The organism is Chryseobacterium endophyticum (genome assembly GCF_056333165.1).
Genome location: NZ_JBWGXE010000005.1, coordinates 185,658 through 243,328, shown reverse-complemented (window position 1 = coordinate 243,328; position 57,671 = coordinate 185,658). Strand labels below are relative to the sequence as shown.

General features: G+C 39.9%; 51 protein-coding genes and 6 tRNA genes (1 of these 57 only partly in view). 13 read left to right on the top strand and 44 right to left on the bottom strand.

What is annotated here, in order from left to right; all coding sequences use genetic code 11:
• The 6 genes from AC0N32_RS13455 to recG all read left to right on the top strand — a co-directional run.
• A protein-coding gene (locus AC0N32_RS13455) for a peptide MFS transporter (protein ID WP_476394367.1) crosses the window boundary here: on the top strand, positions 1–797 show its 3' portion. 859 nt of this gene lie to the left of the window's left edge; the window shows 797 of its 1,656 coding nt (coding positions 860–1,656); its start codon lies beyond the left edge, outside the window; the stop codon is at positions 795–797.
• Positions 798–928: 131 nt separating this feature from the next.
• Entirely contained in the window at positions 929–2,434 is a 1,506-nt protein-coding gene (locus AC0N32_RS13450; protein WP_294234217.1) for a peptide MFS transporter, read from the top strand.
• Between the two features lie 62 nt (positions 2,435–2,496).
• Complete coding sequence (locus tag AC0N32_RS13445; RefSeq protein WP_476394366.1) at positions 2,497–3,492, top strand: PDDEXK nuclease domain-containing protein; 996 nt, start codon at positions 2,497–2,499, stop codon at positions 3,490–3,492.
• Between the two features lie 22 nt (positions 3,493–3,514).
• Entirely contained in the window at positions 3,515–5,026 is a 1,512-nt protein-coding gene (locus tag AC0N32_RS13440) for a peptide MFS transporter (protein WP_476394365.1), read from the top strand.
• Positions 5,027–5,064: 38 nt separating this feature from the next.
• Positions 5,065–5,598, top strand: a complete 534-nt coding sequence (locus tag AC0N32_RS13435) for a thioredoxin family protein (protein WP_476394364.1) — start codon at positions 5,065–5,067, stop codon at positions 5,596–5,598.
• 73 nt (positions 5,599–5,671) lie between these two features.
• Positions 5,672–7,756: an ATP-dependent DNA helicase RecG gene (gene recG / locus AC0N32_RS13430; RefSeq protein WP_476394363.1), complete on the top strand. Its 2,085-nt coding sequence runs from the start codon at positions 5,672–5,674 to the stop codon at positions 7,754–7,756.
• A gap of 497 nt (positions 7,757–8,253) precedes the next feature.
• Here recG and AC0N32_RS13425 read toward each other — a convergent pair whose 3' ends face one another.
• The 4 genes from AC0N32_RS13425 to dapA form a co-directional block, all read right to left on the bottom strand.
• Positions 8,254–8,697, bottom strand: a complete 444-nt coding sequence (locus AC0N32_RS13425; protein WP_476394362.1) for a response regulator — start codon at positions 8,695–8,697, stop codon at positions 8,254–8,256.
• A complete protein-coding gene (locus AC0N32_RS13420; RefSeq protein ID WP_476394361.1) occupies positions 8,694–9,272 on the bottom strand; it encodes a helix-turn-helix domain-containing protein in 579 nt (192 codons plus the stop codon). The genes AC0N32_RS13425 and AC0N32_RS13420 overlap by 4 nt, the downstream gene beginning before the upstream one ends.
• Before the next feature lie 292 nt (positions 9,273–9,564).
• Positions 9,565–10,071 carry a GNAT family N-acetyltransferase gene (locus AC0N32_RS13415; protein WP_476394360.1) on the bottom strand — a complete coding sequence of 169 codons (507 nt, stop codon included), beginning with the start codon at positions 10,069–10,071 and terminating at the stop codon, positions 9,565–9,567.
• Between the two features lie 138 nt (positions 10,072–10,209).
• On the bottom strand, positions 10,210–11,082 hold the full coding sequence (dapA, locus tag AC0N32_RS13410; RefSeq protein ID WP_476394359.1) for a 4-hydroxy-tetrahydrodipicolinate synthase: 873 nt from the start codon (positions 11,080–11,082) through the stop codon (positions 10,210–10,212).
• A 175-nt stretch (positions 11,083–11,257) separates the two neighbouring features.
• Here dapA and AC0N32_RS13405 point away from each other — a divergent pair, with 175 nt between their 5' ends.
• The 4 genes from AC0N32_RS13405 to recO are packed head-to-tail and all read left to right on the top strand — an operon-like array spanning position 11,258 to position 15,949.
• Positions 11,258–12,025, top strand: a complete 768-nt coding sequence (locus AC0N32_RS13405) for a 5'-nucleotidase C-terminal domain-containing protein (protein ID WP_476394358.1) — start codon at positions 11,258–11,260, stop codon at positions 12,023–12,025.
• Positions 12,025–12,975 carry a bifunctional metallophosphatase/5'-nucleotidase gene (locus tag AC0N32_RS13400; RefSeq protein WP_476394357.1) on the top strand — a complete coding sequence of 317 codons (951 nt, stop codon included), beginning with the start codon at positions 12,025–12,027 and terminating at the stop codon, positions 12,973–12,975. The genes AC0N32_RS13405 and AC0N32_RS13400 overlap by 1 nt, the downstream gene beginning before the upstream one ends.
• A gap of 2 nt (positions 12,976–12,977) precedes the next feature.
• Positions 12,978–15,263, top strand: coding sequence for a type IX secretion system anionic LPS delivery protein PorZ (gene porZ, locus AC0N32_RS13395; RefSeq protein WP_476394356.1), 2,286 nt, complete (start codon positions 12,978–12,980; stop codon positions 15,261–15,263).
• The gene (gene recO, locus AC0N32_RS13390) at positions 15,263–15,949 is read left to right on the top strand and encodes a DNA repair protein RecO (RefSeq protein WP_476394355.1); all 687 of its coding nucleotides are present in this window, start codon (positions 15,263–15,265) and stop codon (positions 15,947–15,949) included. The genes porZ and recO overlap by 1 nt, the downstream gene beginning before the upstream one ends.
• Positions 15,950–15,995: 46 nt before the next feature.
• Here recO and AC0N32_RS13385 read toward each other — a convergent pair whose 3' ends face one another.
• The 7 genes from AC0N32_RS13385 to AC0N32_RS13355 form a co-directional block, all read right to left on the bottom strand.
• A complete protein-coding gene (locus AC0N32_RS13385; protein WP_476394354.1) occupies positions 15,996–18,653 on the bottom strand; it encodes an MGH1-like glycoside hydrolase domain-containing protein in 2,658 nt (885 codons plus the stop codon).
• A 308-nt stretch (positions 18,654–18,961) separates the two neighbouring features.
• A complete protein-coding gene (locus AC0N32_RS13380; RefSeq protein ID WP_476394353.1) occupies positions 18,962–19,771 on the bottom strand; it encodes a glucose 1-dehydrogenase in 810 nt (269 codons plus the stop codon).
• 649 nt (positions 19,772–20,420) lie between these two features.
• Entirely contained in the window at positions 20,421–20,897 is a 477-nt protein-coding gene (locus AC0N32_RS13375; protein WP_476394352.1) for a GNAT family N-acetyltransferase, read from the bottom strand.
• A 3-nt stretch (positions 20,898–20,900) separates the two neighbouring features.
• Entirely contained in the window at positions 20,901–21,515 is a 615-nt protein-coding gene (locus tag AC0N32_RS13370) for a DUF1684 domain-containing protein (RefSeq protein WP_476394351.1), read from the bottom strand.
• Between the two features lie 357 nt (positions 21,516–21,872).
• The gene (locus AC0N32_RS13365; protein ID WP_476394350.1) at positions 21,873–22,277 is read right to left on the bottom strand and encodes a hypothetical protein; all 405 of its coding nucleotides are present in this window, start codon (positions 22,275–22,277) and stop codon (positions 21,873–21,875) included.
• A 73-nt stretch (positions 22,278–22,350) separates the two neighbouring features.
• A complete protein-coding gene (gene mqo, locus AC0N32_RS13360) occupies positions 22,351–23,856 on the bottom strand; it encodes a malate dehydrogenase (quinone) (RefSeq protein ID WP_476394349.1) in 1,506 nt (501 codons plus the stop codon).
• Between the two features lie 198 nt (positions 23,857–24,054).
• Positions 24,055–25,092 carry an NAD(P)H-dependent glycerol-3-phosphate dehydrogenase gene (locus AC0N32_RS13355; protein ID WP_476394348.1) on the bottom strand — a complete coding sequence of 346 codons (1,038 nt, stop codon included), beginning with the start codon at positions 25,090–25,092 and terminating at the stop codon, positions 24,055–24,057.
• 226 nt (positions 25,093–25,318) lie between these two features.
• On the opposite strand from AC0N32_RS13355, the gene AC0N32_RS13350 reads away from it, so the two are divergent.
• Positions 25,319–26,317 carry a M23 family metallopeptidase gene (locus AC0N32_RS13350; protein WP_476394347.1) on the top strand — a complete coding sequence of 333 codons (999 nt, stop codon included), beginning with the start codon at positions 25,319–25,321 and terminating at the stop codon, positions 26,315–26,317.
• Between the two features lie 73 nt (positions 26,318–26,390).
• On the opposite strand, the gene AC0N32_RS13345 is transcribed toward AC0N32_RS13350, so the two are convergent.
• The 6 genes from AC0N32_RS13345 to AC0N32_RS13320 all read right to left on the bottom strand — a co-directional run bounded on the left by AC0N32_RS13345 (position 26,391) and on the right by AC0N32_RS13320 (position 31,238).
• Positions 26,391–27,041, bottom strand: coding sequence for an NAD(P)-dependent oxidoreductase (locus tag AC0N32_RS13345; protein ID WP_476394346.1), 651 nt, complete (start codon positions 27,039–27,041; stop codon positions 26,391–26,393).
• A gap of 62 nt (positions 27,042–27,103) precedes the next feature.
• Positions 27,104–27,514 carry an Rrf2 family transcriptional regulator gene (locus tag AC0N32_RS13340; protein WP_476394345.1) on the bottom strand — a complete coding sequence of 137 codons (411 nt, stop codon included), beginning with the start codon at positions 27,512–27,514 and terminating at the stop codon, positions 27,104–27,106.
• A gap of 60 nt (positions 27,515–27,574) precedes the next feature.
• Positions 27,575–29,041 (bottom strand): serine hydrolase, encoded by a 1,467-nt coding sequence (locus tag AC0N32_RS13335; RefSeq protein WP_476394344.1) that lies wholly within the window; start codon positions 29,039–29,041, stop codon positions 27,575–27,577.
• 86 nt (positions 29,042–29,127) lie between these two features.
• Positions 29,128–29,703: a helix-turn-helix domain-containing protein gene (locus AC0N32_RS13330; RefSeq protein ID WP_476394343.1), complete on the bottom strand. Its 576-nt coding sequence runs from the start codon at positions 29,701–29,703 to the stop codon at positions 29,128–29,130.
• A gap of 37 nt (positions 29,704–29,740) precedes the next feature.
• Complete coding sequence (locus tag AC0N32_RS13325) at positions 29,741–30,691, bottom strand: hypothetical protein (RefSeq protein WP_476394342.1); 951 nt, start codon at positions 30,689–30,691, stop codon at positions 29,741–29,743.
• Positions 30,692–30,803: 112 nt separating this feature from the next.
• On the bottom strand, positions 30,804–31,238 hold the full coding sequence (locus AC0N32_RS13320) for an FKBP-type peptidyl-prolyl cis-trans isomerase (RefSeq protein WP_476394341.1): 435 nt from the start codon (positions 31,236–31,238) through the stop codon (positions 30,804–30,806).
• 187 nt (positions 31,239–31,425) lie between these two features.
• Between AC0N32_RS13320 and AC0N32_RS13315 the strand changes: the two genes are divergently transcribed.
• Positions 31,426–32,427, top strand: coding sequence for a catalase family protein (locus AC0N32_RS13315; protein ID WP_476394340.1), 1,002 nt, complete (start codon positions 31,426–31,428; stop codon positions 32,425–32,427).
• 813 nt (positions 32,428–33,240) lie between these two features.
• Here AC0N32_RS13315 and AC0N32_RS13310 read toward each other — a convergent pair.
• From AC0N32_RS13310 to AC0N32_RS13275, 8 genes are all read right to left on the bottom strand, one after another.
• A complete protein-coding gene (locus tag AC0N32_RS13310) occupies positions 33,241–34,284 on the bottom strand; it encodes a TerC/Alx family metal homeostasis membrane protein (RefSeq protein ID WP_476394339.1) in 1,044 nt (347 codons plus the stop codon).
• 159 nt (positions 34,285–34,443) lie between these two features.
• Positions 34,444–35,055, bottom strand: coding sequence for a TerD family protein (locus tag AC0N32_RS13305; RefSeq protein WP_476394338.1), 612 nt, complete (start codon positions 35,053–35,055; stop codon positions 34,444–34,446).
• 37 nt (positions 35,056–35,092) lie between these two features.
• Complete coding sequence (locus AC0N32_RS13300; RefSeq protein ID WP_476394337.1) at positions 35,093–36,016, bottom strand: hypothetical protein; 924 nt, start codon at positions 36,014–36,016, stop codon at positions 35,093–35,095.
• Between the two features lie 39 nt (positions 36,017–36,055).
• Entirely contained in the window at positions 36,056–37,228 is a 1,173-nt protein-coding gene (locus tag AC0N32_RS13295) for a toxic anion resistance protein (protein WP_476394336.1), read from the bottom strand.
• Positions 37,229–37,234: 6 nt separating this feature from the next.
• Positions 37,235–37,789, bottom strand: coding sequence for a TerD family protein (locus AC0N32_RS13290; protein ID WP_476394335.1), 555 nt, complete (start codon positions 37,787–37,789; stop codon positions 37,235–37,237).
• Positions 37,779–38,603 carry a phosphoribosyltransferase family protein gene (locus tag AC0N32_RS13285; RefSeq protein WP_476394334.1) on the bottom strand — a complete coding sequence of 275 codons (825 nt, stop codon included), beginning with the start codon at positions 38,601–38,603 and terminating at the stop codon, positions 37,779–37,781. Before AC0N32_RS13285 ends, AC0N32_RS13290 begins: the two co-directional genes overlap by 11 nt.
• 2 nt (positions 38,604–38,605) lie before the next feature.
• A complete protein-coding gene (locus AC0N32_RS13280) occupies positions 38,606–39,277 on the bottom strand; it encodes an HAD family hydrolase (protein WP_476394333.1) in 672 nt (223 codons plus the stop codon).
• Positions 39,278–39,590: 313 nt separating this feature from the next.
• Positions 39,591–41,129 carry a SulP family inorganic anion transporter gene (locus tag AC0N32_RS13275; RefSeq protein ID WP_476394481.1) on the bottom strand — a complete coding sequence of 513 codons (1,539 nt, stop codon included), beginning with the start codon at positions 41,127–41,129 and terminating at the stop codon, positions 39,591–39,593.
• Positions 41,130–41,311: 182 nt separating this feature from the next.
• Between AC0N32_RS13275 and AC0N32_RS13270 the strand changes: the two genes are divergently transcribed.
• Positions 41,312–41,761, top strand: coding sequence for a VOC family protein (locus AC0N32_RS13270; RefSeq protein WP_476394332.1), 450 nt, complete (start codon positions 41,312–41,314; stop codon positions 41,759–41,761).
• 62 nt (positions 41,762–41,823) lie between these two features.
• Here the strand turns inward: AC0N32_RS13270 and AC0N32_RS13265 are convergent, their stop codons facing one another.
• The 19 genes from AC0N32_RS13265 to deoD form a co-directional block, all read right to left on the bottom strand.
• Positions 41,824–42,921 carry a slipin family protein gene (locus tag AC0N32_RS13265; RefSeq protein ID WP_476394331.1) on the bottom strand — a complete coding sequence of 366 codons (1,098 nt, stop codon included), beginning with the start codon at positions 42,919–42,921 and terminating at the stop codon, positions 41,824–41,826.
• 138 nt (positions 42,922–43,059) lie between these two features.
• Complete coding sequence (locus tag AC0N32_RS13260; RefSeq protein ID WP_476394330.1) at positions 43,060–43,242, bottom strand: hypothetical protein; 183 nt, start codon at positions 43,240–43,242, stop codon at positions 43,060–43,062.
• Between the two features lie 619 nt (positions 43,243–43,861).
• Positions 43,862–44,413: a 3'-5' exonuclease gene (locus tag AC0N32_RS13255; RefSeq protein WP_476394329.1), complete on the bottom strand. Its 552-nt coding sequence runs from the start codon at positions 44,411–44,413 to the stop codon at positions 43,862–43,864.
• A gap of 86 nt (positions 44,414–44,499) precedes the next feature.
• Positions 44,500–45,063: a metallophosphoesterase gene (locus AC0N32_RS13250; RefSeq protein ID WP_476394328.1), complete on the bottom strand. Its 564-nt coding sequence runs from the start codon at positions 45,061–45,063 to the stop codon at positions 44,500–44,502.
• A 7-nt stretch (positions 45,064–45,070) separates the two neighbouring features.
• Entirely contained in the window at positions 45,071–45,445 is a 375-nt protein-coding gene (locus tag AC0N32_RS13245) for a cyclic-phosphate processing receiver domain-containing protein (RefSeq protein ID WP_476394327.1), read from the bottom strand.
• Positions 45,446–45,529: 84 nt separating this feature from the next.
• The gene (locus AC0N32_RS13240; RefSeq protein WP_476394326.1) at positions 45,530–46,015 is read right to left on the bottom strand and encodes a ribonuclease H-like YkuK family protein; all 486 of its coding nucleotides are present in this window, start codon (positions 46,013–46,015) and stop codon (positions 45,530–45,532) included.
• Positions 46,016–46,146: 131 nt separating this feature from the next.
• A tRNA-Gln gene (locus tag AC0N32_RS13235) sits at positions 46,147–46,218 on the bottom strand.
• Between the two features lie 129 nt (positions 46,219–46,347).
• A tRNA-Cys gene (locus tag AC0N32_RS13230) sits at positions 46,348–46,429 on the bottom strand.
• A 351-nt stretch (positions 46,430–46,780) separates the two neighbouring features.
• Positions 46,781–46,854: transfer RNA gene (locus AC0N32_RS13225), tRNA-Met, on the bottom strand.
• Between the two features lie 74 nt (positions 46,855–46,928).
• Positions 46,929–46,999, bottom strand: a tRNA-Asp gene (locus AC0N32_RS13220).
• A 78-nt stretch (positions 47,000–47,077) separates the two neighbouring features.
• Positions 47,078–47,151: transfer RNA gene (locus tag AC0N32_RS13215), tRNA-Lys, on the bottom strand.
• A gap of 93 nt (positions 47,152–47,244) precedes the next feature.
• Positions 47,245–47,317: transfer RNA gene (locus AC0N32_RS13210), tRNA-His, on the bottom strand.
• An 833-nt stretch (positions 47,318–48,150) separates the two neighbouring features.
• Positions 48,151–49,173, bottom strand: coding sequence for a tetratricopeptide repeat protein (locus AC0N32_RS13205; protein WP_476394325.1), 1,023 nt, complete (start codon positions 49,171–49,173; stop codon positions 48,151–48,153).
• Positions 49,170–50,846 (bottom strand): APC family permease, encoded by a 1,677-nt coding sequence (locus tag AC0N32_RS13200; RefSeq protein ID WP_476394324.1) that lies wholly within the window; start codon positions 50,844–50,846, stop codon positions 49,170–49,172. The genes AC0N32_RS13205 and AC0N32_RS13200 overlap by 4 nt, the downstream gene beginning before the upstream one ends.
• Positions 50,830–53,226: a hypothetical protein gene (locus AC0N32_RS13195; protein WP_476394323.1), complete on the bottom strand. Its 2,397-nt coding sequence runs from the start codon at positions 53,224–53,226 to the stop codon at positions 50,830–50,832. Before AC0N32_RS13195 ends, AC0N32_RS13200 begins: the two co-directional genes overlap by 17 nt.
• On the bottom strand, positions 53,217–53,960 hold the full coding sequence (locus AC0N32_RS13190) for a hypothetical protein (protein WP_476394322.1): 744 nt from the start codon (positions 53,958–53,960) through the stop codon (positions 53,217–53,219). Before AC0N32_RS13190 ends, AC0N32_RS13195 begins: the two co-directional genes overlap by 10 nt.
• The gene (locus AC0N32_RS13185; protein ID WP_476394321.1) at positions 53,933–55,066 is read right to left on the bottom strand and encodes an AAA family ATPase; all 1,134 of its coding nucleotides are present in this window, start codon (positions 55,064–55,066) and stop codon (positions 53,933–53,935) included. The genes AC0N32_RS13190 and AC0N32_RS13185 overlap by 28 nt, the downstream gene beginning before the upstream one ends.
• Before the next feature lie 169 nt (positions 55,067–55,235).
• Positions 55,236–55,874 (bottom strand): hypothetical protein, encoded by a 639-nt coding sequence (locus AC0N32_RS13180; RefSeq protein WP_476394320.1) that lies wholly within the window; start codon positions 55,872–55,874, stop codon positions 55,236–55,238.
• 817 nt (positions 55,875–56,691) lie between these two features.
• Positions 56,692–57,402: a purine-nucleoside phosphorylase gene (gene deoD, locus AC0N32_RS13175; RefSeq protein ID WP_476394319.1), complete on the bottom strand. Its 711-nt coding sequence runs from the start codon at positions 57,400–57,402 to the stop codon at positions 56,692–56,694.
• Positions 57,403–57,671 lie beyond the last annotated feature (269 nt).

Below are 57,671 nucleotides of genomic sequence, written 5' to 3'. Positions count from 1 at the left end.
GGGCGGTGTTTAAGCAGAACGGAACGGCTTTAACGAGATGGGCAAATTATTACACCGACCGCAGTGTTCCCGCTTCTATGGAAAAACCGTTGGAAAGCATTTATATGGTGGACGGGAAAAGCTATGAAGACAAAGAAGTTCCGGTGTACGACGATCAGTTCCAGTCGCAGAAAGATAAAGAGGGAAAAACCATTAAAGTTCAGGGCAAGGATGTTTATTTCAAAAATATATCACCCGAACAGCGTGCAGAGCTGGAAAGCAATCCCGCTAAAAAAGTTTACCTGTACAACACGGAATTGTTTCAGTCGATCAATCCGTTTTGGGTAATCGCCTTAACACCGGTGATTGTCGGTTTCTGGGCACTGCTGAGGAGAAGAGGAAAAGAACCTCTGACACCGACAAAAATTGTCCTCGGACTTTTTATCTCCGCATTGTCCTGTCTGGTCATGGTATTAGCCGTCTGGGCGGGCAACAATGGTTTTGTAAAGGTTTCGCCCTGGTTGCTTGTGGCAAGCTATGGAGTGATTACCGTCGGAGAACTGTGCTTATCCCCGATGGGACTTTCTTTTGTTTCAAAGCTTTCTCCGGTAAGATTTACCGCCCTGATGATGGGTGGATTTTTCCTGGCCAATTCCGTTGGAAACAAACTTTCCGGAATTCTGGCAAGCACCTGGTACAATTACGACAATAAAATGAACTATTTCCTGGTGAATTTCGCTCTATTGATCTTTGCTACTCTTCTGGGACTTTCCATGCTGAAAAGACTGAATCGAATTATGAAAGAAAAAGGGCATTAATAGCAATTCTATACAACAAATCAAGCTGCAGAAACCCTCTGCAGCTTTTTTATTGAATTATAAAATTAAAACCTTGCCGAAAACACAAAAAAAACTATATTTGTCAGTCTTAACAAAAATTAACAATAGAAATGGATACAGTTCAGCAAAAAGGACATCCTAAAGGACTCTACCTTCTGTTTATGACAGAAATGTGGGAACGTTTTTCTTACTATGGAATGCGTGCTATTTTTGTACTTTACATGACAAAAGTACTCCTTATGGATGATGCCAATGCATCGGAAATTTACGGAAGTTATACAGGATTGGTTTATCTGACTCCTCTTTTGGGCGGATACCTTGCCGACCGCTTCCTTGGCAACAGAAGAAGTATAGAGATTGGGGGATTATTAATGGCAATTGGGCAGTTTATTTTATTCTTCAGTGCTTCAGCAACCGGTGCCAGTGCTGTAACGTTAATGTGGATGGGGCTTACCATGCTTATTATTGGAAATGGTTTCTTTAAACCGAATATTTCTACAATGGTAGGACAATTATATCCTCAGGGAGATCGTAGAGTGGATTCTGCTTTTACGATTTTTTACATGGGAATTAACCTTGGTGCTTTTATGTCTCCTCTTATCTGCGGAACATTGGCTGAAAAGGTAGATTTTAAATGGGGTTTTCTTGCAGCAGGTATAGGAATGCTTATCGGTTTGGTTACATTTATTACACAGAAAAATAAAGTGTTGGTAGATGCAGAAAATCAACCGATCGGGATGCCGAAGAATAAATTTGGCATTGCTCAGGTAGCCATGGTCTTAGGATCAATCGGGCTGATATTCTTCCTTATGAACTTCAAAACTATGTTCAACAGCGACCTTGATGTGATAGGATATCTGATCTATGGTGCGATGATCGTAATGCCTCTTATCGTATTAACTGATAAAAGCCTTACCAAGGATGAAAAGGATCGTATTATCGTTATATTTATCCTCGCTTTCTTTGTAATTTTCTTCTGGGGTGCTTTTGAACAGGCTGGTGCTTCCTTAACAATCTTTGCCGACAGACAGACAGACCGTAATTTATTCGGATGGGAAATGCCTGCGAGTTATTTCCAATCAGTAAATGCTTTGGCAATCTTACTTTTAGCCCCTTTATTTTCTTCATTCTGGTTAAGATTGGGAAATCGCGGAAAAGAACCTTCTTCTCCTAAGAAAATGGGATATGGTTTGGCTTTGATTTCAGTTGGATACGCTGTTATTGCTTATGCCGTTTATGGTTTAGGACTGATGGATAAGGTTTCTATGTTTTGGCTGATCGGATTATACGTAATCCATACTATGGGAGAGCTTTGTCTTTCTCCAATTGGTTTGTCAATGGTTTCAAAATTATCACCAGTACGTTTTTCATCTTTACTTATGGGAACATGGTTCCTTGCCAATGCGGCAGCCAATAAATTTGCAGGAACTTTATCTGCATTGATTCCTGGTGGCGGAGAAAATGGCGCTGCTGCAAAAACGACTTCATTTTTAGGATTTGAAATCTCAAATTTATTTGATTTCTTTATTGTTTTCGTTATCATGTGCGGTGTAGCTGCGGTGATTCTTTTTGCAATGAGCAGATGGCTTGAAAAGAAGATGCACGGAATTAAATAATAAAATAATATACAATGTATCGGGTAAACCTCTGCCAAGTCAGAGGTTTTTTTTATTTTCGTATGATGGAAATTTCTGAGGATTCTTTATTTCAGTCGGTAAAAGAACTTATCATACAGTCGCGCGAAAAGATGTTCCGTGTGGCCAATTCTACCCTGCTGCTTACCTATTGGCAGATCGGAAAACTGATTGTAGAGGATGAGCAGAAAGGAAAAGAACGTGCGGAATACGGAAAATATACCCTGAAAAATCTTTCTAAAAGGTTAACGCTGGAATTTGGAAAAGGGTTTGATGAAAGTAATTTAAGAAACATGAGATCTTTCTATCAGGCATTTCCAATATGTGACGCATTGCGTCACGAATTGAGCTGGACCCATTACAGACTGTTAATAAGGTTTGACAATGAGGATAAAATCAACTACTACATCAGCGAATCCATTCAAAATAACTGGAACTCAAGGGACCTAAAACGTCAGATCAACGCTCTGGCTTATGAACGGGTGCTGGAACATACGAAAAACACAACAGAAACGATTCATAACGTACTTAAAGACCCCTATATTTTTGAATTCCTCGGATTAAAGCCGGATGAAAAGATTTCTGAAAAAGATCTTGAAACTGCCATTATAGATCACATCCAGAAATTTTTACTGGAATTCGGGAAAGGTTTTGCTTTCGTAGCCAGGCAGCAGCATATTGCCACCGATACTTCCGATTTCTATATTGATCTTGTATTTTACAATTATATTTTAAAATGCTTCGTTATCATCGACCTGAAAACCGGTGAGCTTTCCCATCAGGATATCGGGCAGATCGATATGTATGTACGAATGTACGACGATCTTAAGCGCGGTGAAGGCGATAATCCTACAATAGGAATTTTATTATGTTCTGAAAAGGACGAAACCATTGTTAAATACTCCGTCCTCAATGACAAAAACAACCTTTTTGCCAGCAAATACCTTCTCTATCTTCCAAAAGAAGAAGAATTAAAACAGCTCATCGACCAAGACCGCATCCGTTTTGAACTGAATCAGGATGACCAACCCAACCTTTAATTAAAAATTCCATCATACAACTATGAATTTAACTTTAGACGAAATACAGAATTTTAAAGGAAAATACCCGAGACAGATCTGGAGCCTTTTCTTTTCTGAAATGTGGGAACGTTTCTGTTTCTACGGAATGAGGGGAATGCTCGTTTTCTTTATGATCTCACAACTTAATTTCCACGAAAAGGAAGCTAATCTGCAATACGGCGCTACCCAGGCTTTTGTGTATGCTTTTACTTTTATCGGAGGTCTATTTGCCGATAAAATTTTAGGCTTCAGGAAATCCCTGTTCTGGGGTGGACTTCTGATGATCGTCGGAAGCTTGATCCTGGCAGCAGATCCCCATCAATTTTTCTTTTTAGGTATTGCATTTACCGTTGTAGGGACCGGGTTTTTCAAACCTAATATTTCATCAATGGTAGGGCAGCTTTATAAACCCAATGACTCTAGAGCCGATGCGGGTTTTTCACTCTTTTATGCGGGAATTAATTTGGGAGCCCTTCTCGGAGGATATCTGTGTATCACAATTGGGAAAGGTGAAATTTTAGATCATCTGATTCCTAAAGCTTTAAGATGGAATGTTGCTTTTGGCCTTGCTGCTATTGTAATGGTTATAAGTTTAATCAATTTTGTTTTTACCCAAAGAAGCCTAGGAACGATCGGACTTCAGCCTGGACATCCTGAAAACGAAGTAAAATCTGAACCTATGCCGAAATGGAAAGAATATGGCGTTTATGTTTTATCCCTGATCTTTGTGCCGATTATCATGGTCATGGTAGCCAAAACGGAATACACTGATTATTTCATGTGGACCGTTGGGCCTTTGACGCTTATCTATTTATTTTATGAAATGACCAAAGTGACGCCTTCAGAACGTAAAAAGCTTTGGGCAGCATTGGTTTTCATCCTGTTCTCGATTCTGTTCTGGGGAATTTATGAGCAGAGCGGAGGTTCGTTAAGCATTTTTGCCGCTAAAAATTTAAATAAAGATTTACTGGGATTAGATCCAAACGGGGTCAACAATTCCGGAGGAGCATTTTTCATTATTTTCCTTGCACCATTGATCGGACTCTTGTGGATCTGGCTGAGTAAAAGAAAAATCGAACCGAATACCATTATTAAATTCGGACTAGGATTTATCTTTTTAGGATTAGGATATTACATCTTGTTCGCCACAAGATTTTTTGCAAATCTTCAGGGAATTACTTCGCTGAACTTCTTTACAATCGCATTGCTTGTAATTACTTTGGGAGAACTGTGTCTTTCTCCTATTGGATTATCGATCATGACAAAACTTTCTACCAAAAACCTTCAGGGAATGATGATGGGCATGTGGTTTCTGGCTTCTGCCTATGGGCAGTACGTAGCGGGAATTATTGGCGCAGGACTTGCCACAGCAAAAGAAGGTTCTACCAATTATGATGCTCTGATCACTTATACCGATGGATACAAACAATTGGGATTATATGCCGTAATTGCCGGAGTTGTTTTAATTATCATTTCTCCTCTTGTAAAAAAATTGATGCAGGACGTGAAATAGAACACTTAATTGCTTACTTTTACTTAAAATACCAAATCATGAAAAAGGTAATAAGCATACTCTGCCTGTTTTTGATGACGTTCAGCTTTGCCCAGGTAAAGTGGATGACGATGGAAGAGGCCCTTAAGGCACAGAAGGAAAATCCAAAAAAAATACTGATCGATTTTTATGCGGACTGGTGCGGCCCGTGCAAGATCATGGATAAAAAAACCTACGGGCATCAGGTGATTGCCGATATTTTAAATGAAAACTATTATCCCGTAAAATTCAATGCGGAAGAAAAGAAAACCATTGAGATCTTCGGCAGGAAATTTTCCAATGACAATAAGGAACATAGAAAAGGACGGAATTCCCTGCATGAATTTACCCAGTATATGAATGTAGGTGCTGTTCCGAGCACGGTATTCCTGGATGAAAAAGGAAATCCGATAACGATTCTGCAGGGTGAGCTTTCAGCCAAAGAACTGGAACCTTATCTTGAGTTTATCTGCAAAGACCTTTTCAAAAAAATTCGTTCCCGGGAGCAGTGGGAAGATTACCAGAAAAAATTCAAATCGAAAATAAAAGATTAAACCCTACAAAGACTTTCAGATCCGAAAGTCTTTTTTAATTTCTAATTTTTCCCGAAATTCGTGGTTCTTTAAAATGACGTTAGAAACTTCCATAGAATACGTAAAAGGGATCGGTCCCGAAAAAGCCAAACTTATCAAAAATGTATTGGGAATTTCTACGGTGGAAGATCTCCTGAACTTCTTTCCCATCCGTTACCTGGATAAAAGCAAAGTGCACAAAATTGCCGAGTTAAGCGATCTGACGACCGATGTGCAGCTGAAAGGCAGAATTACCAATGTCCAGGAAATACAGACCGGAAAAACGAAAAGGCTTTCGGCCAAATTCAATGATGATACAGGTTCGATGGATCTGGTCTGGTTTCAGTATTCGAAATGGCTGAAAGAGCAGCTTCCGATAAACAAGGAAATCTTTATTTTCGGGAAGATCAATGTCTTCAACCATCAGTTTTCCATGCCGCATCCGGAGATTGAAGTGGAGGAGAAAAAAGATACTGAAAAAAGACTGAGACCCATTTATCCAAGCTCGGAAAAATTAACCAAACGAGGACTGAATCAAAGGTTCTTTCAGATTGTTATAAAAAATATATGCCGGGAAATTCCGAATCTGATCTATGAGAATTTTCCGGATTACCTCATGAAGGCATTCAAGTTTTTATCGAGACAGCATACGTATCTTAATATCCATTTCCCGAAGGACATGGAGCATTTTGAGAAAGCCAATTACCGTTTGAAATTTGAAGAATCTTTCTTTTTCCAGCTGGGATTCGGCTTGAAGAAGCTTCATCATAAAACGCACACCGCAGGAAATCCGTTCCCGGTGATCGGGGATTATTTTAATGATTTTTATGGACATCATCTTCCATTTGAACTCACTGGTGCCCAGAAAAGGGTACTGAAGGAAATCCGTATGGACATGAAACGCCCGATCCAGATGAACCGATTGCTGCAGGGAGACGTAGGATCCGGAAAAACCATGGTTGCCCTTCTTACGATGCTGATCGCCAAAGATAACGGTTTCCAGAGCTGCATTATGGCGCCGACGGAAATTCTGGCCCAGCAACATTACAACGGCATCAAGGAGCTTTTGGAAAATACGGAAGTCAGCATCAGACTGCTCACGGGTTCTACCAAAAAGTCGGAACGCAACAGGATCCATGAAGAGCTGGAAAACGGGGAACTTTCGATTTTGGTGGGAACCCACGCCATTCTGGAGGATAAAGTCAAATTTAAAAATTTAGGACTTGCGATCATTGACGAGCAGCACCGCTTCGGCGTTGCACAACGGGCAAAATTGTGGGCTAAGAATAAAATTCCGCCCCATATCCTGGTGATGACCGCCACCCCTATTCCACGCACGCTGGCCATGAGCTTTTATTCCGATCTCGATGTTTCTGTCATTGACGAGCTGCCCATCGGCAGAAAGCCGATCATTACTGCGCACCGAAGAGAGAAAGACCGGGCGTATGTATACAATTTCTGCCGTGAGGAGATTCAGAAGGGCCGCCAGATTTACTTTGTGTATCCTCTGATTGAGGAATCCGAAACCCTTGACTACAGGAACCTGATGGAAGGAATGGAAAATATCATGGATAATTTTTCTAATTATAATGTAACAATGCTCCACGGGAAAATGAAACCCGATGAAAAAGATGCTGCGATGAATTATTTCGCTTCCGGCAACGCCCAGATCATGGTGGCAACTACGGTAATCGAAGTCGGGGTAAATGTTCCGAATGCTTCGGTGATGGTGATTGAAAGCTCGGAAAGGTTCGGTCTTTCACAGCTTCACCAGCTGCGTGGACGCGTGGGCCGTGGCGCGGAGCAAAGCTACTGCATCCTGATGACTTCCGATAAATTGTCTAAAGACAGCAGGACCCGTATCAAGACTATGGTGGAAAGCACCGACGGCTTTAAAATTTCCGAAGTCGATATGCAGCTCCGGGGTCCGGGAGATATTCTCGGTACTCAGCAAAGTGGTGTGGTAGATTTCAAGAAACTGGATCTGGTCAACGATTCGGCAATTATCAGGGCGACGAAGAATACCGTAGAAAAAATCCTGGAGGCCGATCCTCTGCTCGCAAGACCGGATAATCAAATCATTAAGAATTATTATCTGAGAAACTATAAAGGGAAAAACAAATGGAGTAAAATTTCATAAAAAAACCGCGAAAAGAACTAAATCTTTACGCGGCTCCCCTTATAAAACTGTTATTTGAAGAAATTACTTTAATTCAGCAATATTTTGTGATGTGGTGTGATGAGATATATTATAAAATGAAATGGTGTCTGCTAAAAAAGTAAAAACAAAATGAATTATGTTTCCAATTGCTTATTTATAAAAACTAACTTGGCTGCTAAAGAACAAAAGGAAATTCATTCTTCGGCTTTCGAGTTTTCATGATTGTACCGTTTTGTTTAAAGATCTTCTGCGCTTATCATTGGAAATTTATATAATTCATTTTGTTTAACTAACATTGTGATTTATATAATTTAGTTTATTTTTGAATCTACTGCTAATCAATTAGTTTTATTAAAATCAAAACCAATTAATACATAAGTAAGATTTTTTCTCCAATTATTTTCACCTCTTTGTGAAGCTTGGTTTACAAATATAGAACTTTAATTCTAATTGCAAAATAATTAGCCTCTTTTTTTTCACACTTTCATGATAAAATTATTTTTATTGAGTCCTGCTGTGTGATATTGCCAGGTTACGGAAATAATATCCGTTACACTTTTTTTCATATCTTTATAATTATCAGGCTTTTTCATTAAGACATTGGTTCCAGCCACGAAAATTTCCTCTTCTTCGGCCGCTGACAGATTTTCAGAATATATTATTGTGGTCAGGTGATCAAATTTGGGATTGGATTTAATTTCTGATAAACAATCCAGGCATGTTTTTCCCGGAATCCGGTAATCCATAAATAAAACTTCTTCAACCATAATATTCTGCCGGAGATAATCCATCAATTGGTTACTGGTAGTAAAGGTTTTAATTTTACTCGGAATTTTGAAGTCCTGTAATATTCTTTCTAAAAGAATGAGATTCCCTTCATCGGCATCTGCTAATATGACATTCAGATATTCCTTGGTCATATTGCCCGGGAATATTGATGATCGTACTGACGTGCTTTTCTTCTTAAGGCTATAATCTTCTGGAATTGCGAAGGCGTAATGCCGGTCATGTTCTTAAACTGGGCACTCAGGTGGGCAACGCTGGAGTAATTCAGCTTCCGGGCTATTTCCGTAAGATTCTGCCGGCTGTTGATAATGAGTTCTTTTGCATACTCAATTTTCTGAATAATAATAAAATTCTCTATCGAAGTATTCGCCACTTCCGAAAAAAGACTGGAAAGATAGCCATAACTGTGATTGAGTTTTTCAGCAATATAGATGGAGGCCTTCACCGGAATGGTCTCATCAGAACTTATGATTTCAGAGATAGCGTCTTTTATTTTCTGAACGAGTGCCGTTTTCTGATTTTCGATAATCTCGATTCCGTAATCCTCCAGATTTTCCCTGAAAGCTTTGCACTGTTCCTGCGTAAGAGATTCACAGAGCTCTACTTCGCCGAAATTGAGGAGTCTGTATTTAACTCCCTGGTCTTTTAGTTTTTCTTCCAATACCTTTCTGCAAAGTGTATTGAAATCAAATTTTACATACATTTTCATCCTTATTATATGTATTTAATGTTTAGGGTAAATATAATATTTTTATATCAATTATAAGTGATATACCAAAAATTTTATATTTCTTACATACATATAAAAAAATCCCTGCATTAATAATACAGGAATTTAAACACTAAGGATGAAAAAAATATACTGATAAAAAGCTGAAATCAGCTTAAAACCAAGCATATGAATATTTTTTATATAACATAATTCGGATCTGGTACAAAGATGAAAAAAATAAATACATCACGTTTTATAGAATTATAATTAAATCTTATAAAATACGATGTTATTTCTTGGAGGTATAATATTCCATTTCATAATCATCCATGACAAAACCCTTTCCGATATCGACTACGACTTCCTTATAAATCATAAAACCCTGAGATTCATAAAAGTTTCTTGCACCATTCTGTTTGTTTACATTTAAAATAATTCTGCTGTCAGAACTTTCAGAAACTTTTTTCTTTAAAAAATCCAATGCTTTTTTACCGGTGCCTTTTCCTTTGCTTTCGGGAACAAGATAAATCCGGTGAAGTTTTGTAGTCTCTTGTCCGTAACCGTTTTCATACCCCAGAAATCCTTCAAATGAATGATCTGTTTCATTAAAAATCAAATAATAATGATAATCCGGATTTTGTAAATGATCTTTTATTTCTTTCTCGGAATACATTGTTGTCAGCATATATTCTATTTGTTCGGCTGAGAGTATTTCGGCATAAGCACTTTCCCACGACCTTCTAGCCAGATCCCGGATCAATGGGATATCATTTTCGGTTGCTTTTATAAATTCCATTTTCTTATTTACATTCTGATTAAAAAGGGTGAAAAGACTTTGCCTTTTCACCCGTATCTGTTGATTTACTGTCAATTTAATAATGATCTGCTATCAAGTACAAAATTGCTCTCATCAAGACATGATCGACAATTTACTTTATATATTTGCCATCTCCGCTTTTATTTTTGCATAAAGCCCTTCTGATGCAGGAACTAATGGAAGCCTCAGATAGTTTTTAATGATGCCTTTCTCCGTTAAAATTACTTTAATCCCGCAGGGATTTCCTTCTGCAAAGATCAGTCTTGTGATGTCAACGAGTTTATTGTGAATGTCATAGGCTTCTTTTACCTTTCCGTCAAATGCAAGCTGTACCATCGTCGAAAATTCTTTCGGATAAGCCTGAGCAATAACAGAAATCACTCCGTTTCCTCCTGCTAAAGTCACCGGAAGGGTAAATTCATCATCTCCTGAAACAAGATTAAATCCTTCAGGTTTTTTTCTCAAAATATCAAAATACTGCAGAATGTTCGGTGCAGCCTCTTTAATTAAAAACAAATTCGGAAATTCTTTTGCCAGACGCAAAGTGGTTTCAGCTTCAATATTCTGTCCTGTTCTTGACGGAACGTTATAGATAATAATATTTTTACCTGTAGAAGCCAAAGCTTTGTAATGCTGATAAAGCCCTTCCTGATTCGGTTTATTGTAATATGGAGAAACGGAAAGCACGGCTTCAAATGCAGAAAGATCTGTTGTCTCAATTTGTTTTTTAACTTCGAGCGTATTGTTCCCTCCGATTCCCAAAACCAATGGAAGACGTTTATCATTCACCTTAATGATATGCTCCACCACCTGTTTCTTCTCTTCTGCAGAAAGCGTTGCCGCCTCAGCAGTAGTTCCCAAAACAACTAAATAATTGGTTCCGTTTTCGATGTTGTATTCTACTAATTTTGTCAAACTTTCGAAATCTACCGATAAATCTTCACTAAAGGGTGTTACCAACGCAACACCAACTCCTTTTAAAATGCTCATCTGTTAGAAATTATTTTTTTCAAATTTAACAATTTACCCCAAGAATTTATTATAAATAATAATGTTTTATTATACATATAATTATATTTGCATTTACTAAAAGATATGATGTAGCGATCTGGTCCAATGTTTTTTTAAAGGATACATCGTTTACACAAAAAATAATCTGTTGAATATGAAAAATAAATTCTTGTTATTAGGAATTGCCCTGGCTGCACTTTCGGCTTGTAAGACGGCTTCCCCGGCCTCTTCCATGCAGATTTCGGAAGTGAAGACCCAGAAAAATATTTCTATTAATAATGAGCTAAAGAATGATGAGGCCTTTGTAAAAATTATTGAACCCTATAAGCAAAAACTGGATAAGGAAATGAATCAGAAGATTTCTTACACCAGCGTTGATCTTACCAAGCAGGGAGATAACAGCAATCTGGGGAATCTTTTGGCAGATTATACGTTCGATGGTGCTGATGTATGGGCAAAAGCCAATCTTAAAAAGGATGTGGATGCCGCTTTAATCAACATCGGAGGAATCCGTACTACCATAGGGAAAGGAGATATTATGCTGAAAAGCGTATTTGAGGTGATGCCTTTCGAAAATGAAGTCATCATTGTAAAAATGAAAGGCGCAGACCTGAAAGGACTTTTTGACTATTATGCAAAAATGCAGGTCAATAACCCTGTTTCCCACTTATATATCGAAACCGATCACGGGGAGCTTACCAAAGCGTTGATCAACGGAAAGACCGTGAACCCTGATCAGGAATATTATATTGCCACTTCAGATTATCTGGCTATGGGCGGAGACAACATGAAGTTTTTTTTAAAAGGAGAAATGATCCACACAGGAATTAAACTGAGGGATCTTTTTATAGATTATTTTAAGAAATCTCCCGAAGTACATCCCGGTACGGATATTCGTTTAAATTTTATCGGTAAAAAGTAATGGATAGAAAAAGTTTTTTAAAAGCAATAGGCGGCGGAACTCTGGCAATGGCTTTAGCTCCCCAAATGATGATGGCGGAAGAATTGAAAATTCTTGATCTGAAATCCGCAAACAAACTCACGATTCTTCATACCAATGATCAGCACAGCAGAATAGAACCTTTCGATGCAAGCTACACCAGAAATCCCAATCAGGGAGGCTTTGCCAGAAGAGCAAGCCTGATTCAGCAGATCAGAAACCAGGAAAGCAATGTTTTGCTTCTGGATTCAGGAGATATTTTCCAGGGAACGCCTTATTTTAATTTTTTCGGAGGCGAACTGGAATTCAAATTAATGTCCATGATGAAGTACGACGCTTCCACCATGGGAAATCATGATTTTGATAACGGCCTGGACGGATTCTTAAAGGTATTACCCAATGCACAGTTTCCTTTTATCTGTTCAAACTATGATTTTAAAAATACCGTTCTCGACGGAAAAACACAATCCTACAAAATCTTTGATAAAAACGGAATCAAAGTAGGAATTTTTGGTGTAGGAATTCGCCTGGACGGACTGGTCGGAAAAAAACAATACGGAGAAACGGTGTATACGGATCCGGTAGATGTTGCACAGCATTACTCTAATTTTCTTAAAAATGAACAGAAATGCGATCTTGTGATCTGTCTTTCCCATATAGGGTATGAATATGATGAAGAACCGGATAAACTAAACGATAAAATCTTAGCGGCTAAAACAGAAAACATAGATATTATTCTGGGCGGCCACACGCATACTTTTCTGCCGGAACCGCAGATCTTCACCAACAGACAGGGAAAAAATGTCCTTGTAAACCAGGTGGGATGGGCCGGTCTTCTTTTAGGCAGAATAGATTTTTTCTTCGATTCAAATAAAAACGTAAAACATATCGCTTGGAACAACCAGGTGATCGACAGCAGTATAATAGCATAAGTATGAAAAAACTCTCTCTAATTTCTCTTGGTATTTTAGCATCCCTTCAAACGGCAAATGCACAGACTATTTCTTCAAAAAAATGGGCCGACCTTTTTTCCTATAATAACGTCAGCGCCATGAAAGAAGACAACGGGAAAATAGTTGCAGCTGCAGAAAACGGGATTTTTTATTACACCATTTCATCAGGTGAAATTAGCAAGCTGTCTAAAGCAAACGGCTTGCATGAGGTTAAAATTTCAGCTTTCGACTATAATCCACAGAATAAAATTGCACTAATAGGATATCAGAACGGCTCACTGGATGTAGTTACTCCGGACGGTATTACTTATGTGGTGGATATTCCTATTGCAACAGGATATAATGGCAGTAAAAAGATCAATCATATTTCTATAACAGGAGATCTCGCTGTCATCTCAGTGGGATACGGCGTTTCTATTTTTGATTTAAAGAAAAAAGAGTTTAAAGATTCGGCATTTTTTTTAACAGCCGGAGTCTATGAAGCGAGTAATGAAGCAACAATTTTCGGGAACAAAGTTTATTCGGTAACCAATACCGGATTGAAAAGCCACGAAATGAACACTACATTTCCCGTTTTCTCGACCTGGAATACGGAAATGGCAGGATCTTTCAGACATATTGATTCGGAAGGCGTATTGAGTTTTTCATCTGCGACGACCGCTTATCTTTATAATGGCAGTGCTTCAGTTCCTCTTCCACAAACTTTCAGCAATGTACATGATGTTGTGGTAAACACTAATAATATTGTTGTTACCGACACGAACAGAGTATACACATTTAATACAAACGGTAACTACAACAATACCGTAAGTTTCGGTGAGGAGTGCAATACGGCAACCACCGTCGGAGGCAGTGTGTATGGCGGAACCGTATTATCCGGAATAAAAAATGAAAGCAATAATTCCTTCAGACCGGATGGACCTTACTTTAATTATGCTTATAAAATGAGCCTGTATGGTGACAATCAAATCCTGGTTTCTACAGGAGGAAGAGAAGGAAGGTTTAATACAGGCGTTGTTAATCCTAAAAATCCCGGCTTCTATTATTTTAATGGCATGGAATGGATCTATCCTTCTTACTTCGTAGGAAATCCGACGAGGTTTAATATTCTTGATGCTGTTTCAGATCCTGCCAGCCCGGATGATATTTTCTTTACCAATTACACCACAGTGTCTGGTCGTGGGGTTTACAAAATGAAGTATAATGCGGCAAATAAGGATTTTACATTTACCAAAAATTATAATTTGGGTACCGACAATACCCTTGCAAGACGTGCTGTGGGTCTGGTTTTTGATGACGTCAACAATCTTTTTGTAAGCATTGCCTTTTCGGCAGATGGTCCGGAAGTCGGACAGTTTACCGCGATTGGGGCTTACGACAGGGCAACCGACAATTTTCTTATTAAAAATACGCCCTCAAGCTTAGGGGCCGCACAGAAACCTCTGTTTTATGAAGGTTTACTATGGATCCCAACACCAAGAACAAGTTCTTTCATTGCGTATGATGCAAAAAAGACTGTAAATACTTCCGATGATACCACTTATATTTTAACCCAATCCAATGGATTTCCGACAAGCTCAGCAGGAACAATCTCTGTAGCCATTGATAAATCAGGAGATGCTTGGATCGGGGCAGATACAGGGTTGAGGGTACTCCCTAATGCCGTTTCAGCCATTAAAACACCTGCGAGTGCAACGGTAGAGCCTATCGTTATCGAGCAGAACGGTCTTGGAGAAGAGCTTTTCAGAGATTCCCAGATCCTGCAGATTGAAGTAGATGCCGGCGACCACAAGTGGGTTTCCGTAGACGGTGGCGGCGTGTATTACCTATCTGCAGACGGCCAGCAGACCGTTAAACATTTTACTAAAGAAAACTCACCTCTTCCTACCAACAGTGTTACCGATATCAAAGTAGACCAGAAAACAGGGAAAGTATATTTTGCCACCTATGACGGTATTGTTACTTATCAGGGAGATGTGGCAGATGTAGGCTCAGGCTTCGGGAACGTACTGGTCTATCCGAATCCTGTGGTTTATTCTAATTTCAAAGGCAAAGTAACCATTAAAGGGCTGGCAGAAGTTACAAATATCAGAATTGCAGATGCCGCCGGAAATGTAGTGCATTCTGCAGTGGCAAGAGGAGGATATTACGAATGGGATCTCAATAATCAGAAAGGTACGAGAGTCGCTTCCGGGGTTTATTTTGTCCTGATGACGAATGAAGACGGCTCGGATAAAGCAACCGCCAAGATCGCGGTAGTTAATTAATGAATTCACAGAACGGATTTTTATTATCCTATATCAAATACGGTGAAAATGATGCGGTTCTGCATTGTTTTACAGAGGAAGAAGGCTTTCAGTCTTATTTTTTAAAAGGGCTTTATACCCGGAAGAATAAGAAAAAAGCTTTACTTCTGCCTTTAAGTAAACTGAATTTTTCCCTGCTTCCCGTAAGAGGAAACGGTATCCAGACCGTCTCCAGATTTGAAATGATAAAAAGCAATGACATCTACAGCGATATCCGTTGCAATGCCGTTGTGTTTTTTATTTCAGATTTTTTAAATCAAAACTTAAAGCACGAAAATAAGAATCATCATATTTTCTTCTGCCTGGAAGAATTTATTGACGAACTGGAAAACCGGAATTATCAGTCGCACCTTGTTTTTCTGATGAAGGTTTTAAAAATCCAGGGGGTTGCGCCTTTATTGGATACCGGTACATTTCTGGATCCCGAAAGAGGTACTTTTTCAACGGAAATGGTACACCAGATTTTTACGGAAGACATTTCCTCGATCTGGAAAGGGATCTTATCTTCAGAAAACCCCTATCAGATCAAAATACCTTCATCATTCCGGAAAGATTTCCTGGACAGTCTCCTGGTGTATTATCACTATCATATTACGGATTTCAGAATTCCTGCTTCCCTTGAAATTATCCAGCAGATATTCGAATAGTTTATAGGGGTTAAATCCTACATCCGTTTAATCCAATTTTCCGATCTTATGATTTTGTTTCTCCGGGCATTTCTGTTTCAGATTCGGCTATTTCTTTTTTAGAAAACCTCGGCATCAGGATTTTGGCGATCAGGCCTGTCCATCCCGTCTGATGGGATGCTCCTACTCCACGGCCGCTGTCCCCGTGAAAATATTCATAGAATAAAATATAATCCTTAAAATCCGGATCGCTCTGGAATCTCGGGTACTGACCGTTGAAAGGGCGGTTTCCATTCTCATCCTTTAAAAAGATCTTTGCCAGTCTTTTGCTTAAGGCATCGGCGATCTGATCCAGATTTGAATAATTTCCGCTTCCGGTAGGATATTCCACCAGAAAGTCGGGACTGTAGTAAAAGAAAAAACGCTGCAGGCTTTCAATGATTAAAAAATTAATCGGAAACCATATCGGGCCGCGCCAGTTGCTGTTTCCCCCAAAAAGACGGCTGTCACTTTCGGCAGGCGTATATTTTACCGTGTAATTTTTATTGTTTAAATTAATACTGAACGGATTTTTTTCATACTCTTTGGAAAGCGCACGCACTCCGAATTCACTTAAAAATTCATCAGGATTCAGCATTCTGTGAAGCAGTCTTTTCAGACGGTGTCCTCTTAAAAGGGACAGCAGATGTTTGGAGTCTTCCCCCTTTACCTCCCAATGGGATACGAGAGCGGCAAGGTGAGGTTTATTCTCTAAAACCCATTGCATTCTTTTCTTAAAATTGGGCAGGTTTTCAATCATTTCATCATCGATCACCTCAACGGCAAACATGGGAATAAGGCCCACGATGGTCCGCATTCTTAAATACATGTGATCGTCGTCTCCCAAAGAAAGGGCATCGTAAAAGAACTCATCCTGCTCGTCCCAGAGACTGAAGCATTCCTCGCCCATATTATCGAGTGAGTTGGCAATCGCAAGGAAATGTTCGAAGAACTTCATGGCCATTTCTTCGTAAATAGGATTGTATAAAGCCAGCTCCAGTGCTATCCGCATCATGTTGAGGGCAAACATGGCCATCCAGCTCGTCCCGTCCGACTGTTCGAGACGCTCACCATCCGGCAGTTCGGTATTACGGTCGAATACCCCGATATTGTCGAGCCCCAGGAATCCTCCTTCAAAGATATTATTGCCGTCGTGGTCTTTTTTGTTGACCCACCAGGTAAAATTCATGAGCAGCTTTTGAAATGCGCTTTCCAGGAACTCGATATCCGGTTTGTCTTTCAGGTATTCATCAATTTTAAATACTCTGAAAACTGCCCATGCATGCACCGGAGGATTTACATCATTAAAATTCCATTCATAGGCCGGCAGCTGTCCGTTGGGGTGCATGTACCATTCAAAAAGAAAAAGTTTCAGCTGATGTTTGGCAAAATCAGGATCTATAAGCGAGAAACTGATGGTGTGGAAGGCCAGGTCCCATGTGGCATACCATGGATATTCCCACTTATCGGGCATAGAGATGATGTGCTCATTATTAAGGTGCTTCCACTGGAAGTTCCTGATCTTCTCACGCGATTTGGGTGGCGGAGTTTCGGAAGGATCGCCTTTCAGCCATTTTTCGACGTTGTAATGATAAAACATTTTGCTCCAGAGCATTCCGGCAAACGCCTGGCGCTGTATCATTTTTTCATCATCCGTACTGATGCCCTTCTGAATTTCCTCGTAAAATACATCGGCTTCTTTTTGTCTTTCAACGAATATTGCATCAACATTCTCAAAAGGTTCTGCCAGGTCTTTATCCGAAAGTCTGAATTCAAAAGTTTTTGTTTCTTTGGGTTGGAAAACCTCTTCTATTAAAAATGCGGCTTTGGTTCCGACATGATTCGGATTTACCGCGCGGGAGTTTCCATTGACAATAAAATCGTTGATGCCATCTTTGCTGTAGCGCGTTTCGCTGGCACACTGATAGAGCTTTTCATTGTTGGTTTCATTTTCACAGAAGAGGACTTTCTGAGCATGTCTGGCGTAAAAATTCTTAATCTCAATATCTTTATGAAGGATGGCAATGGATTCTGCGTCTTCCGAATTCATTTGGGGAGTATAGGAGTCGTATCCCCAACGCCAGGTATTCCTGAACCATACGGTCGGAATAATCACCAGCGGCGCTTCATTTTCAGATTTATTAACGACGGTGAGCCTCACTGCAATATCATTTGCCTCCGCTTTGGCATATTCAATGAAGATATCGAAGTATTCGTTTTTATCAAAAATTCCGGTATCGATCAGTTCGTATTCAGGTTCTTCTTTCGTTCTTAATGCATTGGTTTGGATGAGGTCTTCATACGGAAACGCATTCTGAGGATATTTGTAGAGCATCTTCATGTAAGAATGCGTCGGCGTAGAATCCAGGTAATAATAGTATTCCTTCACATCTTCGCCATGATTTCCCTGTCCGTTGGTAAGGCCGAAAAAACGTTCTTTCACCATCTTATCTTTTTTGTTCCAGAATCCGACAGAGAACACCAGCTTCTGCAGGTCGTCGCAGATTCCGCAGATGCCTTCTTCTCCCCAACGGTAGGTCTTGGATTCTGCGCCGTCATGCGTGGTATAGTTCCAGGCATCACCATCGGCACTGTAATCTTCACGCACAAGACCCCACTCACGGTTGCTGACGTAAGGTCCCCATTTTTTCCAGGCGATGTCGGAGAGTCGTTCTTTTTCTTTCATGTTATACTTGGGGATAAGGTTGAGGTTAGGTTGATGGTTGATGATTGATGATTGATGATTGATGATTGATGATTGATGATTGATGACTGATGACTGATGGTTTAAGGTTTAAAATTAACGATTTATCTTTTACATTCTTTATCTCATTAAATGTTGACCATTAAATCCTATGACTAAGATAATTGATAATCGATAATTTATAAATTATAATTGACAATTGACCTTTCACAATTGACCATTGACCATTGACCATTGACAATTGACCATTCACAAATTGACCATTCACAATTGACCATTGACCATTCCCATCATCCTCCTGAAGCAAAACTTTCAAAGGTCGTCATCCCGCCATCTACAAATATGCTGGCTCCTGAGATGTAGTCGGAAAAATCACTGGCGAGAAATACGGCAAGGTTTCCGATGTCTTCCGGTTTTCCGATCCTGTTGTACGGAATGAGGGTCATGAGGGAACTGAGGGCTTGTGGGGTATTCCAGGCATCTTTATTGATCGGGGTTTTAATGGCTCCCGGACAAATGGAATTCACCCGGATCTTGTCGGGTCCGTATTCCTGGGCAAGGGTCTGCATCAGCATCCGGATCGCCCCTTTGCTTGCCGCATAATTGGCATGTCCGGCCCACGGGATGACTTCATGCACCGAACTGATATGGATGATCTTACCACAGGCCACCGAGCGGCTCGTATCGATTCCCCGGCGAAGAAATTCTTTAATGGCTTCCCGCGCACAGAGAAACTGCCCCGTGAGATTGATGTCGATCACGGTAGTCCACTGTTCCAGTGTCATTTCCGTAAATTTGGCATCTTTCTGTACACCGGCATTATTCACCAGAATATCAACGGTTCCAAACTGCGAGATGGTGTCCTTAAACATGCTGACCACCTGATCTTCCTTCGAAACATCACATTGGTAAGTGATGCCTTTTCCACCCGCATCGGTAATTTCCTTTAAAACGGCTTTTGCTTCATCAGTGGAATGTTCGGATGAATGATTAACGACCACGATAGCACCGGCAGCGGCCAGTGATTTTGCAATTCCGGAACCTATTCCGCTTGAGGCCCCGGTCACAATGGCCACCTGATTGGTAAGAGAAATTTCCATGTCTTATTATTTAATGTTTATCCAAATGCAGGTGAAAGGATCACGCCAAACCTGGAAATTTTCACTTAAAAAATTCTTAAAGTTGTATTGGAGGTTGGTTGATGGGATGGTTGATGGTGTTGGTTGATAGTTGATGGATGATGGCGAATGGCGAATGGCAAACGGCGATTGGCTTTTAGCTTTGTGAATGATGAAAGGTGTTTTTTTATGATTAAATATTTTTGGCTAAAGCCGGGTTATTGTAGGTCATGGCGTAAATGGGCTGAAGCCCATTTCTATTGATACCGTGCTCATTTTACATCGAACTTACGTTGTTTTACGTGGATAATGGTCTACTTCACTAGGATAAAACCTTACTTCACTAGGATAATAGCGTTTTTGCATGGATAAAGGCTTACTTAATCAGGATAAAGGTCTACTTCACTAGGATAATGGCGATTTCACATGAATAAAAGCTTACTTCACCAGGATAAAAACCTTACTTCACCTGAATAATGGCGATTTTGCATGAATAAAAGCTTACTTCACCAGGATAAAACCTTACTTCACTGGGATAATGGCGATTTTGCACGGATAAAAGCTTACTTCACCCGGATAAAAGCTTACTTCACCAGGATAATGGCGATTTCGCATGAATAAATCTTCTGTCTTACAACTTTTTGGACATCAGGTATTGCGGTCCGCTTCTGCCGATCCGCTGCTTTCCTTCATATTGATAGCCGACCTTGAGGTACAACTGATAGGCGGAAATATTATTCTGGTTCACGGCAAGAACGATCTCATCACAAGTTCCGAAATGTTTCCTTATGAAATGGTCGACTTCCAGCATGGCAGATTTTCCTATTCCCTTACCCTGCATTTCGGGATTTACGGAAAGAGAGCGGAGCAGTACGGCATTATGGTTGTCCGTTAAATCCATCTTATCTTCCCCAAAATCGAGAACAAAAAATCCGGCAGGCTTTCTATCCCGGTCTAATACGGTGACAGGGAATTCAAGACCTGTGTTTCTTTCACTGATTCTTTTCAGGGCATTGACAGCAGGTGACGTATATTGCAGCTGCACCTCATCCAAAGCATAATCGACACTGGAAAAGTCTTCTTCTTTATAAAATTCTAAATAGACCATAGGCTAGTGATGATAAATATCTTCATACATGACTCCGGCGCGGATCTCGACCGGCAGCCTGTTTTCTTCGGGAACCACCGGGCAGTTGTAATCGTAGGCATTATAGGCGCAATAAGGCTGATAAGATTTGTTGAAATCCAGAATGATAGTGTTGCCTTTTGGAATCTTTAAATCCATATATTTTCCGCCGCCATAGGTTTCTTTTTCATTGGTCGCATCACGGAACGGCAGGAACAGGTAGTCTCTGTATTTTTTTTGTTTGATTAAATCTAAACTCTGATAAAGCGTCAATGTATAAGACTGCCCATCCAGTTCAAAAGTTGCCTTGCCATATTCCCTGTAAGATTTTGTTTTTCCTGAAGAGGTCGGAAGATCAAAAGGCTGCGTATTTTCACTTTTGGTGAACTTTGCCGTGACTCTGTATTTTAAATCAATCGGAAAGAAAGGATGCTCCCGGAAATTTTTGAAATTGTCTCCCCGCAAAGGTGTTTCTTTGGGGTTAAGATATTCGGCATTCAGCTCCTTCTGGAATTTTTTTATTTCAGATTCTTCTCCGGAAGTCTTCTGTGAAAAAACAAATACCGGCAAAAGTAAGAGTATGAATAAATAGTTTTTCATTATAAATATTGTTTTACCATTAAAAAATTATCTGCAAGAAAAAGATCATAAAGTAATAAATCTCACCTTTCTTTGAACACAAAGTTCGCAAAGTTTTTTATCTGCTGACTGCTTCAGGTTCACGAAGCCGTTACACTTATAAGAGCACGCAGAGATCTAATGCATTATCGTCAGCTGATGTTATAGGATATTCTTTACCTCAACCTTTTTTGAACACAAAGTCCGCAAGGTTTTTTTATCTGCTGGCTGCTTCAAGTTTCACGAAGCCGTTACACTTATATGAGCACGCAGAGATCTAGTACATTATCGGCAGCTGAAGTCATAAGGATCTTTTAACCTCAACTTTAACCTTACTCTCTATATATAAGATTCCGAAATCTTCACCCGGTAAATATCAGAGGAATTCCTTTTGATGGATTCTACGAAAAAGCCGCCTTCTTCGGGAATCACTTCTTTCAGGTCAAAGCTTTTGCAGTCTCTCGGAAGTCCTGAAAAAACGAGGGTAAACCAGAAATCCCGCATGAAAGGCACCGGCGTCCAGTTGGGATAGATGGTAATATTTTCCGCGTGAATCAGCCTGCTTTTGTGATCCGACTGATTATCGAAAAGGTACGTGGAATGCCATATCCTGATGAGGTTTCCGAGAAATGGCGACGCCGGGAAACAGCAATGTACAATGACCTGCTGCTCTTCCTGCACGTCCGTCTGAAGGGATTCCAGCAGTTCTTTTACAATAACCGGTTTGGTGATGGTTTCTGACATATTTTTATAGGGAATAGTGAAATGGTGAATAGTCAATTTTAAATTCACAATTGACCATTCACTTAATTCACTTTTAGTATTCGAGTTCTAATTTTTCTTTGGTATAATTTCTTATTTTCTCGGTAAGTTCCGGATTATCCGCTAATTTCTGTCCGTAAGAAGGAATCATTTCAGCGAGCTTATCCTTCCATTCGCCGTGCAGTTTTTCAGGGAAACATTTTTCGAGGACATTCAGCATTGCGTATACGGCTGTTGATGCTCCTGGTGAAGCACCCAGCAATGAGGCAATGGTTCCTTTTTTGTTGACCACCACTTCGGTTCCAAACTCCAGTTTTCCGCCGTCTTTCTCATCCTTTTTAATGATCTGTACTCTTTGTCCGGCCACTTTAAGTTCCCAGTCTTCTTCTTTGGCATCTTTGATAAATTCTCTCAAATGCTGAATTCTCTGTGCCTTGGTCATCGCCACCTGCTGAATCAGGTATTTCGTTAAAGGAATATTATGCCACCAGGCTCCAAAGAGTGATCTTATGTTTTTTGTATTGATGCTTTCCGGCAGATCCAGGTAGCTTCCTTCTTTCAGGAATTTTGTGGAGAATCCTGCAAAAGGCCCGAACAACAGCGCTTTCTGTCCATCAATAATTCTTAAATCAAGATGAGGTACGGACATTGGCGGGGCATCAACGGTGGCCTGGGTATATACTTTTGCGTGATGTTTTTCCACCAGCTCCTGATTGTAGCTCACAAGCCATTCGCCTGAAACCGGGAAACCTCCGTATCCGGCGCTTTCTTTGATATCCGAGCTGTCCAGCAAAGGCAGCGCGTATCCTCCGGCTCCGATAAATACGAAATCGGCTTCTACTTCCTGCTTGTGATTGTGGATTCTGTCCTTCACCTTCATTTCCCAGGTTCCGTCTTCTTTAGGATCGATATCTTTCACTTCATGATAAAGGAAAACTTCCACATTGGAATCTTCCAGCAAATGTCTTCCCATCTTGCGGGTAAGGGTTCCGAAATTGACATCGGTTCCCAGATCCATTTTAGTGGCCGCCATCACTTCAGAAGCGTTTCTTTTTCTCATGACAAGAGGAATCCACTCTTCCAGTTTTCTATGATCAGTAGAAAATTCCATTCCCCTGAATAAAACGGATTCCGACATTTTCTGATGGCGTTTTTCGAGATATTCGGCGTCTTTTTCACCAAACACCAGACTCATGTGCGGACACGAATTGATAAAATTCTTTGGATTCTGGATGTAACCTTTCGTGATTAAATATGACCAGAACTGTTTTGATATTTCAAACTGCTCGGCGATGCTTTCAGCTTTCGAAATATCGATGGTGCCGTCTGGTTTTTCGGGGGTATAATTGAGTTCACAAAACGCGGAGTGACCTGTTCCTGCATTATTCCAGGCTGCCGTACTTTCTTTGGCAAACCTGCCCAGTCTTTCGAAGATGGCGATTTCGAGGCCGGGATCAAATTCATGTAATAAGGTAGCTAAAGTGGCACTCATGATTCCGCCACCGATGAGAACAACGTCGTATTTTGGTTTCGGCGTTCTGTTTGTAAGCGATTGTGACATAATTTAAATTTTATGATATCAAAGTTCGGGAAAACTTCTTGAAATGAGGCTTTGTTTATAGATATTTAACATCATTTTGAGGGTGAGGATGAGGTCAAAGCTGTGTTCCTGGCAGGATCCTAAAAAAGAAGCATGATATAATTACAGAAACTGAGAGGTTCTGTAAAGATATCATGCTGATGTTTTATGCAAAAGAGATTAATTAAGTTTGGCCGTCAGTTTTTTGAACTGTTTCTCTGCATTTTTTCCTTCGTACAGGATGCCGTAAATGGTATCAACGATCGGTAGCTTTAAGCCTTTTTCTTTTGATGTTTTATAAATGGAATCTGCCGCATAATATCCTTCTGCAATCATGTTCATGGACTGTATCGCAGATTTTACGGTATATCCTTTTCCGATAAGATTGCCGAGATTACGGTTTCTTGAGAACAATGAATAAGCTGTTACGAGTAAATCGCCCAGATAGGCACTTTCATTGACATCTCTTGGGGCTTCGTAGATGGCTTCCAGGAAGGTTTCCATCTCCCGGATGGCATTTGAGACAAATACCGCCGTAAAGTTATCACCATATCCCAGGCCACTGGCAATCCCCGCGCCGATGGCAAAAATATTCTTAAGGATCGCACTGTATTCGTTTCCTAAAATATCTTTGCTGGAATGAACTTTAATGAAATCGGAATTAAAAATATCCAGCAGCTTTGCCGAAACTTCGTCTTCCACCGTTGCTACGGTAAGGTATGAAAGTCTTTCCATGGCCACTTCTTCCGCGTGACACGGACCGGCTATAACCGCCTGGTTACGAAAACCTATTTTAAATTCATCCCTCAGATAATGTGCAACGACATCGTTTACTTTCGGAATGATTCCTTTAATGGCGGACACGAAAATTTTATCTTTAAAGTCGCACGTCATTTTATCCAGTGTATCGGAAAGATAGATCGAAGGCGTTGCCAAAACGATGGTATCACAGGCCGTTACAAGCTCGTTGATATCGGTCGTGAGCTTTAGGTTTTTAAGGTTAAAATTAACTGCTGTAAGGTATGTGGGATTATGCCCTCTCTGCTCGATAGCTCCTTTTACATATTCGTTTCTTACGCACCAGTGTACGATTTTACAGTTTTCAACCAGCATTTTTACGATAGCTGTTGCAAAACTTCCGCTTCCTACAACACCTACAGCAACGTCATTTTTGCTTTTTTTAGGATTTGATTCTGTATTCGTTTTCTTTTTAGCCATAATAGAAATGTGAACTGCAAATATATTAAAACAAAGAATGATGAGCCCTTTTCAGTGCATGATAAAAGCCATTTATTTTAAAATTAATATATCAGGGCAATTAAATATTTAATTCTGCGTTTATTATAGAAATAATTATTTTTTTGCTAAACATAAGTCCCAAAAATTATTTTTAATTAAATTTGCAGGCTTAAAACTGTTTTGTAATTATACTAAGAGAAGAAAAATGAAAAAATTTCTAAGCAGCAAAAAGAACGTAAATGTGCTTTTAGGAGTTCTTTTACTGGTAATTTTTGCGCAGGGCATCTTCATTGCAAAGTTGTACGCCCAAAAAGATGACAAAAACTATGAAGTAAACCTTGTAAAAATAAACACTGAAAAAGACAGTGTGGATTACTTGAAAATGAAGAACGATCTTACTTTGGTAGATCAGACCGTAGCAGAGCTTAATTCTTTCTTAAAGTCTAAAGATGTTCCGGATACAAAGCTGGCGGTTCTCAGCAGAGACAGTATTTCAAATTCTATTTATCTTGCCAAACAGGCCAACCGATACAGCCAATACCTGATGGATATTCAGAAAAAACTTCTCAAGGTACCTTTAGGGATGCCGACGGAGGGATATATTTCATCTAATTTTGGGGTTAGAAAGAATCCGATTCCTTTTAAAACCGTTTTCGCCTCTGTAAAAACTTCAGCAGCGAAACCTGCCGCTGTAGCAGCTGCGCCGGAAGTAAAGGCAGAACCTGTAGAAAGGATTATTGAAGTCACCGACAGTTATGGTGAAAAGAGACAGGTGAAAGTAATGGTAACACCAAAAGCAGCTTCCCCAGCGCCCAACGCTTCAACAACCACTGCTGTTGCAGCGAATACAAAACCTGCGGAAAAGAATAATGCTCCGGCAGAAGCAGACCAGATGCAGTTTCATAAGGGATTGGATATTGCAGTTCCGTTTGGATCTGACGTGGTGGCAACCGCGGCAGGAACAGTGATTTTCTCCGGCCAAAAGGGAGGCTATGGAAACTGCGTCATCGTTTCTCACGGAAACGGACTGGCTACACTTTACGGGCATTTGTCACAGCTTGTTGCCAAAGTAAATGATAAAGTAAAAGTAGGACAGGTGATTGCAAAATCAGGAAACTCAGGACGTTCTACAGGACCGCATCTTCACTACGAAGTGCATAAAAACAACAGCCCCGTAAATCCTAAGCTGTTTATGAATCTTTAATTTGTGATTAATTGTATTGATATGAATTTCGGCGGCACCCATGGGTGCCGCCGAAATTTTTTTGTCTCAAGAGTTAATAGGCTGCCGTAAAACGTTCTCTGATATGATTGTTTTGCTCAAGCTCATCCACAAGAACTACCGCTACATCTTCCACAGAAAGAACGCTTCTTCCATTCTCATCAAATACAGGATTTTCTAAAGCAGTTCTGTATTTTCCGGTTCTTACTCCCGCTGTTCCCTGGTGCATTTCAATGGCAGGGCTGAAGAACGTCCAGTCCAGTGTATTATTTTCTTTGATTTTATTTAAATAATCTCTTGCTGCGACAGCTCCCGGTTTAATTTCCGCAGGAAAATCCGGTCCGTCGACCAATTGTTTCCCGTCGATGTACAGGCTACCTGCTCCGCCCACCGTAATAAATCTTTTTACACCTGATTTTTCAACCGCTTTTTCGATATTAACGGAACCATTAAGGAAATCATCATATAAATTGGGATTTGTCCAGCCAGCATTGAAAGTATTGATTACGGCATCATTTCCTTTCAGGGCTTCTGCCAGTTCATCTACATTATTTACATCTACACTTTTAGCTTTTACCTTTTCGTTTTCCTGAACTTTTGCAATATCTCTTACGATAGCTTCCACTTCGTAACCTCTGTTTGATAATTCATTCACAACCTGTGTGCCTACAAATCCTGTAGCGCCGATTACTGCGACTTTTTTCATAATATTTTATTTTTTAAAATTAAATTGTAATAACTATTGTTACATTAATGATTAAATTTTTTTTATTTAAAATTATCCGTAAACTCCTGCAACGTTTTATTGCCCAGAAAGCGGATCACCAGTTGGTCGGTCTCGGAAAATAAAGTCTCTAAATGTTCGTTAATTTCCTTTCCGACCGTACATTTGGGATTAGGATTATTATTTTTTTTACCTAGCACTTCCGTATTTTTCACCGCTGAGTAAATATCGGAAATTTTAATATCATTCGCATTTTTTGCCAGCTGGCTGCCCCCTACTTTTCCCTGCCGGCTGATAATCAGTCCGGCCTCTTTCAGAACGCTCAGCTCTTTACGGACCATCACAGGATTAATATTGATGCTTCCCGCCATCCATTCTGAGGTGAGCCATTCCTGCGGACTTTCCGCCAATAGGGTCATGATATGTATTGCCGTAGCAAATCTTGTATTATTCATCGTAATTACCCCACAAAGGTAGAAAATTATTTTAATGTAACAAAAATTATTACAATTAAATTATTCGGTTTCTATTTTTACGATTTTTCGTCCTGTTTCCCCTAAATAATGTGTAATCAGAGGTTCGTAAATTTTATAACCATCATCCACATTAGTGAAAATCACCAAACCCTGTTTTGTTTTCGGAAGCATAACAGCCAATGTGTTTACTCCCTTATCCGAACCGCCGTGTGAAAGGGCTGTTTCTCCATTTCCAAGATCATATATTTCAAATCCCAATCCGAAATATTTATTCTTTTTGGTATCAACCTGTCTGGTTTCCATTTCCTTAAACACCCTTTTTGAAAGCAAATTGTTATTCATCACCGCAATTAAAAACTTCCCATAATCTTCTACGGAAGTCATAAGATCATCAGCAGCACTTGGCTGGGTGTTTTTCACGATATCATAAGGGTTCCCATCTTTATCATAACCGGTAACGATTCTTCCTGCATATTTCTTTTCATTCCAGATATAGCTGGTATCATGCATGTTTAAGGGTTCGAAAACCAATTCTTTGGCCAATGCTTCCAGGCTTTTATGAAATTTATTTTCAACCGCTTTGCGCAGGTATTCATAACCTTCGCCCGAATATTGGTATTTTGATCCGGGATCAAATTCAAAGCTTAATTTACGATCCGCTTTCTGCCATCTCCAGTTTGGAAAACCTGTCTGGTGGCTCAAAATCATTGTGGTCGTTAATTTCTTGTGTCTGGGATCTTTTGCAATATCGGGATCAATCCAATATTTATCCAGCGATTCATCAAGATTCCATTTTCCCAGGCTCACCAGACGTAAAACCGTCAATGCAGTTATTGGTTTTGTAAGGGATGCCACGTTAAAAAGACTGTTGTACGGTGCAGTGGTTTTCCCATCCAGCGTTCCATACACTTTTATTTGGGTTAATTTTCCATTCTCAATAACCCCTAATCCTAAAGTCGGAATATTGTTATCTTTCAACAGCTGTTCGACAGGATCTTTCACTTCCGCATGATTGGGTTCTCCATGATCATAGCTTAGAACATCGCTCATCAACCAGTTTCCATCTTTCTTTGTCCAGACCGTTGTAAACTTTGCCCGGCCTCCCAGTACATCCTTTTTATCAGGTTCACGGATATAAAACTGATGTTCCCCGGTTTGTATAGCCCCATACAGATTACCATTGTCGTACAGAGGAAAAACTTCAAGACTTTCCGGAACAACTTTGCGGATCGGCTTTTTAAGAGGATTGGAACAGATATTTTCTTTTGTTCTTTCCAAGAATAATTTTTTATCCTGAAAACCTCCTTTATCGTGATAAAACTTCAGACCGTCGTCCACTGACTTTTCCAGGTAGGCCATATCACAATTATTAAAACCTCTTTCAAAAAAAATGCTATCCTGCTTTTTCAATTCTAAAAACAGTTCGGAATTTTTATCGATCTGAGCATGTATATTTCCAAAGAAAAATAAGAGTACCGGAAAGTACGGAAAGAATCGTTTTGCCATTGTTTAATTTTTCGACAAAGATTCGGAATATTAATTTTTTAATCGAAAAAACAGGCCGACAAAAACCTGACAATCATGTGACAGCTTTATAAGAAACTGAAATTCAGCTTATAGTACAGACTGTTCTTCTTATCGATTTCAAAAGCGTTTCTCAGGATGATATACATATTGGCGAGTACCAATGAGACCATGGTCACCATCACAAATGGAGAACCCAGTTTTAAAAGTACAACGATCATAAAGATCACAGGAGCAATAACCGCTAAAAGAATCTGGAGAGAAATAATCTGTTTTGTGATCCTGGATTTCTCTTTCATAAAGATCATGATTAATAAAGGCGGAATGAAATTGGCAATCGGAAACCAGGCCAGCGGAAGAGAAGAAAGGTTGATTATCTTAATTAAAGCAAAGTTTACAGATTGTTCTTCTTGTTTCGCCACAGGAATTTCTTCAACTTCAATTTCCGGCTCTGCAACAATCTCAGGAATCCATAAATCTTCCTCAGCAACATCCAGATTTTTCGCAAGGGTTTTCAAAGTATATCCTTTAGGCCTCATTCCGGATTCGACCCGTTGAATCGTTCTCACCGAAAGACCCGTTTTTTGCGCCAATTCTTCCTGGGTCAGGTTTTTTAGTTCTCTAATTTTCTTTAGTTCCGACATGTAAAATAGTAAACAAAACAAATGTACACTTTAAAGATCATAAAATCAATTTATCCAGATCCAGCAGCAGGTAATTGATATTCTGATTGATCGTCCGTGTCGCCGACTGCATCTGGTTGAGCATGGCCGCACGGTTATGAAGATCATCGGCCCTGTAATAACCACCATCACTGAAGATCACGGACTGATCTGCTTTTAGTTTATCATCATCAAACTGATAATGCAGCCATCTCTCTTTCATGCTGGAAATAATAGAATGTTCTTTCCTGTTGGAAAATCTCTTTTCGGTGTACATATACCAGATAAAAGGCGGAAAATTTGGTGATTCAAGTTTCTCTTTCCAGACATCTCTCAGTAAATTTCTTTGGTGGATAAACTCTACCTTTTTACCTTTCGGATTTAAGGTAGCCAAACCGAATCCTGCTCCCAAAGCACCCCCTCCGATATCTATGGCATTGCTCCATCCGTTGTCCTTTACAATTCCTCCCGCAATAGAAGCTGCGGCACCTGTGATAATAGAATAAAGGATCAGTTTATTGTTCCGGGAATCATTGAGATTATCTACGTAGGCCCCGATCTGCGCTACCCTTTCCCCTTCACAGTCGAATTCTGCGGCAACCGCATCCAGCTCAGTAAGGGCAATGGTTATTTTACTGTTGATCTTGCTTTTCAGCTGCAAAACTTTCACCTGAGATTCAAGAGAATTGTCCTTTTTAAGCTCCATAATATCATGAACCTCGTCCAGATTATCCAGCGCATTAAGAATCAGAATACTCTGATCGGAGAAATTGTTCTTCAGTTCTTCATTGGCTGCAAGAATAGAATCTGAATTGTACGACGGTAGTTTATTGGAATAATTATATTTAAAAGGTGCTTTGCAATAACTGTCTTTCAGGGTCAGGATATTCTGCCTGATGGCTTGGTTTTTCTTTGAAACACACGACGTAAGGATGCTTACACAAGCAAAAAGATAAAAAAACTTTTTCATTTTGTGTGGTGAGTTTTTGGTTCGTAGCTTTAGATAAGACTATGACTAAAATACACAAATAAAAAAAATTACCTGCAAAACAGGTAAATTTTAAGCTAATTTTAATCGGTAGTTATTTAATCTCCAGCAATTCCACTTCGAAAATTAGGGTACTGTTGGGGCCGATTTCTTTGCTGATCTGCTGATCTCCATATGCCAGGTGCGGCGGAATGATCAATCTCCATTTGCTACCTACGGGCATCAGCTGAAGCGCTTCCGTCCATCCTTTAATCACTTTATTCAGTGGAAACGAAGCCGGTGTTCCTCTTTTTACAGAGCTGTCGAACACTTTTCCTGTAATGGTGGTTCCATGGTAGTGACATTTTACGGTAGATCTCGGGCCCGGCTTTTCACCTTCGCCTTCGGTAATGATCTCGTACTGCAAACCGCTTGGCAGTTCAACAACGCTTTCTCTTTTTCCGTATTCTGCCATATATTCCTGACCGTCCTTCAGGTTCTTCTCTGCCTGTTCTTTTTTACGTTTAAATAACATATCTGCTACTCCCATATTGATATTTTTGACAAAGATAGGGTTTTACGGCTGGAAGATGGAAGCGGGATGCAGGAAGTTTTTTTCAGATAAATAATTAACCTAGCATTAGGTATGAAGATCTCATTTCAGAAAGTTCAGATATGTTTAATACTCTGTTAACAGCATTTCCGAAACTTGGCGTTATAATTGGATTTAAAAACTGATGCCAGATCCATTAAAATATAATAAGAAATTTGATAAGCTGACAGACGAAGAAAAACAACTCCTCGAGATCAACAAAAAAAGCATTGCTGATTTTGTAGAGCAGTCACCTTCCGTGAGTGATGTCGACCATGCCACCCGGAATGCCCACGCCAAGACGTACGCCGTTGCCAAAGGAGAATTTATCATTGATCAGAATATTCCTGAAAAACTTCAGCCCTTTTTTGATAAAGAAAAATATGACCTGAAGATCCGTTTTTCCAATGCCCATTTAAAAATCAATAAAGGTAAAAAAGACATTCCGGCGTACGGCTTTGCAGTAAAGATCAAGGACCAAAACGGAGATCTGCTGGCCAATTATCCTTTGGTCAACTTTCCTTTATTCCCAATTAATTCTGTAAGCACCTTTTTAAAGTTATTTACCTCTGTCAATCGTTTTTTCGTGAAAAAATGGAGTTCTTTTTCTTTGATCATGCAGATGATGAAAGTAATTCCTTCAACATTTACGGGTTCCTTTTTAAAAAATATCGTGAAGCTGTGGAGCAAGAGAAATGATTTTTTCCTTTCATTCGACTATTATTCAGTAGGGGCTTACCGGTTGGGAGAATATATGATGAAAATTAAGCTTAAGCCCATCTCTGTCGATAAACATTTCGGGAAAAGATTAAAAACAAAGGACGCCCTGAAAGCTTATTTAAATACCGATGACTTTGCAGCAGATGTGATGATCCAGCTTTGTTATAACCTGGAAGATCAACCCATCAATAAACTCAATGTCGAATGGAAAAATTCGCCTTATATAAAGATCGGGCAGATACGGATTAAAAAAAATAACCTGCTGGATCCGGAAACCTGCGAAAGTGAGCTGCTTTCCTTTAATCCTTTTGAAAGCAAAGTATTTTTCCATCCTGTCGGTAAGCTTCAGAAGCTTAGGGATGAAGCATACAAAGTATCGATGCAAACCCGTTTAAAAATCAATAAACTCCTTAAGTATAATAAATAATCAATACTCAAAAGCGATCAAATACCAGGACCATAATCCTGCAAAAGCAGAAATATGCCTAAGAAGTTTATTTTACTGAAGTAAGCTTTCAACCATGTGAAGTAAGCCATTATCCATGAAAAATTGACATTATCCTGATGAAGTAAGGTTTTATCCGGGTGAAGTAAGCTTTTTATTCATGCAAAATCGTCATTATCCTAGTGAAGTAAGGTTTTATCCGGGTGAAGTAAGCTTTTTATCCATGCAAAATCGTCATTATCCTAGTGAAGTAGACCTTTATCCTGGTGAAGTAAGCCTTTATCCATGCAAAAACGCTATTATCCATACGAATTAAACCATCAGCCGGGTGAAGTAGACCATCATCCATGTGAAGTAAGGAATAATTACTGAAAAATTGACATCATCCCGGCAATGTAAGCCATCAGCCATATAAATTAACCAAAATCAATATGAAAGTGAGCGTACCTCAACAGTAGAAGTTGTCCTCAAAGTTTGGATAGTCTTTATTTGTTATAACCACGAATTGATCTGCCAGTTAGGGTTTTAAATAATGATTTTATAGCACAGCACCATTCTAATTTGCTCCGGAGGAGCAATATCTGTGTAGATCGATATCAGCATATTGTACCAGAACTCCGGAGGAGTTCTATCTTATCATAGCACACCTACGGCGTGCTTGCGATATTCTGTTATTTTTTATACTACACAGATATTTCTCCTCCGGAGCATAAAAATTACTTGTTCAATTTTCAGGCGAAAAAAGAAAGGCTCTACGCAATGTAAAGCCTTTCTGTTTATGATAATTTTAAAAAATTACTCTTCTAGTTTTTCTTTCTCATACTCCTTTTTATCAGGGAAAATAAGTGAAAGAATCACAGAGATTACTAAAACTCCCCCAACGATTCCGAGGGAAACCGGGGATGGAATGTGAATCCACGGTGCGATAAGCATTTTCACCCCGATGAAAGACAGAATCACCGCTAGTCCGTAAGGCAGTTTGCTGAACATGTGGATGAAATTCGCCAGCAGGAAATACAAAGACCTTAATCCTAAAATCGCAAAAATATTTGAGGTATACAGGATAAACGGATCATTGGAGATCGCAAAGATGGCAGGAATGGAATCCACGGCAAAAAGGACATCGGTAAACTCGATAACCGCAACCACCACTAAAAGCGGCGTTGCCATTTTCATTCCGTTCTGAACGGTGAAGAATTTATCGCCTACATAGTTATCGGAAACTTTCCAGAATCTTTTAATTAATCTCGCCCCGGCGGTATTGCTGTAGTCTTCTTCATCGTCATCATCGCCGTCGCCCCAGGATTTGATCCCTGCGTACACGAGGAATATCCCGAAAAGAGCCATGACAATATTGATTTTCACAGGTTCCCCGAAGATATTCATTTCAGGAAGATAAGTAAGGTTAATTAATCCTACTCCCGCAAAAATAAAGATCGCCCTGAAGATCAGCGCCCCGATAATTCCCCAGAACAGCACTTTGTGGTGCAGGTATTTCGGAACTTTAAAGAACCCGAAAACCAGGATGAATACAAATAAATTATCCACCGAGAGCGCCTTCTCGATCCAGTAGGCCGCCTGATACTGGGTGAATTTTTCTACTGCCAGCGCATGGCTTTCCGGGCTTCCGTCTGTATTGAAAACCCAATACACCACTCCCGAAAATACCATCGACAGCGAGATCCATACGATTGACCAGATGGTAGCTTCTTTGGAAGAAACTTCATGACTTTTTTTGTTGAAAACCCCTAAATCCAGGAGCAGCATGATAACGACCGTTATCGCAAATCCCACCACCAGACCGGGATGAAGATCTAAAATACCTTGATGTTTGTCCACTTTTATATGTGCTTATGATACGATAAAAGCAATAGCTGTACGAGTACAAATATTGCCATTGGTTGATTGTAATTAGACAGGCTTTAGATTTTGGCTAAAGCCATCGGAAAAATCATTGATAAAAACGGGCTAAAGCCCGTTCCTGTTGATTTTAACCTATTACAAATATTGTTGTTTTACGGTTTCAATGGTTTCCTGGAGTTTTCTGTCTTTTGTAGGATCTCCGATGGCATTGAACTTCCACTCGCCGTTTCTTTTGTAGAAAACGCCCATTACCATGGCGACGTGGCCTTTGAAAGACGCATCGTTGGCAATGTCATATTTAGCAAAAACCTCTTTCACGTTGGTTGGGGTTCCTTCATAAATCCTGATCGACGCAAAAGGAATGGTACCGAAATCCTGGCCTTTATAGCTGTTCAGAACAAGGGCCACATGCTCCACATTAGCATCCAGGCTGCTGAAATCTACGGTAATCACCTCATTATCCAGGCCGTCGTTTCCGTTGATATCCCCTGTAAGATCATCACCGCTGTGTCTTACGGCACCGTTTTTTGATTTCAGGTTTCCGAAATAAATAACTTCGGTTGCATTTTTATTGGAATCGTACAGAATACAGCTTCCGTCAAGATCTACTGCTTCTCTGGTAACACCTCCGAAAAAACCTTTTTTCTCGATTGCCCCCCAGTTTATTCCTACACACGCTTGGGTAAGCGTAGTTCCGTTTTCCTTCGTAAGGTTGATTCGCTGACCTTTTTGTAAGTTAATAGCCATCTTTTTATGTTTGTTTTGTTATTTGTTGTGATTTATTTTAATTATTCAAATTTAAATTCAGCATGGCGCGGAGGATATTTGTTTCTTCATTGATGTCAAATATTCTGCTCATGATATCTGTATTTTCGAGATTTTTAATATAATCTTTCAGTACGCCGATGACCTTCTCCGGCAGTATCCTTTTCCGCTCGTTCATCTCATTTTCCAGCGCTTCGTTTTTATTTTTCAGCTGGCTGATGATGATGCCTTTATTGGATTCATTAGGCAAGATATTTAGTTTTTCGATTTTTTTAGGATCGGTTAAATACATTTTCCTGCCTTCCACATCAAAGATAAAATAATCATCGGTCTGAAAAATTTTGAAAAGCTCATATTCATTCCCCGAAACCGCATATCCGCAGATGAAGCGAACCTTAAAGTTCTGAATATTGAGTCTTCCCAGCAATTTTCTTTCAATCTGATAATCCTGATACAAATAAGCTGGAAAAGCTCCTGGCTTCAATAATTCCTCATCCACTTCAGACCGGTAGAATTCTGCTGCATATTTTTTATTAAAATACAGAACATCGTTCCAGTTGATCCGGAATTTGTTTTCCGTAAGATCCTGATACAGATTCTTCAGATGTTTGGAAAAAATACCGCTGTACATCTTCCGGTCGGTCTCGAAGCCGTCCAGCTGCTTTTCTTCAAAACCCGAAATATATTTGCTGTTGACATCAATCTCGTTGAGCACCGCCAGCATCTCAGTTTCCTTCTGCCTTTTTATTTTGGTTAAAAGCTCAATGAGGCTGTCGGTATACTGAAGGTGAAAAAGCTCGAGTTTACTGTAATCGAGTCCCTTATTTTCCTGAAAAAGATTGTGAATAATATCGGTCTTAATGTAGATCGAAATAATATCAACATTTTCAAAAAAATTCGCAAGAAGCTTAAGTTTCGTTATTCTTCTTTTGCTTTGGGACATTATGTTTACGGCATCCTCATTCACCTTTGTATCACTCTATTATCCTCTTACGTTTGCTTTTAGTTCGTGTTCTAAAGTCATCAGATCCTGATCCAGCTTTCTCCTTCCTTCGGCGCCCTGCTTCTGGATCTGTTTTACTTCGTTTAAGGTATTGATCAGTTTCGATGTTGTTTCTCTCAATGTTTCAATAGAAACCACCGTCTGTTCGTTGGCCCTTGCCACATTGATTGAATTCTGGCCAAGACGTTCAGCATTCTTCCTTAAAATTTCTTCTGTTGTGGAAGAAACCTTCTGCTGGATCTCAATATTCTGCTGCTGCCTGTACATGGCCACGGCTAGTGAAAGCTGGTTTTTCCAGAGTGGAAGTGTGGTAGTAAGAATCGTCTGTGCTTTTTCGGCAATCGAAACATTGTTATTCTGAACCAGTCTGATCTGTGGCAGCGACTGCATCATGATGAGGCGAACCACTTTAAGATCGGCCAGTCGACGGTCTAATCTTGCAATAAAATCTCTTTTATCGGCAATTTCATAATCCTGGTAATTCTGTGGCGCGGCCTCCATTGCAGCGAGTTCCGTTCCGGCTTTTTCCATTCTCAGGTTTCCGGCGATCACCAGCTCTTCGATTTGTTTGATAGCGGTGATGTTGCTTTCAAAAATCGTCTGTAAAACCGCGTTATCTTTCGTAGAGGTAATGATTCCTGCGTTTACCTTGTATGAAATCTGATCGATATTGTTGATGATCTTGTCATATTTTGCAAATAAATTCTCAATCTGCGTCATGACACTTTTCATGAAAGGCAATTTGCTTAAAAAGCTTTTGAACTTATTCTGGTTCAGCTCTTCTACATCGACGTAATTTAATTCCACCAATAAATTATTGATCAGCTCGCCTACTTCTCCCGAGTTGGATCTTCTTACATTTCCGAGGAAGCTGTCACTCTGGTTGGACAGTGTTCTCTGCAGATCGGCTCCGAAGTTTACGATGGATCCGGGATTCGTTTCATCGATGGAGTTGGCCAGACTTTCATATTTCTGACGGTCTTCGGATGGCAGCTGGGTAAGATTTACATTTCCTTCCCTGTCAACAAGCGGAGCGGGAGGCGTATTCTGTGGTGCCGTGTTGGGCGGTGGTGCCATCGGCGTAGGCTCAAACGTTTTTAGCGGTTCGATGGATCCCAGCGGATCTATATTTTGATTTTCCTGATTGTTCATGATCGGTTATTGATAGATTTCTACAAATTTTTCAAGGCCTTCTCTCTGTCCGGCTCCTACAGCTTCAAATTTCCATTCTCCGTTTCTGTTGTAGATCCTTCCGAATTCTACGGCAGTTTCGATAGAGAAATCTTCATCAAGTTCATATTTCAGAATCTCTTCATTCGTATCTGTATTGAAGATTCTGATAAAAGAATTTCTCACCTGCCCGAAGTTCTGTCTTCTGGCATCAGCTTCGTGGATGGTTACGACCACAGTGATCTCCTTTACGGCAGGATCTATTTTGGTAAGATCTATTTTGATCTGCTCGTCATCCCCGGAACCTTCTCCCGTAAGATTATCCCCTGTATGGATCACCGCTTTATCCGGAGATTCAAGGTTGTTATAAAAAATAAAGTGGTTGTCTGAAACCAGCTTTTTATTTTCACCTAATAAAAATAAAGAAGCATCCAGGTCAAAAGCCGTTCCTGTGGAGGTACTATTGGTGTCCCATCCTAAACCTACGGTAAATTTGGGTGCGTTTATATTTTCTCTCTGTCCTTTCTGTAAGTTAATAGCCATAATATAATTCGGTTTGTGTTAAAGTGTTTATATTGTTTTCGTATTCTTTTATTAAATGATAATTGTTGCTGATCGCCAGCTCCAGCAGATGTTCCATCTGTTCTTTTTTTACTTTAGACGTAAGATAGTCAAAATTACCTGAATCAAGGCCTAAAATATATTTTACGATCCTGGTATTGAACTGAAAACTTGGCTTTATCATCACTTCTGCGATATGTTCGACGTTTTTTACCGCATAGTAATTAAAATAATTTTCAATTTTCGGGTCAAGATCAAAATTCATCAGCTCGGCATAGTACATGAATAAAAAATCGGCTTCCACCTTATATTCGTCAAGAATTTTATTCACCGTAAACTCATGGCTTCCGGTAATTTTAATATCATCTATAAAAATACAAAGTTTTCCGCGAAGAAAATCTTTATCCAGATAATAAGTATCATTGGCGATCAGATTTTTACGGTCTTCAAAACTTAAATTCCCATAATCTGTCGTGTACGTGTGATTCCTGTTAATTTTTGAAAGAATACTTGATCTTTTTCCTTTCTGAAACAGATAAAAATCCAGATGTTTTTTAAAGTAAAAGCACAGAAAATTGGAGGCCGTAGGAATCGCCATGTAAGGACTTGGCAGCACGACGATCTCTCGATCCGTATCCAGAATATCTTCGTGTACAGAAATGAATCCTTCAAAAAGTTCCCTGGCAAATTTCTCGGCATACGACTTATCGCCATACTTGAAAAAGCTGTATTCGGCGGGCGAAAAAGTAAATTCATCTGCCGAATAAATGTGGTGTAAGCTGTACCTTTTGTTCATAATTATATTTTGTGTGTAAGTAAGTGTGCGTTGAACCCAAAATCCTTAGCGCCTTTATAATCGGCAATAGGATTATCTCCGACGTGTAAAACCTGATGCAGCGCGATCTCCTGACCGATTAGATTTTTAACCTCACGAAAGATCTGCGGATCCGGCTTTGAATAATTGATCTCATCGGAATAAATATGGAAATCGATGTAGCGGTCGAGGTCTTCACCGATCAGGAATTTCCTCATCGTTTTTCCTTTGATGAAACCTGTATTGCTGAGAATATTGATGGTCTTCCCCTGATTTTTAATTTCATCAAAAAACTGATGCAGATTTTCGAAAATCACGACCGGACGGTACTCCAGGAACAGATCTTCGCTTTTGCGGTAAAATTCGTTTAGCTGTTCTTTATTTACCTGTTTTAAATCTACCTGCAAAGCATTTAAGATCAGCAAATAGATCTCAAACGTATCTACATTGCCCCCGATCACTTCATTAATGGAATTGCAGAGATCATCATAGTATTTTACAACTTTTGTAACTTTATCAAGCGGCTTTCTGATATCAAAAAACGAGGCAAAGAGCTCAACTCTTTTTGCTTTAAATTCAGGGTGAGATTTTATTAAGGTAAGCCACAGATCGAAAGAAAAATGTAAATGACCGCGGATGTCTATATCTGTTTTCAAAATGGTTTAGTTAAAGTTTTGTTTAGCTCGTTTCTTGAAAAAGATTTTTAAATGGTAAAAAAAATATCAATTACATCCAAAGATAGAATTTTTAAATTAATGTATAAATGTAGTTTGATGTTTTAAGAAATTTTTATGATATTATTTAATTGAAATTTATTTTAACAGATCACTGATAAACTCTCTCTAATACAGAATAGCCGGATTTCACTTTATTGAATAGATTTCCATCTATAAATCTCAACTTCATTTAGCCGGTAACAACAAAAATAAACCCTCAAATCCTAAAACCCTAAAACCCTCAACCTCAACCCTACTTCTCCGGCATCACCCTATACGTCGGGTCCTCCTGTATATTAACATCGATAATGGCTTCCGCGTTTTTCAGCAGGGTACGGCAGTCTTCGCTCAGGTGTTTCAGGTGCAGTATTTTATTTTGCTGCGTGTATTTTTTAGACAATTTGTCTAAAGCATCGATGGCACTCATATCGACAATACGGCTTTCTTTGAAATCCACAACCACTTGCGCAGGATCACCGGCAGGATCAAATTTATCCATAAAAGCAGTGACAGAACCGAAAAATAACGGTCCGAAAATCTCATAATGCTTAATTCCTTTTTCGTCAGTATGCTTTCTGGCACGGATCCTTTTGGCATTATCCCAGGAAAAAACGAGAGCAGAGATTACCACACCCACAAGAACTGCCAGTGCCAGGTTATGTAAAATAATGGTGATTAACGCAACCGTAATTCCCACAAAAATGTCTGATTTCGGCATTTTATTGACAATCCGTATGGAAACCCACTGAAAGGTACTGATGGCAACCATCATCATCACCCCGACCAGCGCTGCCATGGGAATCTTTTCAATGAAAGGAGCACCTGCCAGAATGATGATCAAAATGGTGACAGACGCAATGATCCCGGAAAGTCTTGCTCTAGATCCAGCATTTAAATTGACCAGGGTCTGGGCCACCATCGCACAGCCGCCCATCCCACCGAAGAAACCGTTGGTGATATTGGCGAGTCCCTGCGCTACCGATTCCTTATTGGCATTTCCTTTTGTATTGGTAATCTCATCGACCATTGACAGGGTTAAAAGCGATTCTATTAAACCGACTCCCGCCATAATCAAAGCATAAGGAAAGATAATCTGTAATGTTTCTAATGAAAAAGGAATGCCCGGGATATGGAAACTGGGTAAGCTTCCACTGATACTGGCTATATCCGCGACCGTTTTGGTATTGATGTTAAACCCTAAAACGACGGCGAAAACTATCAAAATAGCCACTAAAGAAGCCGGAATCGCTTTTGTAATTTTCGGTAAAAAGTAAACCACAGCAATCGTTAAAGCTACCAATCCGGCCATGATATATAAAGATGTCCCCTGCAGCCAGCTGGTCACTCCGTTTGCATCTGTTATTTTGAACTGTTCTACCTGCGACATGAAAATAATGACTGCCAGGCCATTCAGAAAACCATACATGACCGGCTGTGGAATGAGTCTTACGAATTTCCCCCATTTGAAAATACCGACCAGCATCTGAAAAACACCTGCTAAAATTACGGTGTCAAAGAGATACTCTACGCCATGGGTTTTTATCAGGGCAATGAGGACCACAATGGTAGCGCCGGCACCTCCTGAAACCATTCCGGGGCGTCCTCCGAAAATGGCGGTTACCAATCCCATCATGAAGGCAGCATACAATCCAGTTAGAGGAGAAAGTCCGGCAAGAATCGCAAAAGAAAGCGACTCCGGGATCATGGTCATGGCAACCGTAAATCCTGCCAGCAGTTCATTTTTATAATTTATTTTTTTCGAGAAATCGAATAAAGCAATGGTATTTTTCATTTCGGGGGCAAAGGTAGTCAGTAGAACACTTCTTTCCAATTTTAAATATGAATGTTTCGATTTCAATTAAACGGTTCTTTACCGGTTATGAAATATATCTATCATCTGTTTTACCTAAAAAAATCAACGATTATCACTTTTGGAAAATCCGTTTTATAGATTTGTTAAATAAATTAATTTTTATGATTAGAGGATTATATGAAACCCATGTTCAGGTGAGCAACCTGGAAGAAGCGATACAATTTTACACCGAAGTTTTAGGCCTTGAACTGGCGCACAGAGATGAAACCCGCCCAATCGCGTTTTTGTGGATTGGTAAAAATAAAGAATCCATGCTGGGCTTGTGGGAGCAGAAAGAAAATTTACAGACGAGGCACTTCGCATTCACCGCAGATCAGGAAGATATACTGAATTATTCTGTAGAATTCCTGAAAAATAAAAACCTAAAGCCCTACAACTTCCTGAAAAACGGAACCGAAAAGCCGATGGTCTTTGCATGGATGCCCGCGCTGGCAATTTACTTTAATGATCCCGACGGCAATCAGCTGGAGTTTATTTCTGTGCTGGAAGGCGAAGGAAAACCTGAATGGGGCGTACTCTCTTATGAAGAATGGCTGGAGAAAAGCCTATAGATTTGATACAGGCGAGGCTGTCCAAAAAATTTGGGCAGCCTCTATAATGATGATTATTAGTTTTATTTCGCAAAAATCTCCTTTAGCTGAGAGACAATATTGCTGTTTCCGGACACGGTGATATCTCCGATCTTATCGGCTATTTTCTCCATATACTCCATTTCTTTCAGCTTCCAGAGAACTTCATTTTCTTCCATCAGCTTGGAAGTATTCAGGAGACTTCTTGTGGAAGCCGTTTCTTCACGCCTCATGATGCTGTTGGCCTGTGCTTTCTTCTCAGCGATCAGCACCTGGTTCATGATTTCCTTCATTTCCCCGGTCAGGATCACATCACGGATTCCCGCATCGGAAACGTTCAGCCCAAGGCTTTCTCCTTTGTTTCCGAGGTTGTCTAGGATTTCTTTTCCTACCGTATCTTTTTTCAGCAAAAGCTCATCCAGTGTCAGGGCGCCCACGAATTCACGTAAAGCCAGCTGCATCAGAATATACAATTGCTTATCATATTCCTTGTTCTCCGTCATCGCTTTCACGATGTTTTCCACCTGGTAACGGACATAGAAGTTAATTCTGAGCATCGCTTTATCCTTTGTAAGCAACTCCTGGCCGGCAATTTCCATTTGCTGCATTCTTGTATCGATGGCTTTTACCTCAATAGAAGTCTCATTGTTCCAGAAGTAGCAGGTTCCGGCTTCCAGAACTTTTGACAGCTTTCCGTCAATAATCAAAAGGCCTTTATACTGGTTGACGACCACAAATTTTCTCACAAAACCTTTCAGCTTTGCGTGTTCCAGAATCGTTTTGGAAACAGATTCCGTAATTTCCACTTTCGTTACATCAATTTTTTGGAATTCCCTGTTGAAAATACCTTTCCAGAAGGCATATTGTCCAACATTCAGGACTTCTTTAAAAATTCCGTTTTCGTACATCAGGACAATTTCACCGTCTTTTACTTCGATCACTTCCAGCATCGATTTCAGGCCTTCGTTCTTTAGCAAAAGGCTAAGATCATGATTGGGCGTAAACAAAAGCTTCATATCGAAAATTTTGACGGATTTATTCCCGAAAATCCAGTAACTTCCTTCTTTCAGGATATCGATCAGGTTTCCGTTCCTGAACACAAGAGCTCTTTCATACGCTTTAATTTGTACATTTTTTATCATGGCTTTTATATTTAATCGTTATTATTTCAGTTTAAAAAAAGGAAAATCCGTGATTTCTTCTTCCAAAAACGGCGGAAGAAAAAATATTTCAGAAAATCCATTGATTCGGAACTTATTTTCCAGTGTATTTCCAAACGTTCAGATTTTGGGCGTGTCCCTTGCCGCTGCATGACCAGCCGCCCGGATCGCTACGTTCACTGCTATCTTTTTTGCGGACAAAAAAGGATATCCGTTACCATCGCTCACGCAGAAAACCATCCTTTTCAGAAATGGGACTGAAAGCGATACATTCTTCAGTGCAATTTCAGTTTCAGAAAACATCTTTTCTTACAGGCTTTTTCAGAATGTTGATCCAACAACTGAAAAGATCCCGGATCTTTCCCTGATTGAACATTTTTGATGAGAACATTCAAACTCCCGAAAAATAGATTTTGAGTCTATTTCAAATTAACCTACAACCGTAATGTAGTGCGTATACCATTTGCGCCATACCAATCGACTTGGCAGTGGGACTCGAACCCACAATAAAAAAAGCTATTACTCTAACCGGACTGAGTTATATTCCCCCGAAGGAAATAGGAGGATTCGAACCCCCGACCCATAGCGCATGGTAGAAGTTTTTTGGAAAACTCCCCAAACCTTCAGATCAAGCTGAACAGAACCAACTGATGTTTCTCAACAAGTTCTTCTGCAATGGTGCCGTAAACCGAAGCACTCAACAAGACCTGCCTGATATTTTGACTAAAATTTATTTTTCAAAACTTCAGTATTGTTTCATTTTGATGGTACAAAGTAAAACATGAATTGCGCAACCTTTTTGCGTTGTAAAAATAATTTACAAAAAAATACAATTCTGCTTTACATCATCCATTTAGATTTACATTGGCAGATTGCTACACTATTATATATCAAATTGTTACACTGCTACATTATTACATTCTTACATTTGTTTCAAACACCAATGAAGAATCTTCGCAATGTTCTTCGCATCATCTACCCCGCGGTGATGAGTGCCTTCCAGTGTAAGGTTGAGTTCGTCTAAAGCCCTTGCCATCCCTACACTTTTCCTTACAGTCGGGTGCAATTCGCCGAATAATGTTTTGACGTTGATATGGTCGTCGCTCAAAGGATAATCGGTTTTAAATCGTCTCGCCTGATTCCGGAGCATATTCAGATCATAGTTTCCGTAACTTGCCCAGGTGAGGTTTTCAGCATCATATTCAGCTCTCAGTATATCCAGAGCATCTTCCAATAAAATGCCTTCATCATCCAGCATTTGCTGTGTAATGGAAGTGAGCTCCGTACAAAACGGACTTACTTTTGAGAATTGAGGCTTCACGAGAATGCCTTCATTCTGTGAGATCTTTCCGGTCCGGGCATCCATAAGGCATACCCCGATTTCAATGATCTCGCTTTCCTGACCTCTCGGCGGCCGGTCGTCCCAGCACGTCGCTTCAAGGTCTATGATTAATATCGTTTCTGTTGTTTTCATTTGTCTAAAATTTTAAGGTTTGGAAGTCGGGTGATGAAAACAGGAAGTTTTTACAGTTCCGGCCTCGATCTCCGTCTTCTCTTTATTTAATTTCTCGGGCCAAACGGCGGTGTCCATTTTTTCTTTTTCATTATTTCTTTTACTTCTTCGTAGGAAACAGGATAGAAATTATGGCAATCCACACCTACATCGAAACTCAACGCCGTTTCATCATCGGGTAAAGTACCGTGAGAATGCCCGTAAAGTTGCCATATTCCGCGATGCGAACCATTCCAGGTTCTCATTGCGTAATGAAAAAGAATTATTTTTTGTTTGCCGTTGCTGTTTTCGGGCTCATCAATCCTTAATTCATGGTAATCTCTTATGGATTCGAATCTTTTAGGATAGGTTAAGGCCGCACCTTCATGATTTCCTTTTATCAGATGGATATTTCCGTTGAGGCGATCCAGGACTTCTTTTGTAAAATCCGGTTTGCCCAAGCTCACGTCGCCCAAATGGTAGACCGTATCATTTAACCCGACTTTCTCGTTCCATCTTTTGATAAGTTCTTCATTCATCTGATCCAGAGATTCAAAAGCCCTTTCTGAGAATTTTATAATATTTTCGTGACCAAAATGATGGTCTGCAGTAAAAAATATATTAGGTTTCATTTTTTGTTTATTTAATGTTTTTGAAATTTTTTAAAAGACTTTCAATATTTTCCTTTCCGACAGGATTCATCGAGTGCGAATAGAATTCCGGTAAATCTAAGTCGTTATCCATACAATGTTCTACCAACCATTTTGCACAATCATAACCTGTTTTTTCAATAAATCCCTCAGAATCTGATTCCAGGTAGTGTTTATCCGCGAGATCATGGTCGAAAGAGATCATTTCCGGAAGTCCATATTCCAAAATCCTGTTGATAAATTGTTCGTAATTCCGAACGATATGCCAGTCTTTTCTAAGATAAATAGCCTGTTTTGTGTAATGATAAGCTTCAATGGGATATCTTATATCGTCGAGAAACAGTAATCTTTTGGTTGTTTCCATGGTTGATTATAGATTAATTTAAATAAGAATATAACATTTCATCCTGTTAAAAACTTCCAGCTTCCCTCATCCATCACCCCACTTTTACACCATCATATCCGCACAATTGGAGCTTGCGAAAGCAAAAGGTTTTGCTTTAAAGACATATCCCATTCCCAGAATGTATCCCATCGCATCTTTCAGGGCGACATTTGATTTGTAATCAGGATCTGTATTGATATCCGCATGCACCTCCATTTCTATACCGTACGCATCCAGTACAGGACAGATCGCATACGCAATTTCTACGGATTTGTTGACCTCGTTCAGCATTCGCTCTTTGATGCTGATGGTCTGTAATTCTCTTTGTTTTCTGATAAAGGTAAACGCTCCTTTTCCTTCGCGGATAAAGACAACTGCCGTCGCATAATTAATCGCTTCACCGTACACGTGTGAATCTGAGCCCACACAGACCTTGAGCCGGTGGCCATTAGCCAGTTCGCGGATGATGGCTTCTTCTACCAGCTGTGTGATAGAATTCCGGAAAACTTTTCCTGTCATATTCTGCCATAGTTGTTGTTGCGTTTCCATTTTTTCTACATGTTTTTGTTTTGTTTAAATTTTATCAATTATTACTTGAAAAGTGAATTATCAATTCGCCTTGCCTGCCAATTTTTAATTCATCCACCATTAAAATATACGATTTAGCATTCACTTCTTTGCTGATTCATCAGGACTTGAACCTGAACAACAAGAGTCAAAGTCTTGTGTGCTACCTATTACACCATGAATCAATTTTTGAGTTATTATTACTCTACTGTTGAAGAAAATAAAGCCTGTCTTAATTTTTGGTTTGATATAAGAACTTCTGCGCCCGACAGGCCTTTTCTTTTCTCCGGAACTAATCTCATTTTAGTTATTTGAGATGGTTATGGGAGTCAAACCCACTCAGCTTACGCAACGGTTTTGCAGACCGCCCCGACTCTTCCACTTCGGCGAACCATCATTTTTATGAATTATCAGCAATGGGTCATGTAATCTTTACCTGTTTTTTAAATTTAAAATAAAGCCTGTCTTATTTTTGATATAAAGAACGTCTGCGCTTGGACAGGCTTATTTTCACTAAAAAATTATTATAATATTACTTTGCTTGTATTTCATTTTTTGCTTTTTGAGTAGGAAAAGCCGGTCTGTAATTCCTGTGTTTTTTTTGGCTTAAAGATCGTCTGCGCTCGACAGGCTTTACCTTTCTCTTGAAACAATTATTTTATTTGAATGATGAATCAATCGCTATGCTCAGCAAGTTTAAAATTCACTGGCGAAGCAAAATTCACCATTGACCATTCACATTCTTAGTAATTTCGGAAGGATTCGAACCTTCAACCTTCGGCTTATGAAACCGATACTCTAACCCATTGAGCTACGAAATCGTTTTTTTAAATAAGATTCACTTTAAAAATCCTTTCCGAGAGACAGTCGGATCAGAAATTTTCCGTGAATCTTGCGGTCTACACAGGAATCGAACCTGCAGTTCCCGAGAGACAGTCGGGAAGGTTGCCATTAACTCAATAGACCTTTTTTTTTGTGAATAGTCAATGGTCAATTCGCTTTCGCTTGTCAATTTTAATTCACCATTGACCATTCACATTTTTGTAATCCCAGAAAGATTCGAACTTTCAACCCCCGGTTTAAAAGACCGGTGCTCTAACCATTTGAGCTATAAGATTGTTGATGTTGTGAATAGTCAATGAGCAATCCGCTTTGCTTGTCAATTTTTAAATTCAATTGTGAAACAAATTCACTATTGACCATTCACATTTTGGGGTATCTCCGGGAATCGAACCCTATTCTCCGGTGCCACAAACCGGCGCTTTACCAATAAGCTAGAGAAACCATAAAAAAAGCGCCTCTTTTCGGGAGGCGCTCATTATTTTGCGTATAAGTCATTAGCCGACCTACGTATATAAGCACCTTTTATTAAAGAATTCATGATCTAAAACACATACACAAGATAATCCCATCGGCTGCTGGCCGTGTAGCGGTGAATACTTATGGAATATGTTTTTAAATTGTTTCATTGTATATTCTTTTTTTAATAAAGTTTTTGAAATCTGAATACCTGTCGCATTCAATTTTCGGTTGCAAAGTAAATATGATTTTTTTTAACTCACAAATTTATTTTTAATTTAAGATACTGATAATCAATTAATTAAATCAAATATTTAAAATAGAAAACCCCTGTCCGCAATATTTTGCAGATGCCTTACTACCTAAATGACTGTCTCTCATCGGGTTACTGATCACGCTTTATTTTATTATTAATTATTCATTTGTTATTAAAAAATGTTCACTTTTATGGTTATTTTTTTTCGTTCTAAATAATTTCTGCCATAAAAACACAAAAAACGCCCCGACAATCGAGGCGTTTCTGCTATATTTTGATTTAATTTTTACGAGATTATTGTAAATATTTTTCAAAGTAAGCCCATTTCGCCTCATACGATATCATCCATTCATGCCCAAACGATCCCTTTCCTGTAGGGTGATCGCATAGATTTAAACTGATATGTGCTCTTTGTATTGTCATAATTTTGTTGTCGCAAAGATAAATCTTTTTTTGAAGCGGGAGAATTAGTTATTGATGGTGAGTATCAAAATCAGATGGTTCAGAGTCGGCAAAGCTACAGGTTTTTTTAAATTTCCAAATTAGCCAATTTTCAAATTAATCAATTTCTGAACATCTTATTCCTCCCCATTTTATACCTCGAAATATCTTTCAAAATCACCTCATCTTCCGGATTGAAATGCTTCAGTTCATTCACTATTTCCGAACGCGTCTTTACTTTTTCGGCGATGATTTCGTACGCTATCTCTCTTGTGGGAGCCTGAAGTTCGTGATCCTTTTTAAATTCATGCTTCATCGCTTCCAAATAAATGATTTTTTTGTCCGAAGGCGTTTGGCGAAAAATGTGCTGAATTTCCTGTCCGAGCTTTTTAACATCAGAAATATGAGAGAAATACTGTTGCAGACAGTTGAGCGGATCATGATTTTCTTCCCAGCCTTTAAGAAGAACGATCTGGGCCTCATCGGGCATGTCCATTTTATAGCGGTATATCTTTGAGGCATTCACAATCTGGAAACTCGCCAGATAATCGTCCGCCACCATCTGATAAAACAGCAAAGCATTTTCCTGGTCATCCAGGATTTTATACAGGTCTCCTACTTTTTCCTTCTGCTGCAGTTCCTTGTACAGGGTGATGGCTTTATCATATTGTTTTGCCTGGACGTAGCAATGGGCGGCATCAGATTTACTGTTCAGTTTTTTGAGATAAACTGCTGCCGCTTCGTTGTAAAACCCTCCCAGTTCCAGTGTTTTGGCAGCCCTGTAATCGTCTTTGAGCAAATTCATATAGACGATGGCTGCTTTTTTATATTCGTTATTCAGGATGTGTTTATCAGCAATATCTTCATAGATATTTCTCAACCGGTCAAATAATGCTGAATCCAGTGACATTCCGCCACCGCCACGCTTTTTTCCGGCTGGAGAAACCGGAGGATCTTTCTCTTTATTCTGCAGTATAACAATTAAAATCACAGCAATGCAGGCAAAGAATATGAATTTGAATATGCTCATCGTCGCATCCTCCAACGCTTCCCGGGACCATTGCGCAACCATGGCAATGATCTTAAAAGCCACAAGTATAAAAAAGGCGACCAGGAACTTTTCTAAAAACTTTGTTTTCCTCATTTTTTTCCTGATTTTAGAATGTCCATATCTTCACTGAATAATCTGTATAGAAGTACAATAACGCCGATGATCATTAACCATACCAGCCAATTGTAGCCGAAAGTCTGGATCAACGGATAGAAAATATACAGCAATGCGGCCGCCAGTAAAGCAATCAGAATCATCTTAATTCCTTCAGAAACATAATCTCCACCCATATACAATGGTTTTTTCCTGACAAAATAAGAATATCCGGCCACCAATCCGATCATGGCCAGGATCATCCAGGTAATCTCTGATACGGAAGTGGGCTTTTCCTCGGCCGCTTTCGGCTCTGTGTCAAAAGCTTTTGTCCCTGAATCATTATGAAAGACAACCATTGGGTCAGTTGTGCCTGATGTTCCGTAAATTCTGGATAACGAATCATAGATCGTCCTTCTTCTCATCTCCAGGATATCATCAGCCATAAGTTTCTGAGAGACTTTTGACATCGTGTTTTCCGGATCTTTCCTTATCGAATCGAGAATTTTCGTATGGTACCCTTCTGTTTTAAGCTTTACCAGATCTTCTGTTTTTTTAAGGTAAATATTCTTCAGCGAATCTCTTGATTTTTTTTCTTTCAGGCGGTAATCTTCGATTTTCCACAAGATAACATCACCCTCACCATTCACCTCATCATATTTCCTGATCAGCTGTCTCCTTTCTTGTCCGTACAGAGAATCGATCACCATATCAATTTTGGTAACTCCGGATTCAAAAGCAAGCTTGTTTTCAGGTGCTGCCTCAACTGGATAATGATTGTAAAGATCTGTTGAAACCTGAGAGACTGCAGGTTCTTCAGGATTGTTTTTCTTTGAGTCTATGACAAAAATAATCATGGCAACCAGCACTATAAACCCGATTAACACTTTCCATGAATGTTTCGATCTTTCAGAGCTGTCCGGCAACTGCTTATCTTGTTTGATGGGGTCGCCGCCCATCCCGAATTTGCCGAAATCAAAGTTAAAATCTCCGAAGCCGCCTCTAGACGTACTGTGAATATCCAGCGGAACGCCGAAATAAACCGCCCTTTCAGGATATTTGGTGATATAAGCGATGTACTTTTCAATTTCTTCCAGATTTCCGGCCTTTACTTTTTCCAGGTCAAAAGGAAGGTTTTTCATCCATTCTTCATCCGTCTGGGGATTCATCAGCTCTTCCAGCAGATCGTCGTCATTCATATTTACCTGAAAACTCCGTATTTTCTGCGGAATGTTTATCCCGTTCAGCGGTTTCCTGACACGGGCTTCTTTTTCGGGCGTGTCCTGTAAAACAGCGATCCAGTCGATTTCTTCTTTCAGCCGGACAAGACCGAAATCAGGATGCATGATTACATATTGGACGTCCTGATTTTTCCAGTCATCGGAAACGATCCTTGGGTAAAAGTCGGTGTTTTCAGGGATGAACAATTGTCGGTTGAAACACTGAAAATATCTGTGCGGCCCGATATCAGCGGGAGCATGATGATGAAAGACCAGCAGGCATCCGTACAAAATGTTCGGTTCATGCGAAGGAATGGCGAATGTCTGTACCGAATGGAGATCAATATCCAACAGATCCATTTCCCGGAGCCACACCAACGGAGAGGCACTCCTGATCAGAACTCCTGTCCTGGGATAATTGTTTTTCGGAAAAGGTTTAATCTTCAGTTCCATATTCCAGTATTTGATCGATAAATCTTTTCAGGTAATCGTCGTACATTCCCTGCATTTCTTTTACTTTAAGCAACGTATGCTGTGGCAGATAATATTCTGACCCTCCGAATTCCGTATCCGAAGCCAAAGCGGCGGCACGATGCTCCAGGGCAGGCATATAAAACACCGGAATATCGGCATTAATACTTTTGAAGGTGATCATCCCCCGGGGATCCGTGATAATTTCACTTCCTTCAGAAAAGATAAATTTATTTTTAGTCTGGCTTGCCTGTAGGGTCACCGGTAATTTATTTCTCATAAGATAAAGCGTGCCTCCATAGTTTTTCAGCTCACTTTTAGAGAAAACGAGGTTATGGTCACTGTTGATTCCGACTAAAGTAAAATTACTAAATATCTTAAATTTATTAAACTTCAGCTTTTCCAGTTCATTCTGTACTTTTGTTGTGTTTTTAGCGATTTCGGCGTCATTGCGGACCAATTCTATGGAAACTTCTCCTTCCACAGTCAGCGCGAAGATTTCTTCCAATCGCTCTTCGTGCAGGTAAAAATGTTTATCAAAATAGACCAGTTGCACATCGAGGGGAATCTCAAATCCGGCGACATTCAGCTCCGAATATTCTTTCGTATGGATATTGAGTTTTGAAATCAGTTTCTTAGCGGGCTGGTACTGGCACAAAATAAACTGCTGCTGCTTATTCTTTGCCAGAGCAAATTGACCCTGATCTTTAACGGATATATTTTCGTACAGGACTTCGCACCCGCGATGTGTCCAGTAGTCTACATAATACCCTTTGTTATAATAATTATCGGTGAGATGTGTTCTGAGCAATTGCTTTTTACTGCTCAAAATAAAGAACTCACCTTCATAAAGAAAGGCAGCGATCTGCTTTTTCGGAGCCGGGAAGAGCAGCGGATAATTTTTAGGGACATCAGTTTTTATGCCCGGATCCGCATTACCTGTATTTTTTCTTTTCTTTGAAGGGGGATTAGACCACAACTCCTTCAGCGGAAGGATTATTTTCTGGATATGTTTCCTGATTCCTTTCTGATGTTTAAAGAAATTCAGCTCACCGGTTGCGGAAGTCGTCACCAGAAACCTTAGGCGATCACGGTTTTCATGAATAACTTTCCGCAGGTTAAGATTTTTTAAATTTTCTTCATGGGTGATGAAAAAGACTTCCAGATCTTTTCCGCTATGCTCTTCTGTAAAAAACTTTTCCAACGATTTTGAAACATCCAGCACGGGGCTTACAAAATTCAGGTTATCGATAACCTCTTCAACATTGTTCAAGGATAATGGAACGGTATGTTCTCCGAGGGCAAAAACTTTACATTCGGAATGTGCTTTCGGATGCTTGATGACGGCGATGGCAGAGGCAAAGGCCAAAACTTTCGGGGTTCCCCAGTTTTTCAGCGAAGTATCAATCAGAATGATCCGTTCAAAAATATTTTCTTCGGGTGGAATTTCCCGCTGAATATACAACGATTCGTTGTTGGCCACGCGGTTCATGAAAACCTCATCATCATGGGCAAATTCCGACAGCAGCATTCTGTGGAACTCACCTTTGTTCGTCATGTCGGAAATTCCGCCTATGGGTTGCTCTCCGGGTGAAAGATGGCGCATCGGGATCTTCAGTCCGCTCCAGATTCTTTTGATGAGGCTTCCCACCTGAAATGTTTTCGGCTCTTCCACCAGCTGCTCAATAAATTCCATACCGGTTTCAATGGTCGTTTCCTCTTCCATGACTTCTTCATTCAGTTCCGGAAGACCAAACTCGTCTTTCATGGCATTGATGATTGACTCTGTCGTTGGAAAATCGTTATAAAGATAAGCGAGCGTTTCAATATCATTTTTGAAAACCGTTGCATTCAGCTCTTCTTTTCGGGCAAATTCACCGATAGCATGAGGTTTCCGTTCAAATTTCCGGATCACCGCTTCGGAATATTCCGGCGACATGCGGATGTGGGCATAACCGAAAATAGTCCTTAACAGAATAATTTTATTGGTGGATTTCTTTAATGAATTCCCGAGATGCATCAAATTCTTTAAAAAGCTTTGCGCTTCATAGATATCATTCTCCATATCTGTTCCCGGAAATGCATTTTTGTATTTTCTGATATAGAAAAATATCCCATCCATGTTTAAATGTCCGTCCTGGATCGCATAGAGCACCAGCAACAATGAACCGAACGGCGGCAGTCCCTGTTCTTTTAATTCTTTGAGAACACCCATGACATAGGCCCTGTACGCAAGAGGCCCTACATTCGGAACGGAAATAAGGTTGTTCTGGTGATATCCTGAATCATCGTGAACATCCTCGTCGGTCGTCCACTCCCAGAAATAATTCTCGTAAGACCGGAAATATTCTCTTACATCCATTCTTTTGCTTTTTCGGTGAGACGGAACGAACTTACGGACAACTTCCTGAAAGTGGTTTTAAAAAGAGACAAATAACTGCCGTCTTCATGCCACAAGAGCCATTTGTCCAGATTTGCATTATATTTTTTTTGCAGTAAAGTGCTGAGATTTTTAAATTCAAAGTCGAAGCCTGCGGGTAAAAGATGGCCGTCCTTTTCCCAGTAGGTTTTTCCCGGGAATCCCAGCAAAGGTGTTCCCAGAAACAAGGCATGATCATCAATAACGACCCAGTCGAGCTTTTCCAGCTTGAATTTAGGGGATGCAATCAGGCTTTCTTTGATCTCATTCATGGAACTTAATAAAGCAACGGCAGGCTGTTCATCTTCTCCGGTTTTTAATTTCACCTCAACTTTTTCCTCAATTCCGAAAAAATTGTTGTTGGAAATGGGAAAGGTAAGCCTTAAAGCTTTATCGACAGGAGTCCAAAGCAGGGCTGTTTTCATTTTCTTACTGGGCACCAAAGCATTTTTACGGAATAACAATGCGTCCCGCAGTTCGTACAGCAGAAAGTTCGGCAGCTGCTGAATGTCCGGTGAAGCAGCCTGTTCGGCCGTAAAGCCTTTCAGCCAAATCATTTCGTCATCCAATGCGATCTGAATATTGCTCCAGTCGCGGATTGCGCCCAGATATTCTTCATCCGCGCGTGGAATTTCAGCGTAGAATTCTTTTATATGCTCTGAAGGATTTTTTGCCATAGACTTTCAATTTCCTGTTGAATGTATTGTTTTTGTTCAGGATTTCTGATCCAGTCGCAACGGGTCTGGAGGTATCTCAGTTTGTCTTTGATTACATTTTGTTCTTCAAAGCTCAGTGTTCCGCTGTTCCATTTCTCCACGAGGATTTTTACATCTTTCATTACTTCTTCAGGATCCGGCGTTTTATTCTGCCGGGCCTGGGGATGGGATTTGGGATCGTCATCTTTCTCGATGGTGCGGTTGATGATGCCTTCCAGGATCTCGATCTGCTCTTCCGTATCCCAGATATGCTTCAGGACCCAGAGATCGGAGACGATCGCTTCGTTTCTTCCGCAGATCAGGGCACTTGCCGCTATAAGATTCTGCATCTTTACGGCTCTACGGTCGGATATGGCAATTCCCGTATTCCGGAGGCTGATAATGGTATTCAGGTACACTTCGTAAACAGGCTTTAAATCGACGGTTTTACAAAGATTTTGAAGCTCCTTTATCTCATGCGAAAGGATTTCCGGGATTTCCGTTTCCGTATTGTTTTCGAGCTTTCTTCCGGCCAGAAGGACCTGGTGAAGAAGGTCAGGATGTACATAATCGACATTGATCCGGATCAGGAAGCGGTCGAAAAGAGCGTTCAGTGCTTCGTCTTCAGGAAGAACATTGCTTGCTCCCACGAACATCAGTGCGGGAAGATGCCTGGTTTCTTTTCCTCTTTTAAAGATCTTTTCATTTAAAGCCATGAGAAGGGAGTTCAGAATGGCAGAATTGGCATTGAAAATTTCATCAAGAAAAACCAGGGACGCTTCAGGCATCATGCCTTCGGTATTGGTGAGCAGCTCTCCTTCTTTTAATTTCCGGATATCGAAAGGTCCGAAGATCTCATTCGGCTCGGTAAAACGGGTCAGGAGATATTCAAAGTTTTTCCCGTCTTTTACGGTGTTGGCCAGAGTTCTGACCATGGCAGATTTGGCGGTTCCGGGAGGACCGTACAGAAAGGCATTTTCTCTTGCCAGCAGACAGATTCCCAACAGATCGATGACGTCATCTTTTCCGACGAAAGTATCTTTTACATACGTGAGAACCCGGTTTAATTTTTCTATATTCTGAGTCATTGATTATTATATTTTATCTATTATAAGAAATCTTGTCTGACGTAACGCAATCAAAACGCAAAGAAAAACAAAGAATTGATTTTAACTGCTTAAAACAAGGCAAACAAAAGCGTTTCACTTATTTTCGAAATACAAGGATTCAAAATCCGCAAGCGTTTTTTATTATACTTTAATGGTTTATTATTTTTAATTCTCTCCAAAATATATCTTTATGTAAGCCAAATTCTGCGGTCAGCAGCTGATTGATGAATGGAATTTCGGCCAAGGCATAGGCTTTTCTTTCGAATATTCTTTCAAGGTAAAGTTTCCGGTAGGTGCTGTCGCTGAGTTCTTTTTCCCAGTCGACGTGTCCCAGTTCGATATCATATCCTACCGCGGAATAATGGAAGTCTGTGAGAATATTTTCCAGAAGACCGATCAGCGGATCTTCGGGGTCTGCATTTTTCAGGGCCAGAATGACCTGCGGTAAGAACCTCAACGACAGATCTGCGGACAGAAGGGCCGAAACCTCTTTTTTCCCCTTAAAAGCATGAATGAAACGGTTCAGATCTTTTGCCGTATTTTCCCGCACCAGGTAAAGCTGCGCGCTGTGATAGAGCACTTTCGCGGCCCAGACTGCGGCTTCTTTATGATAGCTGACGGTATCCGACAAAAACTCCAGCCTTTCATTTTCAAATTCGGTTTCAAGATAGTGGGCAGCGTCTTTCTCCTCCTTCGAAGAAATTTCCTGAAGATCGGTGAAAATCGTGATGCATTCTTCCTGTCGAAGCAGAAATAAAGTGTCGGGAAACGGCGATTGGGCTTTCATGATGTAACAAAAATAGAATTATTTCTCTGAGAATAAAATTTTTCAGGGCCGATTTGGTATCTAATCCGGGTTCCTGATAAACATTTTGTTCAAATTATAAAGAAATCCATCGGCAGGACTTCAGCACTACTCCAAAAATAATGGGCATTAACCTGAGTTCGGATAAGTTTATATAAAACGCAAAGCTAAACAAAGTATTAATCGCCTGACTCTTAAAAATTTAATTGAAAAAGTCATTTTTTTATGCTCCGTAGGAGCAGTATCTGTGTAGTATAAAGAAACAATGGAATATCGCAAGAAGGCCATAGGCGTGATATGATAAGATAGAACTCCTACGGAGTTCCGGTAAAAGATGCAGATATTGATCTACACAGATATTGCTCCGAAGGAGCAAATCCTAAGCTGTGCTGTAAAATCATTATTTAAATCATAAAAAGTCGTGGTGATTACTGAAAAGGACTATCCAAACTTTCCGGCTTTTTGATAAACGGACACTCTCCCATAAAGTGTTTAACTTAAAAGCGTTTCAAAAATTAAAGATTTCTTTGTTTCTCTTTGCGATAAAATAACTTTATTTTGAAAATCAATCATTAAAATATCTCTTATCCCGAACTCAGGTGCCATTATACAGGTTTTCGTCTCTGCTTACCATAAGTTTAGGCTAAAGCCATTCGCCGTTACCTCTTGTAAAATGGGCTAAAGCCCATTCCTATTGATTCACCAAGCTTATGTTAGGCGGATCGAGGTTTAGTTTTTAATAAAAAAAGAGCTTTACAATGCGTAAAGCCCTTTTTTTGATTATAAATACGATTATTTTTTACAGACTCTTTAAAGCAGATTCCAACGCCAGCTCCATCATAGGTTTCAGGGCTCTTTCTCTTTCGTCGGCAGAAATCTTTTCGTGGGTCGGGATAATGTCGGTCACGGTAAGAACGGTAGCTGCATTTTTTCCTAAATGTTTCGCATTGGCAAACAATCCGAATGCTTCCATTTCCACTGCCGGACAGTTGTACTTTGTCGCGATGGCCGGTACCGAAGGATCTTTCCTGTAGAAAATATCGCTGCTGTGAACATTGATGGCTTTTGTTTTCAGCGAAAGTTCTTCGGCCGTTTTATTGATGGTTTCATAAATATTTCCCTGGTGGGAAAGAATTTCATCTTCTATTTCCCAGGCATACTTAGCATAGGTGCTTTCACTGGCTGCCTGTTCAACATTCAGGATATCAAAAAGCTGAAGGTCGGTACTGTAAGCGCCGCAGGTTCCTATCCTGATGATCGTATCCACCTCATATTCCGTGAAGAGCTCGAAGGAATAGATCCCGATGCTCGGGAAACCCATTCCGCTGGCCCCAACGGTGATTTCTTTTCCTTTATACAATCCTGTATAATAAAAAATACCTCTCGTTTTACTTACCAGTTCGGCATTTTCCAGATATTTTTCGGCGATAAACTGTGCACGAAGCGGATCTCCCGGCTGCAATACGACTTTGGCAATTTCTCCTTTGCCCGCGCTGATGTGAATGCTCATAATGTAATTTTCTGTGGGGCAAAGATAACAAGAAAATATTTTTCGGGGCTTCGGAAAGCGAGACTTTTAACCTTTAAACATTAAGAATTTAAGGAGCTTAAGAAACTTAATTACTTAATGTTGAAATTTAAGAATAAACAAAGTTTATTGGGGTAAGCGAATTAAGCATAATGATTCCTCTTTGTTGTGAAGATGACTCCCGCAGATTGAGCGGATTGTGCAGATTTTTTTATTAGGATCTGCGTAATCACCATAATCTGCGGGAGAAT

Excerpts from the sequence above, each read along its gene's own strand:
- recG (WP_476394363.1), top strand. The coding sequence starts at position 5,672 with ATGACGTTAGAAACTTCCATAGAATACGTAAAAGGGATCGGTCCCGAA.
- porZ (WP_476394356.1), top strand. The coding sequence starts at position 12,978 with ATGAAAAAACTCTCTCTAATTTCTCTTGGTATTTTAGCATCCCTTCAA.
- AC0N32_RS13350 (WP_476394347.1), top strand. The coding sequence starts at position 25,319 with ATGAAAAAATTTCTAAGCAGCAAAAAGAACGTAAATGTGCTTTTAGGA.
- AC0N32_RS13425 (WP_476394362.1), bottom strand. The coding sequence starts at position 8,697 with ATGACCAAGGAATATCTGAATGTCATATTAGCAGATGCCGATGAAGGG.
- AC0N32_RS13185 (WP_476394321.1), bottom strand. The coding sequence starts at position 55,066 with ATGACTCAGAATATAGAAAAATTAAACCGGGTTCTCACGTATGTAAAA.
- AC0N32_RS13420 (WP_476394361.1), bottom strand. The coding sequence starts at position 9,272 with ATGAAAATGTATGTAAAATTTGATTTCAATACACTTTGCAGAAAGGTA.
- AC0N32_RS13405 (WP_476394358.1), top strand. The coding sequence starts at position 11,258 with ATGAAAAATAAATTCTTGTTATTAGGAATTGCCCTGGCTGCACTTTCG.
- AC0N32_RS13345 (WP_476394346.1), bottom strand. The coding sequence starts at position 27,041 with ATGAAAAAAGTCGCAGTAATCGGCGCTACAGGATTTGTAGGCACACAG.
- AC0N32_RS13435 (WP_476394364.1), top strand. The coding sequence starts at position 5,065 with ATGAAAAAGGTAATAAGCATACTCTGCCTGTTTTTGATGACGTTCAGC.
- recO (WP_476394355.1), top strand. The coding sequence starts at position 15,263 with ATGAATTCACAGAACGGATTTTTATTATCCTATATCAAATACGGTGAA.
- AC0N32_RS13240 (WP_476394326.1), bottom strand. The coding sequence starts at position 46,015 with ATGGAAACGCAACAACAACTATGGCAGAATATGACAGGAAAAGTTTTC.
- deoD (WP_476394319.1), bottom strand. The coding sequence starts at position 57,402 with ATGAGCATTCACATCAGCGCGGGCAAAGGAGAAATTGCCAAAGTCGTA.
- AC0N32_RS13255 (WP_476394329.1), bottom strand. The coding sequence starts at position 44,413 with ATGAAAACAACAGAAACGATATTAATCATAGACCTTGAAGCGACGTGC.
- AC0N32_RS13445 (WP_476394366.1), top strand. The coding sequence starts at position 2,497 with ATGATGGAAATTTCTGAGGATTCTTTATTTCAGTCGGTAAAAGAACTT.
- AC0N32_RS13275 (WP_476394481.1), bottom strand. The coding sequence starts at position 41,129 with ATGAAAAATACCATTGCTTTATTCGATTTCTCGAAAAAAATAAATTAT.
- AC0N32_RS13300 (WP_476394337.1), bottom strand. The coding sequence starts at position 36,016 with ATGTCCCAAAGCAAAAGAAGAATAACGAAACTTAAGCTTCTTGCGAAT.
- AC0N32_RS13320 (WP_476394341.1), bottom strand. The coding sequence starts at position 31,238 with ATGGGAGTAGCAGATATGTTATTTAAACGTAAAAAAGAACAGGCAGAG.
- AC0N32_RS13415 (WP_476394360.1), bottom strand. The coding sequence starts at position 10,071 with ATGGAATTTATAAAAGCAACCGAAAATGATATCCCATTGATCCGGGAT.
- AC0N32_RS13375 (WP_476394352.1), bottom strand. The coding sequence starts at position 20,897 with ATGGTCTATTTAGAATTTTATAAAGAAGAAGACTTTTCCAGTGTCGAT.
- AC0N32_RS13195 (WP_476394323.1), bottom strand. The coding sequence starts at position 53,226 with ATGGATGTAAGAGAATATTTCCGGTCTTACGAGAATTATTTCTGGGAG.
- AC0N32_RS13370 (WP_476394351.1), bottom strand. The coding sequence starts at position 21,515 with ATGAAAAACTATTTATTCATACTCTTACTTTTGCCGGTATTTGTTTTT.
- AC0N32_RS13295 (WP_476394336.1), bottom strand. The coding sequence starts at position 37,228 with ATGAACAATCAGGAAAATCAAAATATAGATCCGCTGGGATCCATCGAA.
- AC0N32_RS13400 (WP_476394357.1), top strand. The coding sequence starts at position 12,025 with ATGGATAGAAAAAGTTTTTTAAAAGCAATAGGCGGCGGAACTCTGGCA.
- AC0N32_RS13450 (WP_294234217.1), top strand. The coding sequence starts at position 929 with ATGGATACAGTTCAGCAAAAAGGACATCCTAAAGGACTCTACCTTCTG.
- AC0N32_RS13315 (WP_476394340.1), top strand. The coding sequence starts at position 31,426 with ATGCCAGATCCATTAAAATATAATAAGAAATTTGATAAGCTGACAGAC.
- AC0N32_RS13365 (WP_476394350.1), bottom strand. The coding sequence starts at position 22,277 with ATGTCAGAAACCATCACCAAACCGGTTATTGTAAAAGAACTGCTGGAA.
- AC0N32_RS13330 (WP_476394343.1), bottom strand. The coding sequence starts at position 29,703 with ATGTCGGAACTAAAGAAAATTAGAGAACTAAAAAACCTGACCCAGGAA.
- AC0N32_RS13380 (WP_476394353.1), bottom strand. The coding sequence starts at position 19,771 with ATGGAAATTTCTCTTACCAATCAGGTGGCCATTGTGACCGGGGCCTCA.
- AC0N32_RS13270 (WP_476394332.1), top strand. The coding sequence starts at position 41,312 with ATGATTAGAGGATTATATGAAACCCATGTTCAGGTGAGCAACCTGGAA.
- AC0N32_RS13250 (WP_476394328.1), bottom strand. The coding sequence starts at position 45,063 with ATGAAACCTAATATATTTTTTACTGCAGACCATCATTTTGGTCACGAA.
- AC0N32_RS13385 (WP_476394354.1), bottom strand. The coding sequence starts at position 18,653 with ATGAAAGAAAAAGAACGACTCTCCGACATCGCCTGGAAAAAATGGGGA.
- AC0N32_RS13440 (WP_476394365.1), top strand. The coding sequence starts at position 3,515 with ATGAATTTAACTTTAGACGAAATACAGAATTTTAAAGGAAAATACCCG.
- AC0N32_RS13305 (WP_476394338.1), bottom strand. The coding sequence starts at position 35,055 with ATGGCTATTAACTTACAAAAAGGTCAGCGAATCAACCTTACGAAGGAA.
- AC0N32_RS13340 (WP_476394345.1), bottom strand. The coding sequence starts at position 27,514 with ATGAATAATACAAGATTTGCTACGGCAATACATATCATGACCCTATTG.
- AC0N32_RS13245 (WP_476394327.1), bottom strand. The coding sequence starts at position 45,445 with ATGGAAACAACCAAAAGATTACTGTTTCTCGACGATATAAGATATCCC.
- AC0N32_RS13205 (WP_476394325.1), bottom strand. The coding sequence starts at position 49,173 with ATGAGGAAAACAAAGTTTTTAGAAAAGTTCCTGGTCGCCTTTTTTATA.
- dapA (WP_476394359.1), bottom strand. The coding sequence starts at position 11,082 with ATGAGCATTTTAAAAGGAGTTGGTGTTGCGTTGGTAACACCCTTTAGT.
- AC0N32_RS13260 (WP_476394330.1), bottom strand. The coding sequence starts at position 43,242 with ATGTTTTCTGAAACTGAAATTGCACTGAAGAATGTATCGCTTTCAGTC.
- AC0N32_RS13180 (WP_476394320.1), bottom strand. The coding sequence starts at position 55,874 with ATGAAAGCCCAATCGCCGTTTCCCGACACTTTATTTCTGCTTCGACAG.
- AC0N32_RS13265 (WP_476394331.1), bottom strand. The coding sequence starts at position 42,921 with ATGATAAAAAATGTACAAATTAAAGCGTATGAAAGAGCTCTTGTGTTC.
- AC0N32_RS13290 (WP_476394335.1), bottom strand. The coding sequence starts at position 37,789 with ATGGCTATTAACTTACAGAAAGGACAGAGAGAAAATATAAACGCACCC.
- AC0N32_RS13325 (WP_476394342.1), bottom strand. The coding sequence starts at position 30,691 with ATGAAAAAGTTTTTTTATCTTTTTGCTTGTGTAAGCATCCTTACGTCG.
- AC0N32_RS13200 (WP_476394324.1), bottom strand. The coding sequence starts at position 50,846 with ATGGAACTGAAGATTAAACCTTTTCCGAAAAACAATTATCCCAGGACA.
- AC0N32_RS13285 (WP_476394334.1), bottom strand. The coding sequence starts at position 38,603 with ATGAACAAAAGGTACAGCTTACACCACATTTATTCGGCAGATGAATTT.
- AC0N32_RS13190 (WP_476394322.1), bottom strand. The coding sequence starts at position 53,960 with ATGGCAAAAAATCCTTCAGAGCATATAAAAGAATTCTACGCTGAAATT.
- AC0N32_RS13335 (WP_476394344.1), bottom strand. The coding sequence starts at position 29,041 with ATGGCAAAACGATTCTTTCCGTACTTTCCGGTACTCTTATTTTTCTTT.
- AC0N32_RS13355 (WP_476394348.1), bottom strand. The coding sequence starts at position 25,092 with ATGGCTAAAAAGAAAACGAATACAGAATCAAATCCTAAAAAAAGCAAA.
- mqo (WP_476394349.1), bottom strand. The coding sequence starts at position 23,856 with ATGTCACAATCGCTTACAAACAGAACGCCGAAACCAAAATACGACGTT.